This window comes from Pseudomonas sp. lyk4-R2A-10 (assembly GCF_030209075.1).
In the GTDB taxonomy this organism is placed as follows: Bacteria; Pseudomonadota; Gammaproteobacteria; order Pseudomonadales; family Pseudomonadaceae; genus Aquipseudomonas; species Aquipseudomonas glycinae.
This window is the reverse complement of the sequence record NZ_JARVSR010000018.1, coordinates 1-57671: the sequence shown is the minus strand read 5'-3', so window position 1 is coordinate 57671 and position 57671 is coordinate 1. Positions and strand designations below refer to the sequence as shown.

At 61.8% G+C, this 57671-nt stretch carries 41 protein-coding genes, 1 rRNA gene and 1 pseudogene (1 of these 43 running past the window's edge); 18 read left to right on the top strand and 25 right to left on the bottom strand.

The annotated features are described in order from the left end of the window. Together QRN46_RS27590 and QRN46_RS27585 are read right to left on the bottom strand one after the other, a co-directional pair. Positions 1-3183 carry the 5' portion of a non-ribosomal peptide synthetase gene (locus QRN46_RS27590; protein WP_285358563.1) on the bottom strand. 927 nt of this gene lie to the left of the window's left edge, so the window shows 3183 of its 4110 coding nt (coding positions 1-3183); the start codon lies at positions 3181-3183; its stop codon lies off the left edge, out of view. After that, on the bottom strand, positions 3180-12188 hold the full coding sequence (locus tag QRN46_RS27585) for a non-ribosomal peptide synthetase (protein WP_285358561.1): 9009 nt from the start codon (positions 12186-12188) through the stop codon (positions 3180-3182). The genes QRN46_RS27590 and QRN46_RS27585 overlap by 4 nt, the downstream gene beginning before the upstream one ends. An 801-nt stretch (positions 12189-12989) precedes the next feature. On the opposite strand from QRN46_RS27585, the gene QRN46_RS27580 reads away from it, so the two are divergent. The 3 genes from QRN46_RS27580 (at position 12990) to QRN46_RS27570 (ending at position 15421) form a co-directional block, all read left to right on the top strand. Further along, positions 12990-13394 carry a hypothetical protein gene (locus QRN46_RS27580; protein ID WP_221614951.1) on the top strand — a complete coding sequence of 135 codons (405 nt, stop codon included), beginning with the start codon at positions 12990-12992 and terminating at the stop codon, positions 13392-13394. A gap of 40 nt (positions 13395-13434) precedes the next feature. Then, positions 13435-13851: an organic hydroperoxide resistance protein gene (locus tag QRN46_RS27575; protein ID WP_221614952.1), complete on the top strand. Its 417-nt coding sequence runs from the start codon at positions 13435-13437 to the stop codon at positions 13849-13851. 136 nt (positions 13852-13987) lie between these two features. Continuing rightward, complete coding sequence (locus QRN46_RS27570; RefSeq protein WP_011333689.1) at positions 13988-15421, top strand: catalase; 1434 nt, start codon at positions 13988-13990, stop codon at positions 15419-15421. A 57-nt stretch (positions 15422-15478) separates the two neighbouring features. Here QRN46_RS27570 and QRN46_RS27565 read toward each other — a convergent pair whose 3' ends face one another. From QRN46_RS27565 to QRN46_RS27555, 3 genes are all read right to left on the bottom strand, one after another. Beyond that, a complete protein-coding gene (locus tag QRN46_RS27565) occupies positions 15479-16897 on the bottom strand; it encodes an aldehyde dehydrogenase family protein (protein WP_011333688.1) in 1419 nt (472 codons plus the stop codon). A 66-nt stretch (positions 16898-16963) separates the two neighbouring features. Continuing rightward, the gene (locus tag QRN46_RS27560) at positions 16964-17713 is read right to left on the bottom strand and encodes a creatininase family protein (RefSeq protein ID WP_011333687.1); all 750 of its coding nucleotides are present in this window, start codon (positions 17711-17713) and stop codon (positions 16964-16966) included. A 134-nt stretch (positions 17714-17847) separates the two neighbouring features. Next, positions 17848-18663, bottom strand: coding sequence for an AraC family transcriptional regulator (locus QRN46_RS27555; protein ID WP_011333686.1), 816 nt, complete (start codon positions 18661-18663; stop codon positions 17848-17850). Positions 18664-18797: 134 nt separating this feature from the next. Here QRN46_RS27555 and QRN46_RS27550 point away from each other — a divergent pair, with 134 nt between their 5' ends. After that, on the top strand, positions 18798-20012 hold the full coding sequence (locus tag QRN46_RS27550; protein ID WP_285358555.1) for an MFS transporter: 1215 nt from the start codon (positions 18798-18800) through the stop codon (positions 20010-20012). A gap of 46 nt (positions 20013-20058) precedes the next feature. Here the strand turns inward: QRN46_RS27550 and QRN46_RS27545 are convergent, their stop codons facing one another. From QRN46_RS27545 to QRN46_RS27530, 4 genes are all read right to left on the bottom strand, one after another. Beyond that, positions 20059-20835: an alpha/beta fold hydrolase gene (locus QRN46_RS27545; protein WP_011333684.1), complete on the bottom strand. Its 777-nt coding sequence runs from the start codon at positions 20833-20835 to the stop codon at positions 20059-20061. 24 nt (positions 20836-20859) lie between these two features. Next, complete coding sequence (locus QRN46_RS27540) at positions 20860-21369, bottom strand: cytochrome P460 family protein (RefSeq protein ID WP_011333683.1); 510 nt, start codon at positions 21367-21369, stop codon at positions 20860-20862. A 24-nt stretch (positions 21370-21393) separates the two neighbouring features. Next, positions 21394-22437 carry an alpha/beta fold hydrolase gene (locus QRN46_RS27535; RefSeq protein ID WP_011333682.1) on the bottom strand — a complete coding sequence of 348 codons (1044 nt, stop codon included), beginning with the start codon at positions 22435-22437 and terminating at the stop codon, positions 21394-21396. Positions 22438-22523: 86 nt separating this feature from the next. Further along, the gene (locus QRN46_RS27530; protein WP_011333681.1) at positions 22524-23858 is read right to left on the bottom strand and encodes an epoxide hydrolase family protein; all 1335 of its coding nucleotides are present in this window, start codon (positions 23856-23858) and stop codon (positions 22524-22526) included. Between the two features lie 216 nt (positions 23859-24074). Between QRN46_RS27530 and QRN46_RS27525 the strand changes: the two genes are divergently transcribed. Beyond that, the gene (locus tag QRN46_RS27525; protein ID WP_011333680.1) at positions 24075-25304 is read left to right on the top strand and encodes an MFS transporter; all 1230 of its coding nucleotides are present in this window, start codon (positions 24075-24077) and stop codon (positions 25302-25304) included. On the opposite strand, the gene QRN46_RS27520 is transcribed toward QRN46_RS27525, so the two are convergent. Next, positions 25291-26256 carry a quinone oxidoreductase family protein gene (locus QRN46_RS27520; protein WP_285358548.1) on the bottom strand — a complete coding sequence of 322 codons (966 nt, stop codon included), beginning with the start codon at positions 26254-26256 and terminating at the stop codon, positions 25291-25293. The genes QRN46_RS27525 and QRN46_RS27520 overlap by 14 nt on opposite strands. A 338-nt stretch (positions 26257-26594) precedes the next feature. On the opposite strand from QRN46_RS27520, the gene QRN46_RS27515 reads away from it, so the two are divergent. From QRN46_RS27515 to QRN46_RS27505, 3 genes are all read left to right on the top strand, one after another. Continuing rightward, positions 26595-28556 (top strand): PAS domain-containing sensor histidine kinase, encoded by a 1962-nt coding sequence (locus tag QRN46_RS27515; protein ID WP_285358546.1) that lies wholly within the window; start codon positions 26595-26597, stop codon positions 28554-28556. Then, positions 28556-28927 (top strand): response regulator, encoded by a 372-nt coding sequence (locus tag QRN46_RS27510; RefSeq protein WP_285358543.1) that lies wholly within the window; start codon positions 28556-28558, stop codon positions 28925-28927. Before QRN46_RS27515 ends, QRN46_RS27510 begins: the two co-directional genes overlap by 1 nt. A 78-nt stretch (positions 28928-29005) precedes the next feature. After that, a complete protein-coding gene (locus QRN46_RS27505) occupies positions 29006-29620 on the top strand; it encodes a response regulator transcription factor (RefSeq protein ID WP_285358541.1) in 615 nt (204 codons plus the stop codon). On the opposite strand, the gene QRN46_RS27500 is transcribed toward QRN46_RS27505, so the two are convergent. The 3 genes from QRN46_RS27500 to hchA all read right to left on the bottom strand — a co-directional run bounded on the left by QRN46_RS27500 (position 29607) and on the right by hchA (position 34202). Next, entirely contained in the window at positions 29607-32486 is a 2880-nt protein-coding gene (locus QRN46_RS27500; RefSeq protein ID WP_285358538.1) for an ATP-binding protein, read from the bottom strand. The genes QRN46_RS27505 and QRN46_RS27500 overlap by 14 nt on opposite strands. 121 nt (positions 32487-32607) lie before the next feature. Then, entirely contained in the window at positions 32608-33327 is a 720-nt protein-coding gene (locus QRN46_RS27495; protein WP_011333674.1) for a PA1136 family autoinducer-binding transcriptional regulator, read from the bottom strand. Continuing rightward, a complete protein-coding gene (gene hchA, locus QRN46_RS27490; protein WP_011333673.1) occupies positions 33324-34202 on the bottom strand; it encodes a glyoxalase III HchA in 879 nt (292 codons plus the stop codon). The genes QRN46_RS27495 and hchA overlap by 4 nt, the downstream gene beginning before the upstream one ends. A 164-nt stretch (positions 34203-34366) precedes the next feature. On the opposite strand from hchA, the gene QRN46_RS27485 reads away from it, so the two are divergent. Further along, the gene (locus QRN46_RS27485) at positions 34367-36226 is read left to right on the top strand and encodes an ABC transporter ATP-binding protein (protein ID WP_011333672.1); all 1860 of its coding nucleotides are present in this window, start codon (positions 34367-34369) and stop codon (positions 36224-36226) included. A 40-nt stretch (positions 36227-36266) separates the two neighbouring features. Here the strand turns inward: QRN46_RS27485 and QRN46_RS27480 are convergent, their stop codons facing one another. From QRN46_RS27480 to QRN46_RS27465, 4 genes are all read right to left on the bottom strand, one after another. Continuing rightward, on the bottom strand, positions 36267-36647 hold the full coding sequence (locus tag QRN46_RS27480) for a nuclear transport factor 2 family protein (protein ID WP_108561343.1): 381 nt from the start codon (positions 36645-36647) through the stop codon (positions 36267-36269). 74 nt (positions 36648-36721) lie between these two features. Then, positions 36722-37825, bottom strand: coding sequence for an alkene reductase (locus QRN46_RS27475; protein ID WP_285358532.1), 1104 nt, complete (start codon positions 37823-37825; stop codon positions 36722-36724). Positions 37826-37934: 109 nt separating this feature from the next. After that, entirely contained in the window at positions 37935-39194 is a 1260-nt protein-coding gene (locus QRN46_RS27470) for a cation:dicarboxylate symporter family transporter (protein ID WP_039771015.1), read from the bottom strand. A 113-nt stretch (positions 39195-39307) separates the two neighbouring features. Further along, on the bottom strand, positions 39308-39733 hold the full coding sequence (locus tag QRN46_RS27465; RefSeq protein WP_285358527.1) for a VOC family protein: 426 nt from the start codon (positions 39731-39733) through the stop codon (positions 39308-39310). Positions 39734-39837: 104 nt separating this feature from the next. Here QRN46_RS27465 and QRN46_RS27460 point away from each other — a divergent pair, with 104 nt between their 5' ends. After that, positions 39838-40716, top strand: a complete 879-nt coding sequence (locus tag QRN46_RS27460; protein WP_285358524.1) for a LysR family transcriptional regulator — start codon at positions 39838-39840, stop codon at positions 40714-40716. 11 nt (positions 40717-40727) lie between these two features. Here QRN46_RS27460 and QRN46_RS27455 read toward each other — a convergent pair whose 3' ends face one another. Continuing rightward, complete coding sequence (locus QRN46_RS27455; RefSeq protein ID WP_285358521.1) at positions 40728-41696, bottom strand: alpha/beta hydrolase; 969 nt, start codon at positions 41694-41696, stop codon at positions 40728-40730. A 212-nt stretch (positions 41697-41908) separates the two neighbouring features. Here QRN46_RS27455 and QRN46_RS27450 point away from each other — a divergent pair, with 212 nt between their 5' ends. Together QRN46_RS27450 and QRN46_RS27445 are read left to right on the top strand one after the other, a co-directional pair. Next, positions 41909-42742 (top strand): oxidoreductase, encoded by an 834-nt coding sequence (locus QRN46_RS27450; RefSeq protein WP_285358519.1) that lies wholly within the window; start codon positions 41909-41911, stop codon positions 42740-42742. A gap of 21 nt (positions 42743-42763) precedes the next feature. Next, the gene (locus tag QRN46_RS27445; RefSeq protein ID WP_285358516.1) at positions 42764-43702 is read left to right on the top strand and encodes an AraC family transcriptional regulator; all 939 of its coding nucleotides are present in this window, start codon (positions 42764-42766) and stop codon (positions 43700-43702) included. Between the two features lie 4 nt (positions 43703-43706). On the opposite strand, the gene QRN46_RS27440 is transcribed toward QRN46_RS27445, so the two are convergent. Beyond that, positions 43707-44639, bottom strand: a complete 933-nt coding sequence (locus QRN46_RS27440) for a helix-turn-helix transcriptional regulator (protein ID WP_011333664.1) — start codon at positions 44637-44639, stop codon at positions 43707-43709. Positions 44640-45226: 587 nt separating this feature from the next. Here QRN46_RS27440 and QRN46_RS27435 point away from each other — a divergent pair. From QRN46_RS27435 to QRN46_RS27420, 4 genes are all read left to right on the top strand, one after another. Next, complete coding sequence (locus QRN46_RS27435; protein ID WP_221614966.1) at positions 45227-46576, top strand: MFS transporter; 1350 nt, start codon at positions 45227-45229, stop codon at positions 46574-46576. Between the two features lie 99 nt (positions 46577-46675). Continuing rightward, positions 46676-47368 carry a fumarylacetoacetate hydrolase family protein gene (locus QRN46_RS27430; protein WP_221614967.1) on the top strand — a complete coding sequence of 231 codons (693 nt, stop codon included), beginning with the start codon at positions 46676-46678 and terminating at the stop codon, positions 47366-47368. 38 nt (positions 47369-47406) lie between these two features. Further along, positions 47407-48171, top strand: a complete 765-nt coding sequence (locus QRN46_RS27425; RefSeq protein ID WP_221614968.1) for an SDR family oxidoreductase — start codon at positions 47407-47409, stop codon at positions 48169-48171. 32 nt (positions 48172-48203) lie between these two features. Continuing rightward, a complete protein-coding gene (locus QRN46_RS27420) occupies positions 48204-49160 on the top strand; it encodes a 2-hydroxyacid dehydrogenase (RefSeq protein ID WP_011333660.1) in 957 nt (318 codons plus the stop codon). 56 nt (positions 49161-49216) lie between these two features. Here QRN46_RS27420 and QRN46_RS27415 read toward each other — a convergent pair whose 3' ends face one another. Both QRN46_RS27415 and curR read right to left on the bottom strand, forming a co-directional pair. Continuing rightward, on the bottom strand, positions 49217-51343 hold the full coding sequence (locus QRN46_RS27415) for a TonB-dependent siderophore receptor (protein ID WP_285358509.1): 2127 nt from the start codon (positions 51341-51343) through the stop codon (positions 49217-49219). A 145-nt stretch (positions 51344-51488) separates the two neighbouring features. Beyond that, positions 51489-52073, bottom strand: coding sequence for a TetR family transcriptional repressor CurR (curR, locus tag QRN46_RS27410; protein WP_285358507.1), 585 nt, complete (start codon positions 52071-52073; stop codon positions 51489-51491). Between the two features lie 209 nt (positions 52074-52282). On the opposite strand from curR, the gene QRN46_RS27405 reads away from it, so the two are divergent. Together QRN46_RS27405 and QRN46_RS27400 are read left to right on the top strand one after the other, a co-directional pair. Beyond that, a complete protein-coding gene (locus QRN46_RS27405; RefSeq protein WP_285358504.1) occupies positions 52283-52960 on the top strand; it encodes a type 1 glutamine amidotransferase domain-containing protein in 678 nt (225 codons plus the stop codon). 119 nt (positions 52961-53079) lie between these two features. Next, a complete protein-coding gene (locus QRN46_RS27400) occupies positions 53080-54204 on the top strand; it encodes an alkene reductase (RefSeq protein WP_085605073.1) in 1125 nt (374 codons plus the stop codon). A 74-nt stretch (positions 54205-54278) separates the two neighbouring features. On the opposite strand, the pseudogene QRN46_RS27395 reads toward QRN46_RS27400, so the two are convergent. From QRN46_RS27395 to rrf, 4 genes and pseudogenes are all read right to left on the bottom strand, one after another. After that, positions 54279-54910: pseudogene (locus tag QRN46_RS27395) on the bottom strand (PDC sensor domain-containing protein); the annotation flags it as partial. A gap of 293 nt (positions 54911-55203) precedes the next feature. Beyond that, the gene (locus QRN46_RS27390; RefSeq protein ID WP_285358501.1) at positions 55204-56748 is read right to left on the bottom strand and encodes a methyltransferase regulatory domain-containing protein; all 1545 of its coding nucleotides are present in this window, start codon (positions 56746-56748) and stop codon (positions 55204-55206) included. Positions 56749-56827: 79 nt separating this feature from the next. Next, entirely contained in the window at positions 56828-57283 is a 456-nt protein-coding gene (locus QRN46_RS27385; RefSeq protein WP_011333654.1) for a VOC family protein, read from the bottom strand. Positions 57284-57407: 124 nt separating this feature from the next. Beyond that, positions 57408-57523 (bottom strand): 5S ribosomal RNA (gene rrf / locus QRN46_RS27380). Positions 57524-57671 lie beyond the last annotated feature (148 nt).

Genomic DNA, 57671 nt, shown 5'->3' with positions numbered 1-57671 from the left:
CAACAGGCTTTTCCAGATCTGGTACAGCGCCAGCTCGATGTGATCGCGCGGGCTGCTCAGGTTGACCTGACGGTTGACCATTTCTTCATCCGCCAAAGCGGTCAGCGCCGCACGGTCGACCTTGCCATTGGCGGTCAGTGGCAGCGCGTCGAGCCACAGATAGCTGCCGGGGATCACCGCTCTGGGCAACGTCGTCGCCAGATGGGCGTGCACCGCTGCTTCGTCAACGGGTTCGGCCACCACACAGCAGGCCACCAGCCGCTGATCCTGTGCCGCTTCGCCGACCATCAACACCACGGCGCTGCGGATGCCGGGAAACGCTTCGAGCCGGGCTTCGATTTCGCCCAGTTCCAGGCGCACGCCACGCAACTTGACCTGAAAGTCGTTGCGACCGAGAAATTCCAGCTGACCGTCCGGGCGGTAGCGCGCCAGATCGCCACTGCGATAGAGCCGATCACCTGCCACGAACGGATTGTCGATAAAGCGCTCGGCACTCAGTTGCGCCAGCCCCAGATAACCCCGGGCCACACCCACACCACCAATGTGCAGATGCCCGGTCACGCCCACCGGCACCGGCTGGTCGCGGTCATCAAGAACATAAAAGCGGTTGTTGGCAATCGGCCGGCCGATCGGCAATTGCCGGGCCGGCACCTCGGCGCCGGGCTCCAGGGTCCAGATGCTGTTGATCACCGTGGTTTCGGTCGGGCCGTAGACATTGTGCAGCCGCGCACGGGGCAGACGCTCCTGGAAGCGCCGGGCCAGAGCCGGCGGCAGTTCACCGCCGCCGCTGAACACATCGGTCAGCGACACACATTGGCTGACCTCGTCGACCTCCAGAAACAGCTGCAACATCGCTGGCACGAACACCAGCGCCGTGACCTGTTGCTCGCGCACCTCGCGGGCCAGGTACGCCGGTTCGTAATGGCCGCCGGGCCGTGCGATCACCAGCCGCCCGCCGGTTGCCAGCGGCCAGAAGGTCTCCCATGCCGAAGCATCGAAACCGAACGGGATCTTGTGCAACATCGCCCCCGCCTCGCCGCAGACCTGCAAACACCACAACAGCAGATTGCTCAAGCCACGGTGGGCGACCATCGCGCCCTTGGGCAAGCCGGTGGTGCCGGAGGTGTAGATGACATAGGCGAGATGGTCAGGGGTAACGCCGACATTGCGCGGATCGAGATTGTCCGCCGGCAACGACGCCCAGTTCCCCGCATCTTTTTCGAGGTCGAGGATCGGCGCTTCCCAGGTCGAGCCTTGCACGGCCTGACGCAAGATTCCGTGCGCCGAGCCAAGGGTCAGCAGCACCGCCGGCGTGCTGTCGCCGAGCATATGACTCAGGCGTCCCAGCGGATAGTCCGGGTCCAGCGGCACGTAGGCGCCGCCGGCCTTGAGCACCGCCAGCAGCGCCACTGGCAATTCCAGCGAACGCTCGATGCACACCGCCACGCGCACGTCCGGACCGACGCCCAAGGTGCGCAAATGCCGCGCCAGTCGGTTGGCCCGTGCATTGAGCTCGGCATAGCTCAGCGACTGGCCTTCAAATATCACCGCGCAGGCCTGAGGATTGCTCGCGACCTGCGCTTCGACCAGTTGATGCACGCAGGGCGCCGCTTGCGTCAGCGGCGCGGCGCGGTTGAAGTCGACCAGCACCTGCTGTCGCTCGGCCTCATTCATCAGCGGCAAGGCATTGATCGGTTGCTTGGCGTCGGCGGCGATCTGTTCGAGCAGGTGGCGGTAGTGCCCGCTCAGGCGTTCAATGGTCGCAACGTCGTAGAGGTCCGTGTTGTATTCCACCAGCAAGTCCAGCCGCCCTGCCCGCTCGACCCACTCGAACGCCAGATCGAACTTGGCCGTGGCACTGCTGGTGCCGTACGGCGCCAGTTCCAGGCCGGGCATCTGCACCGCGTTGCCCGGTGTGTTCTGCAACACCAGCATCACCTGGAACAACGGCGAATGGCCGGGATCGCGCTGCGGGTTGACGGCCTCGACCACGCGGTCGAATGGCACGTCCTGATGGGCGTGGACGTCGAGCATCTGACCCCGCACCTCGCGCAGCAGCTCGGCGAAGGTTTGCTGCGGATTCAGGCGCTGGCGCAGCACCAACGTATTGACGAAATGGCCGATCAGCGGCTCGACTTCCGGACGATTGCGGTTGGCGAACGGCGTGCCGACGCACAAGTCCTGCTGACCGCTGTGGCGCCACAGCAGCACCGCTAAAGCACCGAGCAGCACGTTGAACAGCGTGCCCTGGGTCTGCCGGGCCAGCGCCGTGAGTTCACGCAAAGTGTCGCCATCGACGGAGGAACTGAACGTGGCGCCGACATAACGCTGCACCAGCGGTCGCGGCCGGTCGGCAGGCAGGGTCGACAACAGCGGCGCGTCGTCCAGGGTGCGACGCCAGTAATCGAGCTGAGCGTCCAGCGCCGCACCGCCGATGCGCTGCTGCCAGCAGGCGTAGTCGGCGTATTGCACCGGCAACGGCGCAAGCGTCGGGGTTTCACCACGCAGATAATCGCCGTACAACGTGGCGACTTCGTGCAGGATCACGCCCATCGACCAGCCGTCGGCGATGATGTGATGCACGCTGTACAGCCACAGGTATTCATCGTCAGCCACGCGCAGTAACGACGCCCGCAACAATGGGCCGGTGGCCAGATCGAATGGCGCCCGTGCGTCCTGTTCGACGGCAAATCGCACTTGCTGCTCACGCTCGTCGCCAGGCAACTGGCGCAGATCCGTCACCGACAACGACAGCGGCATCGACGGATGCACCACCTGACGCGGTTCTCCGTCCACGCTGCCAAACGTCGTGCGCAGGACTTCGTGGCGGGCCACCAGTTGGTTCAGCGCTCGTTCCAGCTGCGCGACGTTCAACTGCCCTTTGAGCGTTACCGCCGTGGGCACGTTGTAGAACGGGTTGCCGGGTTCCAATTGATCGAGAAACCACAGTTGCCGCTGCGAGAACGACAACGGCCAGGACCCGTGCGCGCCAGCACGGCGCGGAATTACCGCGTCATCGTGCCCGCCGAGCAAGGCGATCAGTTCCTGTTTGTGACGCTTGAGCGCCTGGGTCAGTTCTTCGGTGAGAAACCCGCGCGGCGCCTTGCAGCGCAGCCTGTCACCGTCCACTTCGAGCACCACGCCATGGCGAGCGAACAACGCCAGCAATTGATCGGCATTCATACTTCGAACTCCTCCATGTCTTCGTCGTCCAGGCTGGCGGGCACAGGCTCGATGGCAAACGCCTCGACCGACGCGCGGTGTTGTTCATCGGCTGTGCGCAGCCCGCCGATCATCGAATAAATCAATTCATGGCTTGGCCCCAGGTCGAACAGCGTCGTCAGTTGCTGCTCCTCGACCGAGCCGATACCGCACAGGCCCAGGCCGTGCTCGACGGCGGTCATGCTCAGCAACTGGGCCATCGCCCCGCTTTCGATGTGGCAGAAGTCGCGGCTGCGCTCGCCGTACAACGGACGGATCGCGGCCATGTCGGCGATGAAGAACAGCGAGAACGCGGCGTTCTCGTACACCGGTCGGTTGACGAAATAGTCGTAGGCGTCCGGGTCGAGCGCTCCGCTCTGGAGCGCCAGCAAACGATGCTGGCGGGGATCGTAGTAATACGCGCCGCCGGGCACGCCGAGCACGCGATCCGGCTTGACGTAGAGGTACGCCTGAATCGGGTAAAGGCCACCCGCCGACGGGAACTGGTATTTCACTTCGCCGTCGAGTTGCCCCTGGGCCAGCGCTGCCAGTACGTGCGCGAAGGCCTGGGTGGCGATCGGTTGCCGATCGTATTGACGCACCGAGCGGTAATCGCTCAAACGCCGGGCGAAGGCCGGGTCTTGCGGCAGATCCAGTGCCACTGCCGGCAAGGCTTGAGCGAAGTCACGGCGCCCGCGCTGTTCGGCTTTGAACTGCGCTCGCTGCTGTGGATCCTCGATGATGTCCTGCACGGGCTCCGGAGCCTGCTGCACGTTGCCGAGCAATTCCTGACGCGCCCGGTTCTGGCGGTACATGCCAAGCAGATGCAGCAACGTCGGCTGGGCCAGCAGTTGTGCCACGTGCGGGCGGAACTGCAACGCGCCGGACAACGCGTTGCTGATCCGGACGATATCGATCGACGTTGCGCCGAGGTTCAGCAGGTTGGCGTTGGCGGCAATCGATTCGCGCTTGAGCACGCCCTGCACGATTTCCACCAGCCGCTGTTCCTGCGGGCCGTCGACTTCCAGCGCCGGCCCTTGCTCCTCGACTTGCTCAGGCTCCGGCAGGCGTTTCTTGTCGACCTTGCCGTTGGACGACAACGGCCAGGCTTCAACAAAGGTGAACGACGGCGGAATCATGTAGGCCGGCAGCTTGTCGCTCAGGTAGGCGCTGAAATCACTGGCCTGCAACGCCGGATCGGCCTTGAGCACGTAACCCGCCAGACGCTTCTCGCCCAGCGTGCTGCCAAGAATCCGCACCACCGCGCTCTGCACACCGGGATGGCGATTGAGCGCGGCTTCGATCTCGCCCAGCTCGATGCGATAGCCCTGGACCTTGACCTGATTGTCTTCGCGACCGAGGAATTCGATGTTGCCGTCGGGCAGTAAACGGCCCAGGTCGCCGGTGCGATACAGCCGTTCGCCGGTCAGTGGATGATTGAAGAAACTGCCCGCGCTGAGTTTTTCATCGCGCCAGTAACCTTTCGCCAGACCGATGCCGCCGATGTACAGCTGCCCCGCGACCCAGGTCGGGCGCACTTGCAGCGCTTCATCCAGCACGTAGAAGCGCTGATGATCGAGGGCCTTGCCGTAGGGAATGCTGCGCCAGGCCGGATCGACCTGTTGCACCGGGTAGTAGATCGACCAGATCGACGCTTCGGTGGCACCGCCCAGGCTGATCAGTTGCAAATCCGGCTGCAAGGCCCAGGCCCGCTCGGGCAAGGTCAGGGGAATCCAGTCGCCGGACAGCATCGCCACCCGCAGGCTGGCAGGTAACGCGCCGCCCTCGCCCTCCACGTACTCGACCAGCATGCCGAGCAGCGCCGGCACCGAGTTCCACAGGCTGACCTGGTGACGCTTGATCAATTCGAGCCAGTGCGCCGGATCGAGTGACAGTTGCGGTTCGAGGATGACCACCGTCGCGCCCACCGCCAACGTGCCGAAGAAGTCATAGACCGACAGGTCGAAGCTCAGCGACGAGATCGCCAATACGCGGTCGTTCGGGCCGACAGCAAAGCGCCGGTTGATGTCGAGCAAGGTGTTGACCGCACCGCGATGGTCGATCACCACGCCTTTCGGCTGACCGGTGGAGCCGGAGGTGTAGATCACGTAAGCGAGGTCACTTTCGTTCACCTGCACCGGTTGCAGTGGCAGTTCATCGTTCGAGACTTCATCGGTGACCGCGATGGCCGTGACCTGCGCCGGCCATTCGATCCTGTCGAGCAGCGCCGGTTGGGTCAGGACCAGGCTCGCCTCGGCCCGCTCCAGAATATGCCGCAGCCGTTCCGCCGGTTGCGTCGGCTCGATCGGCAGGTAAGCGCCGCCGGCATACAGAATCGCCAGCGTTGCGACCACTTGTTCCCAGCCGCGCTCCATCACCACCGCGACCAAGCGGTTCGGCAGCACGCCCTGTGTTTGCAATCGGGCGCCGAGTTGCCGGGCCTCGTTGCGCAATTGGGCGTACGTCAGCTGTCGCGTGCCGATCACCGCCAGTGCGTCCGGTGTGGCAAGGGCCTGACGTTCGAACAGTTCGTGCATCAATGGCAGCGTTTGCTGATGGTCGACCGGTGCCGGCAAGCGTGCCTGCGGCAGCAGTTGTGGCGTGTTCGCGCCCCAGGCTGCCGGTTCGCAAAGGCTGTCGAGCAGCGTGTTATAGGCGACGAACATCTGCTCGATCATGCCTTGCGGGAACAGCTCGTCGATGCTGTCCCAGTTGAACAACAGGCGTCCTTCGAGCTCCAGCAACGTGTGGTCGAGCCACACTTGCGGGGTCTGGGTGATGCTGTGCATGTGTTTGGCGTTCAACGCGTCGGCCAGGTTGAACTCGGCCAGTTCCGGCGCCGCTTCCGACAGCGTGCTGTTGAACACGATCGGCATCGCGGTCTGCTGCACGCCCCGGGCCTGGGACAATTCGCGCAGCACCCGCACACCGCTGACCACCGAATGATCGATGTCGCGCCACAGTTGCGCCTGCACTGCGCGGGCCTTGTCGGTGAAGGTTTGTGTTCCGTCGATGCCGACTTCCAGCAGTACCAGTGAGGTGAAGTCGCCGATGATCTCGTCGACATCCGGGTGTAGCGGCATGCGGTTGAACAGCGGCAGGCTCAGGGTGAAACGCGGGGTGCGGCTCCACAGCGCCAGCACTTCGCTGAACGCGGTCAGCAGCATCACCGACGGCGTCACCGCAAACTGCTTGGCCACGGCTTTGAGCTGCGCCCACTGCGCGGCCGACATGTCGCGGTCGCGGCGGGTGAAGTGCGGGTTGGCAATGCTTTCGGGTTGGCGTACCAGCGGCAGATCTGGCGCCGGGGCCAGCGTGGTCACCCGCTCACGCCAGTAGCCCAGCGCCTGCTCGTAGCGGCGGCCATTGCGCAACTGCTGTTCGGCCAGCACATAGTCGCGAAAAGTCAGGCCTGGCTCTGTCAGCTCCAGGTTCGGATTGACGTAGAACGCCATCAGTTCGCGGGCGAGAATCTGCGTGCTCGCGGCGTCGACGATCAGCGCGTCGAGGCTGATGTGCAAATGGGTAATGCCGTCATCGAGCAGCGACAGGCTGAACTCGAACAGCGGCCAGCGACTGGCGTCCAGCACCTGATGGGACTGGCGTTCGCGGGTCGCTTCCAGCGTGCGTTGCGCCACTTCGACGGGCAAGCCGCGCAGGTCGCTGCGGGGCATGCGATAGGTCGGTACCTGCGCCAGCACCTGTTGCGTGCCGTCGCTGAGGAACACCACGCGCAGCATGTCGTGGCGCTGGATCATGCGATTCAAGGCCTGTTCGAAACGCTCGGCGTCGAATTCGGGAATGCGCAGTTCTTCGTAGCCGTGAGCGCTGACGCCGCCGAGGCTGACCGTGGCCTCGCGACCGAACCAGTAGGCTTGCTGGATATCGGTCAGAGGGAACGGTTCATGTCGATTGCCGCGATCCGGCTCGATCTGGAGGAATGCCGGTTCAACGCTCTGTTCTTCACGCGAGACCTGCGCCGCCAGATCCCGCAACACCGGGGTCTGGAACAGGCTGCTCAGGGACAGTTGCGCGCCCATGCGCTGGTTGATCGCGTAGATCATCCGCGTCGCCAGCAGCGAGTGGCCGCCGAGGTCGAAGAAGTTGTCGTGGATGCCGACCCGTTCGCACTTGAGCACTTCAGCCCAGATCTCGGCCATTTGCCGTTCAATGTCGTTGCGCGGCGCTTCGTAAGTCGCGCCAGCGCTGCGTTCCGGTGCCGGCAGCGCCTGGCGGTCGAGCTTGCCGTTACGGGTCAGCGGCAGTTGCGAGAGCCGGACCCAGGCACTCGGGATCATGTGTTCGGGCAACTGGCGTTGCAGTTCGGCGCGCAGGGATTCGCTGGTCGCGGTGCCGACCACATAGGCCACGAGGCGCTTGTCCCCGGCCACGTCTTCACGCAGCAACACGGCGGCTTCCTGAACCCCGGGTTGCTGATGCAACAGGCTGTCGATCTCACCGAGTTCGATGCGAAAGCCGCGCAGTTTCACCTGTTGGTCGATGCGTCCCAGGTACTGCACGTTGCCGTCGGCCAGGAATTTCGCGAGGTCGCCGCTGCGGTACATCCGCGCGCCCGGCTCGGCGCTGAACGGGTCCGGCAGGAAGCGCTCGGCGGTCAGGTCCGGACGATTCAGATAGCCACGGGCCAGGCAGGCGCCGGCGATGTACAACTCACCCGCCACGCCGACCGGCACCGGATTCAGATGCTCGTCCAGCACGTACAGCCGCGCATTGGCGATGGGACGGCCAATGGGCGGCGCGTCCGGCCAGGACTCGGCGTCGTTGCAGTCGAGGCTGAACTGGCTGACCACATGGGTTTCGGTCGGCCCGTACTGGTTATGCAACTGCGCACCGCCGAGCCCACGGACAAAACCGCGCAGTTCGTCATTGATTTGCAGGGCTTCACCGGCGGTGATGATCTCGCAACCGCCGGCCGGCATCGGCGCATCGGCCTCGGTCAGGCCGGCGAGTTGCTGCAATACGGCGAACGGCAGGAACGCCCGCTGCACGCCTTCGGCCACCAGGGTCGGGCGCAGTGCGGCGAGGTCCTTGCGGCTGTCTTCGGTCATCAGCAACAGGCTGCCGCCCTGGCAGAGGGTGCTGCAGATTTCCTGGAACGAGACGTCGAAGTTCAGCGAGGCGAATTGCAGCACACGCTGCGGTGCTGCGGCTTGATCGAGTTGCCAGGCAATCAGGTTGTCCAGCGCGCGACAGCTGTGGGCCACGCCTTTCGGGCGTCCGGTGGAGCCGGAGGTGTAGAGCACATAGCCGAGGTTTTCCGGGCTCACCGTGACCTGCGGATCATCCGTCGGGTGCTGTGCCCATTGCGCTGCGCCGGTGTCCAGGCAGCAGATTTTCGCCTCGTTGGCCGGCAGCCCGGCCATCAGGCTCGATTGCGTCAGCAGCAAGGTCGGCGCCGCATCGCTGAACATGAACGCCAGACGCTCGCTCGGGTAAGCCGGGTCGAACGGCACGTACGCCGCGCCGGCCTTGAGGATCGCCAGCAGGCCGATGACCATGTGCGGCGAGCGCTCCATGCACAGACCGACGCGATGCTCGGGGCCGACGCCTTGTTCGATCAGGTGATGCGCGAGGCGGTTGGCGGCACGATTCAGTTCGCCATAACTCAGTTGCTCACGGTCGGCGAGCAGCGCCACGGCATCGGGCGTTTGCCGGGCAAGGGTTTCGAAGCGCGCCACGCAACCGGGCAACGACGCGGTATCCCGCGCGGTGCGGTTCCAGTCATGAACGATCTGCTGATGTTGCTCGGCGCTCAGCAGCTTGATCCTCGCCAGCGACTGCTGGCTGTCCTCGACCATCTGCGTCAGCACCCGACGCAGGTACTCGCCGAACTGCTCGACAGTGCCGCGCTCGAACAGGCCCGAGGCATATTCCAGACCACCGACGATCTGCCCGTCGCGCTCACTGAGCGCCAGTTGCAGATCGAACTTGGCCACGTGATGGCTGCTCTCGACCGGCGTAACGTCGAGCCCGGTCAGCAGCAGATCGGAATCCTGATCCTGCTCCCAGGCAAACAGCACCTGGAACAGCGGACTGTGGGCCAGGCTGCGCGGCGGGTTGAGCAATTCCACCACTTGCTCGAACGGCAGGTCCTGGTGTTCCTGAGCCTCCAGCGCCACTCGCCGCGCCTGTTGCAGCCATTGCGCCACCGACGGCGTACCTGATCGAGTCATCCGCAGAGCCAACGTATTGACGAAGAAACCGATCAGCCCTTCCAGTTCCTGTTGCGGACGGTTGGCCGATGGCACGCCGATCACCACGTCGCTTTGCCCGGACAGACGCGACAACAGCAATGAAAACCCGGCCAGCAGAGTCATGAACAGCGTGGTGCCTTGCTGCATGCCCAGGGCTTTCAATCGCGCGGTCAACGCTTCGTCGAAGACCAATGGAACAAAGCCACCGAGGTAATCCTGCACGGGCGGACGCTTGTGATCGGTCGGCAACTCCAGCAATACCGGCGCGCCCGTGAGGGTTTCACGCCAGTAACGGCTTTGCTGCTCCAGCACGTCGCCGGACAGCCATTGCTTTTGCCACACGGCGTAATCCACGTACTGCACGGGCAGCGGCGGCAGCGGATCGTCGCGATCCTGCAACGCCGCTGCGTACAGCTGCCCCAGCTCGCGGGTGAGCACGCCCATCGACCAGCCGTCGGAGATGATGTGATGCTGGGTCAGCAGCAACACATGGTCATCCGCCGCCAGCCGCAGCAAGCTGACCCGCATCAGCGGGCCCCGGCTCAGGTCGAAGGGTCTGGCGCCTTCCTCGTCGATCAAGCGGGCCAGACGTTCTTGCGCATCGTGCCCCTGCACGTCAGTCACCGTCAGCCGGATGCTGTGCGCAGGCGGCAAAACCAGTTGACGCCCTTCCCCTTCAACGGCGATGAACGTCGTACGTAGCGCCGCATGGCGCGCCACCAGTTGGTTGAAGCTGCGTTCGAGTGCCGCCACGTCCAGCGAACCGCGCAAACGCAGGTTCAACGGCATGTGATACGCCGCGTTGCCACCTTCCATTTGCGCCAGAAACCACAGGCGCTGCTGGGCAGACGACAACGTTTGCGCGCCCGTGCGTTCAAGGGTCGTGATGGCTGGGCGAGCCGCCGCCTGACTGGCTTGCAGCCGTTCGGCGAACGCCGCCAGAACCGGCGCGGCAAACAGGGTCGAAGGCGCCACTTCCAGCCCCAGCGTGTGGCGAACCTGCGCCAGCACCCGCATCACCAGCAGCGAGTGACCGCCAAGGGCGAAGAACTGATCCTGACGCCCGACCCGCTCGATGCCGAGCACGTCCGACCAGATCGCGGCGAGCGCGGTTTCCAGCGAGCCTTGGGGAGCCTGGTATTCCTGCTGATCGAATGCCTCGACGTCCGGCGCTGGTAAACCGGGCCGATCAACCTTGCCGTTGGCGGTCAGCGGCAAGGCGTCGAGACGCACGAAGGCGGTCGGCACCATGTAGTCCGGCAAGCTGATTTGCAGCTGTTCGCGCAGTAAGCGCGGGCTCAGCGTTGAGTCTGGTTTTTCGCAGTAGTAGGCGACCAATCGCGGTTCACCGGGACTGTCCTGGCGCAGCAACACCACGCTTTCCCGCACGCCCGGGATGTCCGCCAGCCGGGTTTCGATTTCCCCCAGTTCCAGACGCAGGCCGCGCAATTTGGCCTGGGCATCGTTGCGACCGAGGAATTCCAGTTGGCCGTCGGCCCGGTAACGCGCCAGATCCCCGGTGCGGTAAAGGCGTTCGCCCGCCAAGAACGGGCTGTCAATGAAACGCTCGGCGGTCAGTTGCGGCAGGTTCAGATAACCGCGCGCCACGCCGACGCCGCCGATGTACAACTCGCCCGCGACACCCTCGGCAACCGGTTTACCGTCAGCATCGAGCAGGTAAATCCGGGTGTTGGACAGTGCCCGGCCGATGGGCAGCACCGCGTCGATCTGGTTGTTTTCGGTGAACTCGAAACAGGTGCTGTCGATGCTCGCTTCGGTCACGCCGTAGGCCTGGACGATCTGCACCTGCTCACCACACAGCCTGCGTAATTGTCGTGCGCTGTGGGCGGTCCAGATGTCGGAGCCGCAGACCACGGTGCGCAGGAACGACAAGTCATGGCCGGTCTCTTCGACCCACGCCAGCAGCGGATTGAGCAGCGCCGGTACGAAATCGGCAAAGCCAATCTGCGCCTCGCGGATCAGCCGATACAGGGCCGGCGGGTCCATCAGGGTGTCCCGTGGGCACAGCACCAGCGTACCGCCAAAACCCAGCGCACGGATCAGGTCCGCGCTGAACACATCGAAGGAAAAACCGGCCATTTGCAGGTGCTTGATCGGCTCGCCCAATCCATAGAGCCGGGCCCAGTCGCCGCTCACGGCGACCAGTCCGCGATGCTCGACCATCACGCCTTTCGGGGTTCCGGTGGAGCCGGAGGTGTAGATCACGTAAGCCAGGTGACGGGGTGTCAGGCCGATCGAGTGAGGATCGAGGTTGTCTGCCGGGAGCGAAGCCCAATCACGGGCGTCGGCCAGGTCCAGCACCGTCGGTGCAGTCGCTGACGGTTCGAGCGCCGCCCGCAAAATATCGCGTGCCTGGCCGTGGGTCAGCACCACCGGCGGTGCGCTGTCGGCCAGCATGTGCGCCAGCCGCGCCTGCGGATAGGCCGGGTCCAGCGGCACATAGGCACCGCCAGCCTTGAGCACCGCGAGCACGCCGACCAACATTTCCAGCGAACGCTCCAGACACAGCCCGACCCGCACGTCCGGCCCGACCCCGAGCTTGCGCAGGTGATGGGCCAGCCGGTTGGCGCGGGTGTTCAGTTCACGGTAACTGATTGCCTCCTGCTGCCAGCGCGCAGCGATGGCCTCGGGGGTGCGCAGCACCTGCGCTTCAAACAGACCGTGCACGCACAGGTCTGCATCGAACGGTTTCAAAGAGCAAACGTCGGGCTGCGCGGGATTCGTCCCACGCAAGGAAGTGTTGTCGAACATCGGAGGCTACCGTCCATGACTACATTATTTTTGTGATCAGGCAGGTGTCAGCACGCTTCCTGCCAGTCAGGCCCCGGCATCAGGTGCCGGCACGGTCTTTCGAATTCAGGAGGATGGCGCGGCGCGCGCGTGCAGACTCACGTTGAACGCGGGCACACGCAGAAATTCGGGGGGAGACAGGCTGGAGAAGAACACCGCAGCGCGGTCGGCGCAGGCAGATGGAAAGTGGGCCGGATCATTGGCGACAGGGGTCGCCCCGTTCATTGCATCGTCGATTGCAAACCGCGTGACCAATTGAAACCTCGACTTCCATTTGAGGGTCAACGACGAGGAACAACCTGCGCGGGGATGACAGCGCCAGGGTGGTCCCGATCGGCTGCGACTGCCGGGTCTGTAGACACGCGGCAATCTTCTGGCGCCGGGTTTGTGACCCGAAGCGCCGGCGGATAATAACCACGTTTTTTGTTAGGGAGGCAAACAAAATGTAGGAAATTTGCGAAATAAATATCGGACGTTTCCTACCTGATCGAGACGATGGCAAAGGGACAGAGATGTCATTAATGCCGGGAATCCAGCCTCTGTTCCTGGCAGGCGCCGATCATCGAAAACCCGCGCAAAATGCCGACTGGCCAGCGCAATAGTCACCGCAGTTTCCGAGCGCTAACAAGCGCTAACAACGCATAACTGGCAGTCATTCAGCGGTGAGGGCAGGCTTGAATCTCACCGCTGAACGCCAGGCCACCTGCGAACCTTTTCGGTCGCGGCGCTCAGTCGAACGATGGTTTTGCGAGGGATTCGACCATGGCTGAAGGTTATCGCCACACTTGCCTGTGCGAGTCAGACCGGCTCGGCAACGACGAACTGTATGCCTTGGTCGCGGGCGCCGTCCGCCATGGCCGAAGTGAAGCGCAACAGCTGTTCGCGACGGTGACGCCGTTGCTCATCGCCTTTTACGAAGGTCAGGTGCAAGCCGGGCGGATCCGTCGTGAAGACACCGGCGGCCTCGTTCAGCAGGCCTTCAGGACGCTTTATCAGGAACAGGCCGCCCATGACCCGAGCTTTCCGTTTCGCGCCTGGCTGATCGAAATCGCCCGCTCGACCCTGCTCGACAATCTTGGCCATCGCGGCGCTGATGCCGTGGCCACGGCCGACGCGCTGGCGGGTGCATCTGCACGGGAATGTCATGAACCCACTCGGGCAACATGAACCGCCCTTTTCGCTGTGAAATGCTTTTCAGGGAATGCCCATGATCGATATCGAAAAAACCCTCTACTCCGCGCATACCTGCACCACAGGCGGCCGCGAGGGCACAGGACGCAGTGACGATGGCCGACTGGATCTCAAGCTGTCGCCCCCGGGTGCGCCCGGCTCCGGAACCAACCCCGAGCAATTGTTCGCCGTGTGCTGGTCGGCCTGTTTCCTCGGCTCACTGCGTCACGCCTGCAATGCACGTAAGATCGTTTTCCCAGCCATGGCCGGGGTGGATGCTCAAATCGACCTGATCCACGGCGAGCACGGGTTCTTCCTGCAAGCGAAACTGGCGGTGTCACTGCCGGAGATTGAACCGCAAGTGGCGCAACAACTGATCGACGCGGCACACCAGAACTGCCCCTACTCCAAGGCCACGCGCAACAACATCAAGGTCAGCATAACCCTCACCTGATCCGTCTTTTGCCGACAGCAAAATGCCCAATCTTCCAACCACACCTTCGTACGATCCGGCGACACCATGGTGCAATAGATCGCGCCCGGGGCTTTTGATGTGATGACGGGAAACCGACAAAAGCCAGGAGTTGCGCATGAACAAGCTGACGACTGCCGCGGGCGCGCCCGTGGTTGATAACAACAACGTACAGACCGCCGGCCCCAGAGGCCCGATGCTGTTGCAGGACGTATGGTTGCTGGAAAAACTGGCGCACTTCGATCGGGAAGTCATCCCCGAGCGGCGCATGCACGCCAAGGGTTCCGGCGCGTTCGGCACCTTCACCGTGACCCACGACATCACCCGTTTCACCAAGGCCAGGCTGTTTTCCAGCGTGGGCAAGACCACCGATGTGTTCGTCCGGTTTTCGACCGTGGCCGGGGAGCGTGGCGCGGCGGATGCCGAGCGTGACATCCGTGGATTCGCCATCAAGTTCTATACCGAGCAAGGCAACTGGGACTTGGTGGGCAACAACACGCCGGTGTTCTTTCTGCGCGATCCGTTGAAATTCCCCGACCTCAACCATGCGGTCAAACGCGACCCACGCACCAACATGCGCAGCGCCCGCAACAATTGGGATTTCTGGACGTTGCTGCCGGAAGCGCTGCACCAGGTCACGATTGTCATGAGCGATCGTGGCCTGCCGCGCACCTACCGCCACATGCACGGTTTCGGCAGCCACACCTTCAGTTTCATCAGCCCGGCGAACGAACGTTTCTGGGTGAAGTTCACCTGGAAGACTCAACAAGGCATCGAAAACCTGACCGACCAACAGGCCGCGACCCTGATCGGCGATGACCGCGAAAGCGCCCAGCGCGACCTGTACAACGCCATCGAGGAAGGTCACTTCCCGCAATGGAAGCTCTACGTGCAAGTGATGCCGGAGCTGGATGCCGAGACTTACCCGATCAACCCGTTCGACCTGACCAAGGTCTGGCCCCACGCGGATTACCCGCTGATCGAAGTTGGTGTGCTCGAACTCAACCGTAATCCGGACAACTACTTCGCCGACGTCGAACAGGCGGCCTTCAACCCGGCCAACGTGGTGCCCGGCATCAGTTTCTCACCGGACAAAATGCTCCAGGCGCGCCTGTTCTCCTATGGCGATGCCCAGCGCTATCGCGTCGGCGTCAACCATCATCAGATCCCCGTGAATGCCCCACGCTGCCCGGTCAACAGTTATCACCGGGACGGCCAGATGCGCACCGATGCGAACGCGGGCAGCACAATCGGGTACGAGCCCAACAGCTATGGCCAGTGGGCCGAGCAACCGGATTTCAGCGAGCCACCGCTGGCCCTGAAAGGCAGCGCCGGGCACTGGAATCACCGTGAGGACGACGATTACTTCTCGCAACCGGGCGCGCTGTTCCGGGCCATGTCCACCGCCCAGCAACAGGTCTTGTTCGAGAACACCGCGCGCTCGATCCATGGCGCCAGTGCCCAGACCCGGCAACGCCACATCGATAACTGCACTCGTGCCGATCCGGCGTACGGTGCGGGTGTTGCACAGGCCATCGAAGCACTGGGCTGATCCGCAATGACTTGAGCAGGGCAAGCAGGATTGATCCTGTTTGCCCTGCTGCCGTTGTCAGTCCTCTACGATGCTTTTCGCTTCAAGAAACGCCTCCAGCCCGGACACGCCAAATTCCCTGCCGATCCCCGACTGTTTGACCCCGCCAAACGGCGCGAGCAGCTCCGGTGCGATCCGGTTGATCAACACCGAACCGGCCTCCAGGCGCGCAGCGATGCGTCGGCCACGTTCGACCTCGCGGGTAAACACATAGGCCTGCAAACCGTAGACGCTGGCATTGGCCAGGCGGATGGCGTCTTCCTCGTCGTCGTAGGCGATGATCGACAGCACCGGGCCGAAAATCTCTTCCCGGGCGATGTCCATGTCGTTGCTGACGTCGGCAAACACCGTGGGCTTCACGAAATAGCCTTTGCTCAGTCCGTGAGGCCTGCCCTCCCCGCCGACGATCAATCGCGCGCCCTGCTCCAGACCGCGCCGGATAAAACCCTGCACGCGATCAAACTGGGCCTGGTTGACCAACGGGCCGATGGCGGTAGCCGGGTCCCGGGGATCGCCGACCACTGTCGCGTCGACCAGGGTTTTCACCCGTTCGATCACCTGCGGCAAGCACCCGCGCGGTACCAACAGCCGCGTGCCGGCGACGCAGGCCTGACCGTTGTTCATGAACGCGGCATTCAGGGCCATGGGAATGGCCGTTTCGAGATCCGCGTCGTCGAGCACGATGGATGCCGACTTGCCGGTGAGCGAAAGACTCACCCGCTTCATGGTCTCGATGCCGGCGCGGGCGATGAGTTTTCCGGTGGCAGTGGAGCCGGTGAACGAGATCTTCGCGATGTGCGGGCTGGTGCTGATCTCGTCGCCCACATCGCTCCCACGGCCCAGGACAATATTGATCACCCCGTTGGGCAGTTCCGCTCGGTGCAAGGCGAGCGCAAGCACCTGAGTCTGCAACGGACTGAGTTCACTCGGTTTGATGACCGAGGCACAACCGCCGGCAATCGCCGCCGCCAGTTTGCTGCACACCGTACCGGCGGTGCTGTTCCAGGGCGCGAACAACGCCGACACTCCGACCGGTTCCATGACCACCGTTGCACGGCCCACAGGCCGGACCAACTGGTGGTTCTCCAACACCTGCGCTGTATTGGCAAAGGACTGCGAAGCGTACTGGCTGACCCATTGCGCACGGGCCAACGGTGCGCCGTATTCGTCGATGGCGGTGTCGCGTATTTCTTCGGTGCTCTCCAGCACCGCCGCCTGCAGGCGCCTGAGCATGTCGATGCGCTCGGCTTTCGAGGTGCGGCCCATCGTGACTTGCGCACGCTGGGCGGCGGCGATGGCTTGCCTGGCATCCTCGCGATTGGCCAGGGTGACCGTTCCGATGACGGATTCCGTCGCCGGGTTGATGCATTCGATCGTTTCACGGCCCTGAACGGGCACGAACGCGCCATCGATGTAGCTGTGACGGATAGTCCACATGGCGATATTCCCAAGGTGTTGAAACAGCAACGCCCGGAAAATCCGGGCGTTGATCAGGGCGACGGTTCAGTCGGGCAATGATTCGCGGCTGAAAGCTTGGACCTCCTGGACCAGACCACGAGCGGCCATTTCCACCAGTTGCCGACCCTTTTCCGGCGAAGCCTGGGCCGGGTCCGAGCCCATGCGGCCGTCTGGGTGACGGGCGCGGAAATCCGCCGCTTCACGGATCGGCCCCCAGTTGGCGATCTGCGGCGAGTAGTCCGCCGACTTGATGGAATCGGGGTACGCCCACTGGGTCACGGCGATTTCCGAAGGGGTCGCGTGAATGCCGTGGCCGGTCGGGAACTGCTCACGCGCCAGCTCGTTGACCCCTTCCAGATCCCACCAGTTGCACAGCTTCAGGGCGAACCCGGCCTTGCGTCGGGCAAAACTCGCTTCGGCGTACAGCTCCGAAAACGCCGCTTCGATTGACGCGATGTTGCCGCCGTGGCCATTGAGAAAAAAGATCTTTTCAAAGCCGTGGGCGGCCAGCGAACGGGTCCAGTCGGCGATGGCGGCGATGAACGTCGAGGGCCTGAGCGAGATGGTGCCGGGGAAACCGAGGTGATGCTGCGCCATGCCGATGTTGAAGGTCGGGGCGATCAGGATGTCGGCGCTTTTCTGCGCTTCATGGGCGATGATTTCCGGGCACATCCAGTCGGTGCCCAGCAGGCCGGTCGGCCCGTGCTGTTCGTTGGAACCGATCGGGATGACGATGGTGCGGCTGCGTTCGAGAAATTGCGCTATTTCGGACCAGGTCGATAGGTATAAAAGCATCAGGATTCTCACTCTTCGAAGGTTCCTCGCGGAACGCGGGTGGGTGTTCAGTGCACCTGCAACAGCAGCGTCATTGATACCACCCGCCTCCCTTCGACGACAGAATACAAAGGTATCGGAATCGCCTGAACGCCCTAGTCGCGGACGAGAAATTCACGAGGCGATTCGCCCATCACCCGTCTGAACATGGCACTGAAGGCACTCTGGCTGGCGTAACCCAGATCCCGGGCAATCACCCCGACGGATTGCCCCTGGTCGAGCCGGTCGATGGCGGTCGCCAGCCGCACCTGTTGCAGCCAGTGGCGGAAATTCAGGCCGGTTTCATTGACGAACAGGCGAATCAGCGTTCGCGAACTGGCGCCGACCCGGTCTGCCCAATAGCCGATTGAATGGTCTTGTCCGGGGTCCTGCAGAATCGCCTCGCACACCGTGACCAGTCGCCGGTCGACCGGCCACGGCACTTCGATCGGCAACGTCCGGGCCGCCTGCAACTCACTGAGTATCAGCGCCACGATGTGTGCGTTGCGGCCTTCCTGCGGGTATTCGATCGGCTGCTCGGCCAAGGCCAGAATCAACTCGCGCAGCAGTCCGGGGATCTCCAGTACTTTGCAGTGATCGCCCAGCCCTGCGCAGACCTGCGGCTCGATGTAGATCGAGCGCATCTTGACCGCGCTCAGCATCAACTGGTCGTGGATCACCCCGGGTGGAATCCACAGGGCCCGTTTCGGCGGCAGGATCCACAATCCGCGCTCGGTAGCCACCCGCATCACGCCGTTCGAGGCATACAGCAATTGCCCGTGCCGATGCACGTGCGGTTCGTTGTACTCGCCGGTCGCCTGATCGCGCACCAGCACGGTCATTACGCGCGGCACGTCCTGATAGTCGGGATAACGTTCGCTGCGCGGTGCGGACTCACGCTGGGCGATGACCTTGCGCACCTCTCGTTTCATCGGCTGGAGTCTCCTGAAAACAGACCTTGATCGTGTTAAAGCGGCAATTGTCACTTTGGCGACAAACCCTGGCATTTGCCATGGCCGGCCCATTGTTAGCCTTGCGCTCATGGTTCATCAATGAGGCTTTTCCCATGGCAATCACCCGCAATCTCTCCGGCCACCAACAGAGCGTCACGGCGGTGATCGGCCTGCTGATCCTGTCCATCGCCCTGCGCCCGCCGATCATTTCGGTGGGGCCGATTTTGCTGTTGATCCAGCAGCACTTCCAGTTGAGCTATACCCAGGCCGCGATGCTGACCTCGATTCCCGACGTGTGCATGGGTGTGTTCGCGCTGGTGGTTCCGAGCCTGGCCAGGCGCTTCGGGATCGATCGCAGTGTGGTGGTCGCCCTGACGTTGCTGGGGGCCTCGACCTTGTTGCGGGCGATCTCGCCGAATGCATTCTTCCTGCTCGGCAGTACGTTCTTCGCCAGCATCGGCATTGCGGTTGCCGGCGCGATGACCGGCGCCTGGATCAAGACCCACTTTGCTCAGCGACCAGCGCTGTTCATGGGCATCTACGCCGGCGGCTTGAGTCTGGGCGCGACTCTGGCGGCAGTGCTCAGCGCGCCGATTGCCGAGCTGGCGCAGGACTGGCGGGTCAGCGCCGGGTTCTGGAGCGTGCTGTGCCTCACCGCCATCGCCAGTTGGGTGTGGATGGCACGCCGTTTTGCGACACCGGCGCCTGTAGTGAAATCGTCGTCGAGTCCGAGCAAACGCCTGCCCTGGAGCAATCCGCAGGCATGGCTGATCGCGTTGAATTTCGGGGCCGGGCAATTCGTGGTCTATGCCCTCTTCGCCTGGATGGCGCCCGCCTCGGTGGAAGCGGCCACGTCGAGTGTTTCCCCGGGCGTCCTGCTGGGCATTTTTACCGCGGTGTTCGCCGTGGCCAGCGTGGGTGCGGGGCTGATTCCGGGCAAGGCCCACGACCGGCGCGGTCTGCTCGGGTTGTCGGCGTTGCTGGCCCTGCTCGGGGTGGGCGGCATGGCGTTTCTGCCGGCTTACTGGCCGATGCTCTACGTGGTACTTGCGGCCATCGGTCTGGGCATGGGCTTCACCGTGGCCATGACCTTGCCGCTGGATCACGCCAGCACCAGCGAACAGGCCGGGTTGTGGACGGTGTTCATGTTGTTCATCGGTTACCTGATCGCCGCGCTCGGGCCGCTGCTGTTCGGCGCCTTGCGCGAATACGCCGGACACTATGGCCCGGCGTACACCTTGCTGTTCGCGGTACTGCTGTTGATGCTCGGCATCACCCCTCTGCTCAGACTGGCACCGGCAACATCTCCGCAGGTGTCCGTTGCCTGAGCGGGGGATGACAACCCTGCGACGCGCCGTAGCACGTCGCAGGGTTTCAGTTGGCCGCAGCGGCTTTTTCAATCAGCCGCGCCACGGGTGCCGGGTTCGACACCATCACCACGTGAGAGCCGCCCTTGACCACCTCGACCGCCTTGGCATCTGCACGCTTGGCCATGAACGCCATCGCCTGTGGCGGGATGTTCTTGTCCTTGTCACCGTAGATGTACCACGACGGAATGTGCTTCCAGGCCGGCGTTCCGGCCTGCTCGTTCAGCGCCGCTTCGGTGACCGGACGTTGAGTGGCCGCCATCAGCGCCGCTTGTGCAGCCGGGACGTCGGCGGCGAATTGATCGTGGAACTTGCTCTGCTGGATGTACAGGTCCTTGCCGCCGTCGGCCAGCGCAACCGGTGGCGCCAGCGTTGGTCCGAGGGTGCTGCCGGGAAACTTGCCGGCCAGCCCGGCAACGGTTTCACCGGCCTCGGGGGCAAAGGCGCTGACGTAGACCAGCGCTTTGACATTGGCATGGTCGTTGGCCGCCTCGCTGATGACGTTGCCGCCATAGGAGTGACCGACCAGCACCACCGGCGACTGGATGCTGCTCAGCAACGCCGATACCGCTGCGCCATCGCTCTTGACGCCGCGCAACGGGTTGGCGGCGGCGATCACCGTGTAGCCATCCTTCTCGAGAATCTTCGCCACGCCGTTCCAGCTCGACGCGTCGGCAAACGCGCCGTGCACCAGCACCACCGTGGGTTTGGCGGTTTGGGCGAAGGCATTGGCGCCCAGGCACAGGCCCGCAGCGATGCTCAGTGCAATCAGTGTTTTTTTCATCTGGATGTTCCTCGTATGACGGATTCAGGGAGCGTATCGAGTGAAGACAAAATCGTGGTTCTGCACCCGCGCCTGATGGCAGGCAAAGCAGGTCTGGTGCTGGGCTTCATCGGCAGGTTTGCCGTTGATGAACCGGCCGAATCCCCAGCCACCGGTCGAGGCGTATTTGCGCGAGTCCTTGACCATCACCTGAACGGTGGTGGCCGCCCCCGGAATCGAGGCCGGCTCGAATTCCGGCGACTGCACGTGTTTCCACGCCAGCTTCACCAGCACCGTGCCGTCGGGAAACGGCAGCGTCTTGCTCTGGTAAGCCTTGATCGCCCGGTCATTGCCCAGCACCGCGCGCAGTTCATCCAGCGGCGCGGCTTCCTGGGCCGGGGCAATCAGCGCCCACTGGCGATAGTTTTTCGGCAGTTTCACGCCGTAGATCGGCGAGGCATCGCCGTCATCGGCCTCGCCCAACGCGACACCGGTGGCCGCCAGTGCCGCGAGCGCGATGGCCGCTGGCAACACGGCCCAATGGTTGAATTTCATGGTCGGATCCCCTTCGGCCGGCAATCAGAGATGATCGGCATCGATCACCGCCTGAGCGAACGCCTGCGGCGCTTCCTGCGGCAGGTTGTGGCCGATGCCGCCGCTGATCAGCCGATATTCGTACTTGCCGGTGAAGCGTTTGGCGTAGGCCTCGGCCGGTGGGTGCGGCGCGCCATTGGCGTCGCCTTCCAGAGTGATGGTCGGTACGCCGATGGAAGGGAACGTCGCCAGTTTTTTCTCCAGCGGATCGTATTGCGCTTCCCCTTTGATCAGTCCCAGGCGCCAGCGGTAGTTGAAGATCGACACGGCGACGTGATCCGGGTTCTGCAACGCGGCGGCGCTGCGGTCGTAGGTCGCGTCGTCGAAGTTCCACTTCGGCGAGGCCAGCTGCCAGATCAGTTTGGCGAAGTCGTGGGTGTTCTTTTCGTAGCCCAGACGACCACGTTCGGTCGCAAAGTAGAACTGATACCACCACTGCAACTCCGCCGCCGGCGGCAGCGGCGCCTTGCCGGCGTCCTGACTGCCGATCAGGTAACCACTCACCGCCACCAGCGCTTTCACCCGCTCGGGCCAGAGCGCCGCGACGATGTCGGCGGTGCGCGCGCCCCAGTCGTAGCCACCGAGTACTGCCTGCTTGATTTTCAGGGCGTCCATGAAGTCGATCAGATCCTTCGCCAACGCCGCCGGCTGACCGTTGCGCACGGTTTTGGCAGACAGGAAACGCGTGTCGCCATAGCCGCGCGCGTAAGGAATCAGCACCCGATAGCCCTTCTGCGCCAGCGCCGGCGCCACATCGGTGTAGCTGTGAATATCGTAAGGCCAGCCGTGCAGCAGGATGACCACCGGGCCGTCGGCCGGACCCACTTCGGCGTAGGACACGTCCAGCAGTCCGGCCTTGACGTGTTTCAGCGCGCCGAACGAAACATGGGTGCCGGCGGTAATGGCGTCGATCTTGCCAGCGGGCACGTCGGCGGCGCTGGCGTAAGCCGAGGCGATGCCCAGCGCAAGCGCCAGGATCGAACCGGCGAGCACGCGCCGGGATGGGGTTACAGCGTTAGAGTCAGTCATGCCGAGTCTCCCTCGTGAACCGCCGGGCGGCGGTTCCGGGCTTGGGGTTAAAGGGCTGTGGGTTAAAGGGCTTGCGGATTGCAGGTCTAGCGGGCTGCCTGCGCAGCGGTTTTCTGCGCCGCCGCACGCAGTGGCCGGAAGGCTTCGCGCAGTTCTTCGCTGAACAGTTGCGGTTGCTCCCATGCCGCGAAGTGCCCGCCCTTGCTGACTTCGCTGAAGTAAGCCAGCGACGGATAGGCGCGCTGCGACCAGACTTTCGGCGCGCGGTAGATTTCGTGGGGGAACACGGTGATCGCCACCGGCACCTTGATGTCGGCAGTCTTCTGCGCGGCGGCACTGAAGTTATTGTTGTTGTTCTCCCAGTAGAAACGGGAGGACGACGCCCCGCTGTCGGTCAGCCAGTACAGGCTGATGTCATCGAGCATTTCATCGCGGCTCAGGACCTTCTCGGGCTGACCGTCGCTGTCGGTCCACGCGGCAAATTTTTCGTACATCCAGGCTGCCGTGCCGGCGGGCGAGTCAGCCAGCAGATAGCCGATGGTTTGCGGACGGGTCACCATCATTGCGCCATAGGCGGCGTTACGACCGAAGAACTGGCTCAGCGAGTTGAAGGCCGTCACCTCCGGTGCGGTCAACCCGGCCGGGGCCGGGTCGCCGCTGTTGATTGGCTTGACCAGTTCCGGCGGCACGGTGGCCGGCATGTTCAGGTGGATACCCAGCAAACCGGGCGGCGCCAGGCGACCCAGTGCATCGGATATCACCGATCCATGATCGCCGCCCTGGGACACGTAATGGCTGTAACCCAGGCGTGTCATCAACACATCCCAGGCCTTCGCGACCCGGTCAGGGCCCCAGCCGAGCTCGGTCGGTTTGCCGGAAAAACCATGGCCGGGAATCGACGGGATCACCACGTCGAACGAGTCCTCGACCTTGCCGCCGTACGCCACGGGATCGGTCAGCGGGCCGATGGTCTTGAGGAATTCGAACTGCGAACCCGGCCAGCCATGAGTAAGGATCAGCGGCATGGCGTTGGGATTGCGCGAACGCACGTGGATGAACTGGATGTCGACGCCGTCGATAGTGGTCACGAACTCCGGCAACGCGTTGAGCTTCGCTTCGGCCTTGCGCCAGTCGTAGCCGTCGCCCCAATACTTCACCAACGCCTGGACCTGCGCCAGTTGCACTCCCTGGGACACGTCGCCGACCGTTTCCTTGTCCGGCCAGCGGGTGTCGGCGATGCGTTTGCGCAGGTCGCTCAGCTTCGCTTCGTCCACATGGATGGTGTACGGGCGAATGGCTTGCGACGGATCCGCGGCCCAGACCCCGCTGCTGCCAGCGAGTACGGCAAGGCCGAGCACGCCGACCCTGATGGATGACGCCAGGCAATGGCGCCAGGTAAGACCGGACGAAAGCGCAACCATGATGGATCTCCTTGTAGTCATTATTCGAAAGGCATCGCCAATCGGATCAGACCACTGCGCTGGCACCGGGGGGATTACACGATGGTGTCGGTCGATACCTTGGTATGACGCGCTGGCCCGGCGCGCAAAATCGCGCTCGAACTCAGCAGCGGTTAACGGGCAGAATGCGGCGGGGAAAAGACCCATTTGAATCACAGAGCGGAACAAGGATTGCGAATGCGTGGGGAAACAGCGCTCGAACGCCTGAGCGGCACGCCATCGACCACTTCGCCGTGGTGGGTGATCGGGCTGTGCATGCTGTTCAACGTGATCGACGGGCTTGATGTGATGGCCATGGCCTTCACCGCCAGCCGGGTTGCGGCGGAGTGGGCGTTGAGCGGCGCGCAACTGGGCCTGTTGCTGAGCGCAAGTCTGGTCGGGATGGCGCTTGGTTCGCTGCTGGCCGCGCCCAGGGCCGACCGCTTCGGGCGCAGGCCTTTGCTGCTTGGCGGTCTGCTGCTCAGCGGCCTGAGCATGTTGCTGTCGTTCTGGAGCCCGGATCACCACGTATTGATGCTTCTGCGATTGCTGACCGGCATCGGCACCGGGGCGGTGCTGGTGGGGGCGAATGTGCTGACGTTCGAACACGCCAGCCCGCTACGGCGCAATCTGGCCATCGCATTGCAATCCCTCGCCTTTGCCATGGGCGCCAGTCTGGGCGGTGTGCTGGCGCATGTACTGAATGAATCCGTTGGCTGGCGGTATGTCTTTCTTGCCGGAGGTTGCATCACGCTGGCGGCCGCGCTTGCCGGCGTCTTTTGGCTGCGAGAGTCGCCGTCATTTCTGGCACTCGAACGCCGCACGCCAATCGCTACAGCGTCGCCTGACAACCCCAGCCGACCGCTTTTGCCCGGTCAGTGGCAACAGACCACATCGCTGGCACTGGCACTCTTTCTGTTGATGTTCTGCTTTTACTTCGTCATGAGCTGGACCCCGAGCCTGCTGGTCCACAACGGCTTTACTGATCGGCAAGGCGCACGTATCGGGGTGCTGTTGGCTTCTGGAGGTATGCTCGGCGCGCTGCTGCTGGGGCTGGCAGCCAATCGTTTCGGCTGCCGGCGATTGTTGTCGGGTTTTCTGCTGCTCAACGCCGCCCTGCTGCCCCTGATGGTGCCGGCCTCTCACGTACCCGGTGTGGCTGCGCTCGTGGCGGTTACGCTCGGCCTGATGCTCAACGGTGCAGTCGCCGCCCTGTATGTCCTGGCTCCTCAAGCGTTCTGCACCTCGGTTCGTACGACCGGTGTCGGCGTGGTGCTGGGGATGGGGCGTCTGGGGGCGATCATTTCGCCGCTGGTCGCCGGTTTTCTGCTGGATGCCGGATGGACCGCACAACACCTGTTCACGTTTTTCGCCGGTAGCCAGGTGTTGGCGGCCCTGCTGATCTGGCGTGGCACTAAGGGACGATGATCAGCTTGCCCGTCGTGTTGCGCGACTCGATATCAATATGGGCCTGTTGTGCTTCGTCCAGCGAATAACGCTTGCCGATGAAGGTTTTCAGTTTGCCGGTGCTGACCCACGCGAACAGTTGCCGGGATTTTTCCAGCAGCACCTCGCGATCGCGCACGTAGTGCATGACCGAGGGATACGTCAGCTTGATGCTGCGCGGCATGCTGAAGATATCGATCGGCGGTGTCGGATTCATGAACGGTCCGTACAAGGCCAGGGTGCCGAAGTAGTCCAACATCTCCAGCGAGTCGGCGAAACCTTCCGCGCCCGTGCCGTCGTACACCACATTCACCCGCTGCCCCTCGGTCAGGCGCATGACCTGTCCGGCAATGTTTTGCGCTCGCCCGATCACGACATAGTCAGCCCCGGCCGCGAGCACCGCCTCCACTTTGTCGGCATGGGACACCCGGCCAATGACTTTGCCGCCCCGCAGTTTGATCATCTGAGTCAGCATCAGCCCCACGCCCCCCGCCGCGGCGTGCACGAAGGCCACGTCACCCGGCTGGATCGCATGCACCTTGTCCACCAGATTGCTGGCAGTCAGGCCCTGCATCATCAGGCTGGCAGCGGTGCTGAAGTCGATATCGTCCGGCAACGGCACCAACTGGCTGACCGGGGCGATCACCTGTTCGGCGTAGCTGCCCGGTACGTAATGCCAGGCCACGCGGTCACCGATAGCGAACTCCGTCACCTGCGGGCCGGTGGCGAGGACGATGCCGGCGCCTTCCGCACCCGGCGTCAGCGGCAACTCCCAGGCGCCGCCGAGCCCGCGTCGGAGACCGGTGTCCATGAAATTGATACCCGCCGCCATGACCTTGACCAAGACTTGCCCGGGCCCTGGTTCTGCCAGTTGAATGTCCTGCACCGTCAAGACTTCAGGCCCGCCAAAGGCCTCGATTACCACTGCTTTCATAATGTTCTGCCCTGTCATCGGGACGACCGGTCCTGCTGCCTTTCGGGAGGCAGGAGCGCGGACGTCACGTTGCTTTCACTCAACGTCGAAGGACGTTGAAACCAGGGCCAAGAGTGAGCGGGTGGTGTATCCGCGCAGTTTCGCGAACAGGCTCATTTGCATGCTTGTATGGCTCGAAGGGCCGTAGATACAGTGGCTTACAAAAGCGCCACTGTGATGCCCGTCGCAGTGTGCGACGGCAGCCGATATTCGCTACAGGCGACACCAAAGTATGATGGGCGAGTGCCATCCGAAGGCGCATCTTTGTTCAACGGTGACTGCACACAATGAGAATCGGTATGACGAACGAGCAGGAGCGCGTCATCGAGGACGGTCCAGACCGCGGCAGTGACGCGACCATGCCAGCGCCGGGGGTCGAATCGATCATCGACAGCATCCCGGCCATGGTCGCCTTCATGACGCCGTCCGGTGAACTGGAACAGGTCAACCGGCAAATCATGGATTACATCGGCGCCCCGCTGCATGAACTGAAAAAATGGCAGGCCGGCGAAACCGTGCACCCGGACGATCTGCCCTCGGTCATCGCCGCCTGGATGCATTCAGTCAGCACCGGCACCCCCTACGAGATCGAGCATCGCATTCGCCGCGCGGACGGTGTCTATCGCTGGTTCCATGTGCGCGGCCTGCCGATCAGAGACAGCGAAGGCATCATCACACGCTGGTGCGTGCTGCAAGTCGATATTGATGAGCGCCGGCGGGACAAGGCCTTGATCGCCAGTGCTCTGGCCGAAGTCAGTGCGTCGGAAGAACGTCTGCGCGGGATCATCGACGCCGTTCCCGGTTTTGTCTGGAGTGCCTCGCCGGAAGGCAGCGTCGGTTTCGTCAATCAACGCTGGTGCGATTACACCGGCATGTCCCTCGAACAAGCCTGCGGTGATGGCTGGACAGCGTCCATCCACCCGGACGACGCACCAGGGCTGGCAGGCTATTGGCAAGCGCTTCTGCAATCGGGCAGCGCCGGCGAATACGAGGCTCGACTGAAACGCTTCGACGGCGTTTACCGCTGGTTTCTGATTCGCGCCGTGCCCCAGCGCGACGATACGGGGCGGGTCGTGCGCTGGTATGGCGAGAACACCGACATCGAAGACCGTAAACGGGCGGAAGTCTTTCTGGCCAAGGCCCAACGCCTGAGCGCCACCGGCACGTTTTCCTGGCGGGTGAGCACCGACGAGATCTCTTGGTCGGACGAGGTCTACCGCATCCTTGAACTGGACCCGGACACGCCGCCAGGTTTCGAGGCGATCTATCGCCGCGTGCACCCGGACGATATCTCCAGTCATCGGGAAATGATCAAGCGCCAACGCCGCAAGGGGCGCGACTTCGAACACGAACATCGGCTGCTGATGCCCGACGGCACGGTGAAATACGTGCGGCTGGTGGCGCACTCGATCCCCCATGCGCCGGACGGTTTCGAATACATCGCCGCCCTGCAGGACATTACCCAGCGCCGGCTCGCCGAAGAGGTCTTGAGCAAGGCGCGCTCGGAACTGACGCACCTGGCCAGGGTCGCCAGCCTCGGCGCGGTCACGGCGTCGATTGCCCACGAGGTCAATCAACCGCTGGCCGGCATCATCACCAACGCCAGCACCTGCCTGCGCATGCTTGGTGCGGACCCGCCGAATGTCGAAGGCGCCAGGGAAACCGCACGCCGGACCATTCGCGACGGCAATCGCGCGGCAGACGTGATCAATCGACTGCGGGCGCTGTTCTCGAAGAAAAGCATCACGATCGAGGACGTCAATCTGAATGACGCGGCACGGGAAGTCATCGCCATGCTGCTGGGCGAACTGCAACGCAACGGCGTGGTGCTGCATCCGCAATTTGCCGAAGCCCTGCCGCTGGTCAGAGGCGACCGGGTCCAGCTGCAGCAGGTGATCCTCAACCTGATCATGAATGCCGCCGAGGCCATGAGCGCGATCCACGGCCGGCCCCGGCAATTGATCGTCAGCACCGGTCTGGGCTCGGACGAGAACGTTTACCTGGCGGTGAAGGACAGCGGCAACGGCGTCGATCCGCAGGACATCGAGCGCATTTTCAATGCCTTCTACACCACCAAAAGCTCGGGCATGGGCGTCGGTCTGTCCATCAGTCGCTCAATCATCGAGCGCCACGACGGGAAGCTGTGGGCCAGCGCCAACGACGGCCCGGGAGCGACGTTTACCTTTGCCATCCCGCATTCGACAGACTTGCCGCAAACCGCTAACCGCGACCTCGCCGATCGCACCGTGGAGAATGATTGATGGGTACGCCTTTGCTCGTATCGGTGGTCGATGACGACGAATCGGTTCGTGAATCACTGCCTGACCTGATCAAGGAATTCGGCTTTGCCGTCCAGGCATTTGCCTCGGCGCAGGCGTTTCTGGCATCGCCCTATCTGGACCTGACCCATTGCCTGATTCTCGACGTGGCCATGCCCGGCATGTCGGGCCCGGATCTGCAACGCGAGCTGCTGCGCCGTGGCTATCGCATTCCGGTGATTTTCATCACTGCTCACAGCGACGCCAGCGAACAGGTGAAGCTGCTGAACAGTGGCGCCGTAGAGTGCCTGTTCAAACCGTTCAGCGAAGCCCAATTGCTCAAGGCCCTGAGCGCCGCCCTGCCCCTCGATTGAGCGTGAAGCCGAACAGAACAAGGAATCGACATGTTGAACGCGAACAACGCAATCGCCCCTTCCCGTGGAGCATTACCGATGAGTGAGGTCACGCCCGTCGTCTTCGTTGTCGATGACGATATTTCCGTGCGCGAGTCGCTGGAACTGATGATCCGCTTCGCCGGATGGCAGCCACGACTGTTCGAGTCCGCGCAGGATTTTCTCGACGCGCCCAGAGCGCTGGTGCCCAGTTGCCTGGTACTGGACATCAACCTGCCCGACCTGAGCGGACTGGATCTGCAGACCGCCCTGGCCGACGAACGCTACAACATGCCAATCATCTTCATCACCGGCTACGGCGATATTCCGCGCACGGTGCGGGCCCTGAAGGCCGGTGCGGTGGAGTTTCTGACCAAGCCGTTCAACGACGACGTGATTCTCAGCGCCATGGCCGATGCGCTACAAAGCAGTCGTGTGGCGCTGGAAGGAGAAAAGAATCTGCGTGCACTGCTTGAGGCTTACAAGACCCTGACGCCGCGCGAGCAGGAAATCATGGCTTCGGTGGTCAGCGGGCGACTCAACAAACTGATTGCCGCCGACCTCAACATCAGCGAAATCACCGTCAAGGCCCATCGCGGCAAGGTCATGCGCAAGATGAAGGCCCGTTCGCTGGCGGACCTGGTGAAAATGGCCGCCCTGATTACGCGGGAGTAGCGGGCAGGCTCTGCCAGAAAACTTCCAGCCGACGCAGATCAAGGCTGTCGAAGCCTTCCGAAGCCCGCTCGCGACAGGCGCCGAGCAACGCCCGGGCCTGATCCGGTTGACCCTGTTCCAGCCAGAACCGGGCCAGATCCATCGATGACCGCAACTCCCACGCCCACGCGCCCTGCTCGCGACTCAGCGCAATGGAATCCTCAAGAACCGCCAACATGGCCTGCTCATCATCGGCCTGGATAACCTTGAGAATACCGGCCTTGATTCGCAACAACTCCGGCAGCGCAAAGGCATCACCGCTTCGGCGGCAGTGATCGATGGTGCCGTCGACCAGGGTCAGTGCCTTGGGGTGTTGACCCACCAGCATCAGGCCTTCGGCCAGTGCGATTTCGAATGAGGTCGTCAGCAGTTCGTAACGCATGCCACGCAACCGCGCCAGACTTTCCTCCAGCATGGCAACTGCATCCCCCGGCGCCTCGGCGCGGATGGCGATCGCCGCGCGCAACCCGTGGCAGGCGGCAATGTAAGGGCCGAGTGCGTTGGTTTCGGCGATGGCGCTGAACCGCTCGAGGCTCGCGGTGGCCTTCGCCAGATCACCGGTCCAAATATAGATGCACAAGATCCAGACCATGGCGATGCAGTAAGTGACCGGATGCTGCAGCGCCGAGGCTTCGGCCTCGATCTGCTCGGCCAAGCGCCGGGCCTGATCGGGATAGCCCTGCAGCCAGAGTGACCGCGCCAGCGCCAAGCCCGTGCGATTGCGGTGATCGAAGCCGTAGTAAATCGTGTTGCTGGGATGCGACGGCAAACTGTTGCGCAGCGAACTTTCCAGTTCCTGGCGAGCCAGACGCTGGTTGCCGAGCAGATGATGGGAGATGCCGGTCAGCGATGCGGCAATCGCGATGGCGGCGGGCTCGTTGAGGATGTTGCCGACCACCGCGGCCTGCTCCGCCCAGGCCAGCGACGACGGGAAATCACCGATGCGTTCGTAGAAAATCTGCAAGCGGCCCAGCAGCCGCAATTGTGAGCCGTAGTCGTTCAACGCGACTGCAATGTCCTGCGCCCGGAGCAAGGCTTTTTCCGCGGCTTCACTGTTGCCTCGGGTGAACATCAGCACCAGACCGAGCGCGGCTTGCAGTTCCATTTCGGTGGGCGTGCCGTAGTACCCCAGCTCCAGCAGTTCCACCGCCCGGGAACACCAGGTGCGGCACTCGACCAGCAAGGAAAAATGCAGGAACAACGGCGCGCTCGCAGCCGCCAGCGGCAACGCCAGGCCGGGATCGCCGTGGGGCCCGAAGCTCCATTCCAGCGCACCGCGAACATTGCCCAACTGGCTGGCCAGACGCGCCGAGTGACGGAAAATTTCGTCGGGGGAAGTTCCCAGATGCCCAAGCAAATCCATGTAAAACGCCGCGTGGCGGAACGCCAGCGCATTGACCTCGGCCTCTCCCCGCGCTGTCAATTTCTCCCGGGCGTAGGCGCGCGTCATCTCCAGCAAGCGATACGAATCCGTCGAGTCGCTGTGATCGACCGTGACCAGTCCCTTGCACACCAGATCATCGAGGATCGCGGCCGTTGTGGCGCTTTCGTGTTGCGATTCGGCAACTACCTGCGCGGCGGCTTCCTGGGAAAACGGCCCGACGAAGACCGAAAACCGCTCCAGCGCCAGGCGCTCTTGCGGCGACAGCAGGTCATAACTCCAGTCGAGCATGGCACGCAGGGTCTGATGGCGCGGCACCGCCGTCCTGCGTCCCGACCAGCCCAGCGAAAAACGCTCGCCGAGCAGCGCGTGGGTGGCCTTCAATCCGTGGCTGGCGACCCGCATCGCCGCCAGCTCGATCGGCAGCGCCATGCCCTCCAGCCGCTGGCAAATGTCCGCAATCATTTGCCCGCCGCCCGCTTCCAGCAGCGTGGCATTGCTCAACGACGCGCGTTCGACAAACAGCTTGATGGCCGGGAATGCCAGCAACTCCTCAACGCCGAGGTGTTGCGGCTCACGGGGAAATTCCAGTGGATTGAGCCAGTGCACGTATTCGCCACGCACCCGCAGCGGCTCGCGACTGGTGGCCAGAACCCCGACCTCCGGCGCGGTGTCGCTGATCTGTTCCAGAAGGATCGACACCGCGTCGATCAGGTGTTCGCAATTGTCGATCACCAGCATCAACCGCTGCTCGCGCAAATGCGCGAGCAGGACGAACATCGGGTCTTCGGCCTGCACCGGGATGTCCAGCGATCGGGCCAGTGCCGATGGCACCAGCGCGCTGTCTTCCACTTGTGCCAGATCGACGAAGCTGACGCGCTCATAGCCTTGGGCGGCGATGCGGTGCGCCACTTCGATGGCCAGGCTGGTCTTGCCGACGCCGCCGGGGCCGACGATGGTGAACAACCTCGGTTGCTGCATATGGTCGATGACCAGTTGCAGATCGATCTCGCGGCCGATCAGTCTGGCCCGTGGCGGCAGACTGCAGACGCCCTCTGTGGCTCGGGTCGCGATGGGCGCCGGGTGCACAGCGGTCTGTTTTCTTTCCAGCGGCGCGACGAAGGCATACCCCACGCCCACCTGGGTCGCGATGTAACGTGCCTGCTCCTCGCCATCGCCGAGAATCCGCCGCAGGCCGGTCATATGGAAACGCAGACTGCCTTCGGCCACCACACTGTCGGGCCACACCTTGTCGATCAGGTCGTACTTGGACAGCACCCGCCCCGGCTGCTCAAGCAAGGCGATCAGCAGATCCAGCGCCCGTCCGCCGATCTCGACCGCCACCCCGTTGCGGGTCAGCAGACGTTTGCCTGGAACGACACAGAACGGTCCAAAAATGAATTCGGTCGTGAGGGATTCGCGCAATGCGTCCGGAAAAGACTCCACGAGGATCGATCTCTCTAAAAAACGTAAAGGGCTGCGCCGGTTACAGACAGCCGGCGCGGGCCCTTTGCATCATAGGAGTTTTGCACCGCCGTTCAAGCACGGCACCGGCAGAGTGAGAACCTCACCCCTTTATTTCACCCTTGCGAATGGCAATTTTGATGGCCTGAGCAGTGGTGGCCACGCCCAGATGCCGACGCGCCGAACGCAGGTGATTTTCCACCGTGCGCCCGGACAAGCCGAGTGTGGCGGCGATGTCGGCCTGCCGGCGACCGGCGGCGACCCACGCCAGCACTTCGCGCTCGCGGGTCGAGAGTTTTCCGGCCGTCTCGTCCAGCGGCGCTTCGAGCAAGCGTCGGGCGGAGAAAAACGCCACCGAGGCGAGCATGCCCAGCGCCAGACGAACCCGCGCCGAGGCATCGATCTGTTCGCCACCCAGACTCATGGCGCCTTCAAGCCCTTGTGGACCGAAGACCGGAATCTGCAATCCATGCACGCCCGGGCCGCTTGGCACGCGAACCAGCCGATACAGTTCGCCGCTCTGCTCCTGCACCTTGCTCCAGAAGAACGATTCGCGGGCGTCCAACAGGTGGCGAGTCACTGGGCAGCGCTGAACGTAGGTCTGGGCGTCGACAGCGATGCCGTCGCCGAACCAGTCGCCTTCCACCCAATAAATGCGCTCGACCACGTCCTCCGACGCCGAGGTGGCGGAGAACAGGACGAACCGATCGTAACCATAGGCCCCGGCGAAACCGCGAACGGCCTTCTGGATCGCCACCAGCGTGGGCGCCGCCTCGATGTCGAGGGCGGCGCGCAAGAGTGCTTCGGCAGGTCCGGAGCTCACCCCGACGTGACCTCTTTGAGGAGCGCGGCGGCCGCCAGTTTGCCCAGTGCGTTGCCCGCCAGCGGACTGTCACCGGTCAGCAGTTTGCGATCCTGAAGCGTGGCCCCGGAAATGTCCTGGTTAGTGATTTCCACACCGAGCGCCTGCAACTGCTCGCCGAATTTCCAGGTCAGGTGGCCGGGCATGTAACCGATGTCGGGGGTTGTAGAGTCCAGGGCATCGGGAAAGGCGCAAATCCGGTAACCGTTGAAGATGCATGAGTCTTTTGTTTCACCGAGGCCGGCCGCCAGCAGCGCCGCCGGGCCGTGGCACAGGGTAATGACGAATTTGTCCTTGGCGATTGCCCATTGCAGGATCTTTTTCACGTCCTCGCTTTCCGGCAGGCCGATCAGCGCGCCGTGGCCGCCGGGAATGAACACGCCGATGTAATCAGAGTCCTCGCCCAGCGCTTCTTCGATCACCTGGGACAGCTTGAGTGGACGCTTGAACTGATCGCGGTATTGCTCGTAGAAGCCCTTCACTTCGGCGTCTTCGGAGGGCATGGCCCAGAATTCGAACTTGACCGGATTGCCCGACAGCGTCGCGACATCAAAGCCAAAACCGGCCTTGTCGAGGTGATACATCGGCAGCAGCGTTTCAACCGGGTGATTGCCCGTGGAGAACATGGTGCCGTTGTCGGTCAACAGATAGCGCTCGTCCGCGCCGATCATCAGGACCTTCCAGCGCCCGCCCTTGTAACGGTTCGGGTACTCGGCATCACTGAGATCGGATTTGGGCGAAGTGAACTGGCTGAGGGAATATGGCGAGGGGAAAAACGCGTTGTCCTCGGCCGGATCGGGGGTTGGGCGCTTGTCGTCAGTCTGCGTGGTAGCCATGGTGCTCTCCATCGAGTGGGTCAACGTCGGAGTTCATGCTAGTAAGGCGTCAGCGTTACAACAATGAGGGTTTTCCCTCAAAAGATCATGCACTGAACCTGCGGCCCCTCAATGTGATCGATAAGTGGCAGAATCCCCGCAACTGATGATTTCGGAGACCCCCAATGCTTCGCCTGTTTGAACAACGGCTCGACCCCTTCCCGCCCGACGAAGCGCCGCCACCGCCGGTCGGTCTGGCGCGATTCCTGTGGGCCTGCACCCGTGGCGCTCGCGGCTATATCCTCGCGTTGGCGCTGCTCAGTGCCGGTGTGTCGATCTACGAAGCCTGGTTGTTTTCCTTTTTGGGTCAGGTCGTGGATCTGCTCTCGACCTGGCAGGCCGGCGGCGATGTGAACGGCCAGGAGAGCCGCGTGCTGTGGGGCATCGGCATCGTGTTGCTGACCAGCGTCGGGCTGGTGGCGCTGCGCACCATGGTTCAGCATCAGGTGTTGGCGATCAATCTGCCGCTGCGTCTGCGCTGGGATTTCCATCGACTGATGCTGCGGCAGAGCCTTTCGTTCTTCTCCGACGAGTTTTCCGGTCGGGTCACGACCAAGGTGATGCAGACGGCGCTGGCCGTGCGCGAGGTGCTGTTCACCGTCATCGAAATCGCACCGGGTATCGGCGTCTATTTCATTGCGATCATCGCCCTGGCCGGCGGCTTCGCCCTGAAACTCATGCTGCCGTTCATTGCCTGGGTCGCGCTGTTCGGGCTGGCGATGCTGTATTTCGTACCGCGCCTGGGCCAGGTCGGCCAGGAACAGGCCCACGCGCGATCGTCGATGACGGGCCGGGTTTCGGACGCCTACACCAACATCACCACCGTCAAACTGTTCTCCCACTCCAAACGTGAAGCGCATTTTGCGCGGGCGGCGATGGAGGATTTCAAGCAGACCGGTTTCCGCCAGATGCGTCTGGTCAGCCAGTTCGAGATCGTCAATCAGGCGCTGGTGGTCGGGCTGATCATGGGCGCCGGCGGCTACGCCTTGTGGCTGTGGCATCAGGGCGAAGTCGGCACCGGGGCCGTGGCGGCGATCACGGCCATGGCGCTGCGCATCAATGGCATGTCGCACTGGATCATGTGGCAGATGACGTCGCTGTTCGAAAACATCGGCACGGTGCAGGACGGCATGGACACCCTGACCCGTGGCCCCAAGGTCCAGGATGCGCCGGACGCCGGCGTGCTGGTGCCTTCCGGCGGCGCCGTGGAATTCGACAACGTCAGCTTCAACTACAACGGCGAACGCCAGGTGCTCGACGGCTTGAGCCTGAGCATCCGACCGGGGGAAAAAATCGGTTTGGTGGGCCGCTCCGGCGCCGGTAAATCCACGCTGATCAATCTGCTGCTGCGCTTCTATGACGTGGATCGCGGCGAGATTCGCATCGACGGGCAAAACATCGCGCAGGTGACACAGGACAGCCTGCGCAGCGCGATCGGCATGGTCACTCAGGACACCTCCCTGCTGCACCGCTCGATTCGCGACAACATCGCCTACGGCCGACCGGACGCCACCGACGAACAGATCCAGCGTGCTGCGGCCAACGCCCAGGCCGACGGCTTCATCAACCAGCTCAGCGACCGCCAGGGCCACACCGGCTACGACACCCTGGTGGGCGAGCGCGGCATCAAGCTTTCCGGTGGCCAGCGCCAGCGCATTGCCATTGCCCGGGTGATGCTCAAGAACGCGCCGATCCTGTTGCTCGACGAAGCCACCAGCGCCCTGGATTCCGAAGTCGAAGTCGCCATCCAGGAAAGCCTCGATGAAATGATGCAGGGCAAGACCGTGATCGCCATCGCCCATCGACTGTCGACAATTGCGGCGATGGATCGACTGATTGTCATGGATGAAGGGCGAATCATCGAGCAAGGCACCCACACCGAACTGCTGGCCAAGAACGGCACCTATGCGCGGCTTTGGCAGCACCAGAGTGGCGGGTTTCTGGGTGAGGATCAGGGACTGACCGAGGCGATGGATCAGGCGTAATCCGTGCTGCCCCGGTGTTGCCGGGGCAGACGACGAGGGCTCAGACGCTCGGGTGGGTGTGGTAGATCTTGCTGACGATCGTCCACTTGCCTTCCACCTTCAGCAGGTTGAAGAAGTCGGTGAAACGGAACCCCGACACGTTGTCGGTATCGACCCGGGCACTCGCAGCCGTGCCGACGATATCGATGCGAACGATGGCGGCTTCGGCTTCGGGGGATGGACGGAACGCGCTGTCGATGACGTCATACAGATTCTGGATCGCACCGCCGACGAGCTTGCCGTCGTCAACCCCGAACATGGTCGCCTGCGCATTGAACGCGGGCTTCATCAAGGCGCTGTCAGCCTTTGCTCCCCCTTCGTTGTACTGGCTGAGCACTTCGACGATTGCGTTGTATTCCTGCACGTAAGTTGGATGGCTCACGATGAACTCCTGATTGCTGTGAATGTGTTTTTCAATCGAGCCGCCCTGCGCCGATCCGGCACGGGGCGCACAAATCAATGGTCAGCCGTTGGCCAGTCGGTGTAGCCCTTGGCGCCGCCGCCGTAGTAGCTCTCGCGTGGTGCGATGGTCAGTTCGGTGCCCCGACGCAGGCGCTCCACGAGGTCGGGGTTGGAAATGAACAGGCGCCCGAACGCCACCGCGTCAATCCGGCCCTGCGCCCGGCGCTCCAGTGCCATCTCGAGGTCGTAGTTGTTATTGCCGATGAAGGGGCCTTCGAACTGCGCGCTCAATGCATCCAGATCAACGCCATCAGGAACCGTGCGCGAGATCGCGGTGGCGCCTTCGACGAAGTGCAGATAGGCCAGATTGAGCCGGTTGAGCTGCTGAATCAGATATCCGTAGGTCGCCATGACATTGCTGTCGGGAGGTGTGTTTCCGGCATCGGGCGTGACCGGCGAAAGACGAATGCCGACGCGGTCACTGCCCCAGATCGAAATCACCGCTTCAGTGACTTCAAGCGTCAGTCGGGCGCGGTTCTCAAGGGTGCCGCCATACCGGTCAGTGCGCTGATTGGTCGAGTCACGCAGAAACTGGTCGAGCAGATAGCTGTTCGCCGAATGAACCTCCACGCCATCGAAACCGGCACGCCTGGCATTTTCAGCGGCGCGCTTGTATTGCTCGATGATGCCGGGAATCTCCGAAGTCTCCAGCGCCCGGGGCATCGACACTTCGACAAAGCCGTTCTCGGTGTAGGTACTGCCCTCTGCCTTGATCGCCGAGGGCGCAACCGGAGCGGCGCCGTCGGGCTGCAACTCGACGCTGGAAAAACGCCCCACGTGCCACAGCTGGCTGACAATCTTGCCACCTGCGGCATGGACGGCGTCCGTGACTTTTTTCCACCCCGCCACCTGCGCGTTCGACCAGATCCCCGGTGTCATGGCGTAGCCACGTCCCTGCGCCGAAATGTTGGTCGCTTCGGCAATGATCAAGCCGGCACTCGCGCGCTGTGCATAGTAAGTGGCGTGCAACTCGTTCGGCACGCCGTCTTCAGCCATCCGGCTGCGGGTCACGGGCGCCATGACAATCCGGTTGGTCAATTGCAGGGCGCCCATTTGCATGGGAGAAAAAAGATCCGTGTTGCGACTGTTATCAATCATGTTGCATACCTTCAATATCAGACCGGTCGTCTAGTAACCTGATGAAAAAAATCGCCTGTCCATCAGCAGGCGTTTACTCGTGCAGCGCCGTCAGTGCTCCTTGTGATCGTCAGGCCTTTTGTACGTCCGGGCGGGTGCGCGAAGGCTCAAGAGTCACCCTCTCCCATTTGGCGATCACCAGGGGCGCGATCGCATTGCCCAACACATTCAGGGTGGTGGTGCCGCTGTCGATAATCCTGAAGATGCCGGCGATCAGTGCCACGCCCTCCAGCGGAAGACCGGCAGACGCCAATGTGGCCGACAGGATGACGATGGCGAATCCAGGCACCCCGGCAGCACCTTTGGAGGTCAGCACCATGGTCACCACCAGCAGGATTTCCTGAGAAAGCGACAGATCGATTCCATAAAGCTGGGCGATAAAGATTGTCGCCACCCCGAGGAAGATCGAGGCGCCATCAAGGTTGAACGCGTACCCCACTGGCACCACAAAACTGACAATACGCCGTGGCACCCCGTAGTTCTCCAGCTTGCTCATCAACTGCGGCATGACCGCTGCGGAGGCAGCACTGGAGAACGCAAGAATCAACTCGTCGCGGAAATACCTGATCAACTTGAAGATGTTCTCGCCGATCAGGTAACTGATTCCTCCGAGCACTACCAATGCGAAGACGATCAGCGCCAGATAAACCACACCAATCAACTTGAGCAGGGGCAACAACGAGGCAAAACCGAAGGTAGCGACGGTCGCACCGATCATGCCGAACACCCCTATCGGGGCATAGGCCATGACGATCGAGACGATCCTGAACATCGCATCCGAAATGCCTTGGACCAGCGCAACCACAGGTGCACTTTTCTCCCTGGGCAATGCGTTGAGCGCGACACCGAACAACACCGCGAAGAACAGCACCGACAGCAGCTTCGCCTCGGACATCGCCACCAGAACGTTATCCGGAACGATGTTTTGCACAATCACAAGCGCGCCCTTCGAAGGCTCCATCGTGATGGCGGCAGCACCGTGTGCGATGCCCGAAATATCGGTGCCCGTACCGGGTTCGAAGAGGTTCGCGAAACACAGGCCGATCACGATGGCCAGGCCGGTGATCGCAAAGAAATAGCCCAGCGACTTGATGCCCATCCGGCCGAACGACTTGTTATCCCCGCCTCCGGCGATACCCAGGATCATGCAACAGAACACGATAGGCACGACCACCATCTTCATCATCTTGATGAAGATATCGCCAAGCGGTTTCAGGATCTCCGTGCTGACCCACGACTGATACTGCGGATGGGTATTGAAGTACCAACCAACGAGCACGCCAAGCAACAGCCCGGCAACGATTTGCCACACCAGGGGAATACGTTTCATGTCTAGCCTTCTTGTTGGAATGAAAGGACTGCATCAATCGGCAGTTGCTAGAGTCATGAGCTTCCAGCTCACTTGAGATCAAATGGCACAACGCCGTTGTGCCATTGCGTTTCTTACTTGGCGAAGAGCTGGCTCATATCCTTGAAGGCCTTGAATTCGAGGGCATTGCCGCAAGGGTCGAACAGGAACATCGTGGCTTGCTCGCCAACCTGTCCTCTGAATCGAATGTAAGGTTCGATCACAAATTCGGTACCGAAAGACTTGAGGCGCTCTGCCAGCGCTTCCCACTCTTCCCATCCCAGGATGATGCCGAAGTGAGGAACAGGAACGTCGTGCCCGTCGACCGGGTTGCTGTGAACGCTTTCCTGAGACGCGGTTTTCGGGTGTTCGTGAATCACCAGTTGATGCCCGTAAAAGTTGAAGTCGACCCATTGGTTGCTGGAACGACCCTCTTCCAGGCCAAAGACCTCACCGTAAAAAGTGCGGGCTGCAGCCAGGTTGTAAACGGGGATGGCGAGGTGGAATGGCGAAAGGCTCATCAGGACTCCAATACGGTTTTTGTGGTTGGTGAGCACATCGTAGGGCGACAATGACAGCAAAAAAATCAATATATATTTCTCAGAAACACAACTAATATTTGTGAATGATCAAAGAACTCAAGACCCTCATTGCCGTCGCCCGGGAAGGCACTTTCGCGGCTGCCGGCAACCGGATAGGCCTCACACAGGCGGCGGTGAGCGCCCAGATTCAACGCCTGGAAGCCGAGCTCGGCTTTGAAATATTCGACAGAAAAGGACGCACGGCCCACCTCAACAGGATGGGCCAGCAAGTCCTGCTTCAGGCGCAGGAGCTGCTTCGTCTTTACGACAACCTGGGATCGACCACCGTCGGTCTTTCCACCCGCATTCTGGTCAACGTCGGCGCAATCGCCTCTGTCCAGCGATCGTTTCTCCCGGACGCACTCGCCAGGTTTCACCAACAGTGCCCGGAATGCCGAACGCGTGTCGTGCCCGGTCTTTCCATGGAGCTGGTGAACCTGGTGGATACTGGCGAAATCGACATGGCGGCGATCATTCGGCCGCCCTTCTCGCTTCAAAGCGATCTGCGCTGGACCACACTGGCGCTTGAACCCTACCGTCTGATCGTGCCCAAGGACGTACCGGGAGAAGACTGGATCGAACTGCTCTCAAGCCTGCCGTTCATTCGCTATGACCGCTCTTCATTCGGCGGCAGGCAGGTCGATCGTTTCCTGCGACAGATGCATTTCACTTTGCGTGAAGTCTCTGAGCTGGATGAGCTGGAGGCCATCATCAGGCTGGTGGAAAATGGCGTAGGGGGCGCGCTCGTGCCGCAGACGGCCACCCATCAGCAATGGCCGTCAGGTGTGCGGGCGCTTGATCTCGGCCAACACACGTTCCATCGTGATATCGGACTGGTGCACAGGCCTCGGCGAAGTTTCACCGAGCCTGTCAGGACATTGGCTGAACTTATTCTCGAGCAATTCAAGGTGGCGGCTGAGTGAGGGTCGATGGCTCACCCCTCAACAAGCCGCCCCGCAACCCACGCACGACTATACCCAAGCACCCTCCCCGCCAACCCCAGCGGAAAATGAATCACCCCGTGTGCGGTTTCCGGCAGCAGATGCACCTCCACTTCCGCCGCCCTGCCCCAACGCTCAGCCAACTCAAGCGTGTCATCCCTGAGCGGATCCAGTTGCGCAGCAAACATCAACGCTGGCGGAAAACCGGTGAAGTCACCGTACAGCGGTGACAACGGCGCCTGCCGGCGTTCTTCATCGTTCAATCCCGGAGTGAGCATTTGCAGCGCTTCAACCATCCCTGGCCCGTCCAGCAGCAAGGTATCGGGCCCGGCGTTGCGTACGCTGGGGGTTCCGGCAAGGTCGTAGACGCCGTAATACAGCAGCGCCCCGCTCACCCGTTCGAGCAGGTCCGGCCACTGTTTGAGTTGCAACAGGGTCGCGACGGCGAGATGGCCGCCTGCCGACTCGCCCACGACGATGACGGGCAGGTTCGCAAACTCGCGGCAATCATCGCTCAGCAGCCAGCGGGCCGCCGTGAGGCAGTCCTGCATGACGCCCTCGATCGGAGTCGAGACCACAAGCCGATAGTCGACCGAGACCACTGCCACGTCGCAGGCTTTCACCATGGCGATGTTGAGGGGATCGTTCATCTGCGCGTTACCGATGACCCAGCCGCCGCCATGGAAATCCAGCACTACGCCTTTGGCCTTTGTCTTGGGCCGAATAATCCGCACCGGCACTGACGCGCCGTCGACACCCACCACTTTTCGTTCAGCCTCGAGCCCGTGCTTGAGCAACTTTCTTGCGCCGCCCAATTGGCTTAGCCGCAACAGCAACTGAATCGCCCGTGGCGTGATGCGATTGCGGATACGAAAGCGCGGCAGCCGGGCAAGCTTGCGGTTGAACGCGCGCAATTGTGCCAACTCGTTATCGTCTGCGGGCCAGTCCGTTGATTTCTTCATTTCGTCCTCTTTATTCGCGAGCGTTGCGCAGAATGGAAAAATATCAGCACATTGGATCTGTTGCTGCCTGAATGCCCGGAGCAACGCAAAAAGCTCTTTGGCCGTTTGTCGCCCCGTTGATAGGAATAGGCAATGATCAAAGACAAACCGACATAGGTGAGTGTTCCTTCGATGGATACCATGAGCTGAAACCGCATTCACGGGAGTTCGTCATGACCGCCACCAAAACCCTCTTCATCACAGGCGTCAGCAGCGGCTTCGGCCACGCGCTGGCCAAGGAAGCGCTGGCCGCCGGACACCGCGTCATCGGCACCGTGCGCAGCGAAGCCGACCTGCAAGCCTTTCAGGCTCTTTCTATCGATAATGCGTACGGCGTGCTGCTGGATGTCACGGATTTCGAGCGGATCGATAGCGTCGTGGCAACCGTCGAAGCGACCCACGGCCCGGTCGATGTGCTGGTCAACAACGCCGGCTACGGCCACGAAGGCATTTTCGAAGAATCGCCGCTGGAGGACATGCGCCGCCAGTTCGACGTGAATGTGTTCGGTGCGGTCGCGGTGACCAAGGCGTTTGTGCCGTTCTTTCGCCAGCGGCGGGCGGGTCATATTCTCAATATCACGTCGATGGGCGGCACAATCACCATGCCGGGTATCGCGTACTACTGCGGCAGCAAGTTTGCGCTCGAAGGCATCTCCGATACCCTGAGCAAGGAACTGGCGCCGTTCAATATCTTCGTGACCGCCGTCGCACCGGGTTCATTTCGGACCGACTGGGCCGGCCGTTCGATGCAGCGCACGCCCCGCAGCATCGCCGACTATGACGCAAGCTTCGATCCGGTGCGCAAGGCGCGCGAAGACAAGAGCGGCAAGCAGCTCGGCGATCCGCGCAAAGCGGCGCAGGCGATGTTGCAGATCATCGCCAGCCCTGCTCCACCGGCGCATCTGTTGCTCGGCAGCGATGCATTGAGCCTGGTGCGGGACAAGCTGAAACGCGCCGCCAGCGAGATCGATCAATGGGAAGCGCTGACCCGTTCCACCGACCATTGAACGGCCCACAGAGAGAACCCGATGAAACAGGCCGACCCAAGCACTTCGCGCATGGTGCAGCTCATGGAAACGCTGGCACCGGTCGAGGGCTACAACCTCAGCGCGCTGGAGGGCGTGCGCTTCCTGCGCTCGAACCGGCCACTGACCCGCACGCCGGTGCTGTACGACCCCGGCATCGTGATTCTCTGTCAGGGCCAGAAGCGCGGGTATCTGGGCGATGACGTCTACGTGTATGACGCCCAGCATTACCTGGTGGTGTCGGTTCCGATCCCCTTCACCATGGAGACCGACGCCTCTGAAGATGAGCCGATGCTTGCGATCTATCTGCAACTGGATTTCCAGGTGGCCAGCGAGTTGATGCAGCAGGTGGATGACGTCCACGGCCCGAGCGATGCTCAACCAAAAGGCATGTTCGCCTCACCGATGGACGACACCCTGCGCGCATCGACACTGCGCTTTCTCGAAGCCATGAACATTGCGGGTGAGGCGCAGATATTGGGGCCGTCGCTGTTGCGGGAAATCTATTACCGCATCCTGACCGGCGAACAAGGCGGCTCGATGCGCGCTGCACTCAATCGACAAGGGCACTTCGGCAAGGTGACGCGGGCGATCCGCAAGATCCACAGCAGCTATCAGGAGCGTCTGGACGTCGAGCAACTGGCGCGCGAGGCGAGCATGAGCGTGCCCAGTTTTCACCTGCATTTTCGCAGCGTGACGGACGCCTCTCCCATGCAATACCTGAAATCGACGCGCCTGCATCAGGCGCGACTTTTGATGTTGCGCCATGCCATGACTGCCTCAGCGGCGGCATTCAGCGTCGGCTATGAAAGCGCTTCGCAGTTCAGTCGCGAGTTCAAACGCTTCTTCGGCCGAACGCCGCAAGCGGAGATCGAGTGGATGAAGGCAACGTATGCGTTGCCTGCGCCGTCGTCGGCCTCGGTTTATGTTTCGTCGCATTAGCCGATCAGGCATCTACAGGTGACTGCGGGGTGTCCGGGTCCAGTTGCCGACGGCGGAACTGTCCAGGTGGCTGTCCGTGGATCTGGCGAAACCGTCGGGAGAAATAAGCTTCATCCGCAAACCCACACAACCTCGCCACCTCGCCCACCGGCCGGGTTCCATTGAGCAGGTAATTGCGTGCCGCGTGCATTCTGCGTTCCAGCACCAGCTCGGTGAAGGTCTTGCCGATTTCCTTGCGCAGCCAGTGCGTGAGATAGGTCGGTGACAGATAGGTCGCCGCCGCGACCTTGATCAGATTGAGATCGGGGTCGGCAATGTTCTTGCGCAGATACTCGAACATCCGGCTCAGCGCATCCCGCCGACTGGCTTGCGCGGCATTCTCTTCTGCCAGGCGCTTGAGCGGTTCGGCATACAGGACGCACACCTTGCCCACCAGTTGCAGCAGCAATCCCTTGAGCACTTCGCGTGTACCGAACTGACGATTCTCGTCCAGGCCGCGCATCTGTTCGATCAAGCCACAGACCTCGTTGAAGTCCTCATCCCCCAGTATGAAATCCAGATGCTCCTGAAAGCGGAACGGCGACAGTTCGGGCGCCAGGAGAATTGATACCTCCTCCAGATCCATCGGGTCGCACTGCAAATGCGGCAGCAGAAAGGTCTGGGAAAAGTTGATCACCATGAAGTTGCTGTCCGCCGGATGCGGGATCACGTGCACGCGGTGCGGCAGGATGAATGCCAGCGCGTTACGCGGAAATGGACGAACCGCGTTGCCAATGTGCTGCACCGTGTCGCCGCCGAGGTTGATCTGGATCTGGAAGTATTCGTGTCGATGCGGGCTGGTCTCGGCGCGGCGACCTTTCTTGTCACGAATATAGAAGTCCATCATCTCGCTGCGTTGCTGCATGACGTAGGTGGGCACACGGCATTGTGACGTCATTTCTGGAGAATCCTCGACAGGTACTCAGGCAGGTTTTCCTGGCGTTGCCGAGTAATCGGCGTGGCTCATCTTGAAGGTTCGGCGCCAGCCCTTCAAGCAGTCATACGATGACATCAGGTTCAGTGATTTTTTACACCACCACTGCCGATGATCACTGTCCAAAAAAAGCGACCACACAGGCATTATTTTTTAATATCAAAAACAACAACTTATGAAAAAAATCGAAAAACAAAAGGAAAATTCACGGTGTGGATTTTTTTGGACAGGTTTATCCGACGCGCCCTTCTCCGGAAAAAATGATCTAACACTTTGATTGATTTCAAGAGGTTGTACGACCACTGTATTTCCCATGCAGCCCAACCTCATTCAAAAACAAAAAAGGTGCGCACGTCATGAATCTGCAATTGCTCCCCGCCGCCCCTCCCCACCCTTTACCGACGATGCCAGCCGGAAGACGTAGCTGAACGTCTGACCCTGGCCGTTTTTGCCATTGGTTTCAACTTCGATTGCCTTGCCCCCGAACAGCGGGCAACGGCGTCGGCTGTCCGCAAACAACTCGACACTTCTAACAATAACGAGGTCCACTCATGTCGAATTCGCACACATCTCAAACCACCGCGCCCCCCTTGATTGCCGCCGACAGGGACGCCGCGTCATCCCGGCGGCTGCCGACACGACGGCGCTGGTTCATGCTCTCGCTGCTGCTGATTGCGACGATCATCAACTACATCGACCGGGTGAACATCTCGATTGCCGCTCCGTTCATGGCCAAGGACCTGGGCCTGGACAAGATTGAAATGGGGCTGATCTTCTCCGCCTTTGCCTGGACCTACGCACTGGCGCTGGTGCCGGCCGGGTTTATCGCCGACCGCTTCGGCTCACGTTTTACCTACGGGGTTTCACTGATCAGTTGGTCGACCGTCACGGTGTTTCAAGGCTTTGCCACGGGATTCGCTTCGCTGTTCGGCCTGCGCCTGGCCGTCGGGGCGATGGAAGCGCCGGCGTTTCCGGCCAACAGCCGTGCGGTGACCGTTTGGTTTCCGGCGCGGGAACGGGGCATGGCCAGCAGCATCTACGTCTGCGGGCAATACCTGGGCACGGCGCTGTTTACCGGTGCCTTGCTGTGGCTGGCCACAACCTTTGACTGGCGCCATGTTTTCTACAGTACCGGCGCGCTCGGCATCATCTTCGGTGTGCTGTGGCTGTATCTGTACCGCGATCCGCTGAACTGCAAGAAGGTCAGCAAAGAAGAGTTGAAATACATCGAGGCCGGTGGCGGACTGGTCAAGAGCAGCCAGGAACGCACTCGTTTCAACTGGCGGCAGATCGCCGAGCTGTTCAGTTACCGTCAGGTCTGGGCCATTTGCATCGGCAAGTTCGCCAGCACCTCGGCGCTGTACTTCTTCCTCACCTGGTTCCCGACCTATCTGATTGAAGAACGCCATCTGACCACGATCAAGGCCGGGATCTTTGCCGTGATGCCCTTCGTGGGCGCAACGGTCGGCATCCTGCTCGCCGGCATCGTCTCCGACTTGTTGATCCGTCGTGGTTATTCAATGTCTTTCGCCCGGAAACTGCCGCTGGTGGTCGGGTCGATGCTGGGCATGTCGATCGTGCTGGTGAACTTCACCGACTCGAACGTCATCTGCATCGCCGTGCTGACCATTGCCTTTTTCGCTCAGGGCATCGCGTCGTCCTCGTGGGCGGCGGTGTCGGAGGTGGCGCCCAAGGAACTGATCGGGCTGACCGGCGGGATCACCAGCCTGGCCGCGAACATCGGCGGCATCGTCACTCCGATCGTGATCGGCGCCATCGTCCACGCCACCGGCTCGTTCGCCTGGGCGTTCTGGTTCATTGGTGCCGTGGCGCTGATCGGCACCCTCTCCTATTCCTTGCTGCTCGGTCGCCTGTACCGCATCGAGTTGAAAACGCGCTGAAGCCAGAACAACCGGTTTCTCCAATTTGAGGCGGCTTTCGTCCAACTTCGCCAGCGTTTGCCGCCGTACGCTTACCTTTCACACAGGACTTGCAGCAGGATGAACATGACCGAATACGTCTTTACCCCGGATCTGCCAGTGACCTTGCCGGTTGTCGGCAGCGAGCAACGCTTTCCCGTCGGACGCGTGTTCTGCGTCGGCCGCAACTACCCGTGGCCGGACACCCTGGGCCAGCCGCGCCAGCCGCCGGTGTTCTTCATGAAACCGGCAAGCACTGTGGTGGACGCCGTCGGTGAAGTGACCTTCCCGTCACTGACCGAAGAGTTTGCCCATGAAATCGAGCTGGTCGTGGCCATCGGCGAAGGCGGCGCGCAGATCCCCGAAAGCCAGGCGCTGGCCTATGTCTGGGGGTACGCCGCCGGACTGGACCTGACCCGCCGTGACGTACAGCGACTGGCCAAGCGCGACGGTTTGCCATGGGAAGGTGCCAAGGTGTTTGAAGGCGCCGCACCGATGACCGCCATTGTGCCGGTCACTCGGACCGGTCGGCTCGAAGGGGAATTATGGTTGAGCGTGAACGGTGAGGAACGCCAGCGCGATCGACTCGACAGCCAGATCTGGTCGGTGAGTGAAGTCATCAGCCGCATCTCGCAATCCGTCACACTCAAGGCCGGCGATCTGATCATGACCGGCAGCCCCGCCGGCGTCGATGTCTTGCAACCCGGCGACGTCATCAGCGCCGGGATCGACGGCATTGGCCAACTCGAAATGCGCGTCGGCCCCCGGCCTTGAATCTGTCCTTAAGTGATTGAAAAAAGGAGAACAACAAAATGTCTGACACTCAATCCTTGAAAGTGGCCCTGGTGACCGGCGCCGGCAGCGGGATCGGCCGTTCCGTAGCCCTGGGCCTGCTGGCCGACGGTTACACCCTGGTGCTGGCCGGGCGCCGGCCCGAACCCTTGCAGGCCTTGGTCGATCTGGCGGCCGGCGAAGGACGCGAAGCCTTGGCGGTGCCCACCGATGTACGCGACCCCGCCAGTGTCGACCAGCTGTTTGCAACCATTGCCGAGGTCTACGGACGCCTGGACGTGGTCTTCAACAACGCCGGGGTCAATGCCCCTGCCGTGCCGCTGGACGAACTGACCTTCGAGCAGTGGCGAAACGTGATCGACACCAACCTCAATGGCGTTTTCCTCTGTGCCCGTGGCGCGTTCGGGCTCATGCGCCGGCAACAGCCACAGGGTGGCCGCATCATCAACAACGGTTCGATTTCGGCTCACACCCCGCGTCCTTTCAGCAGCGCGTACACCGCCAGCAAACACGCGGTACTGGGATTGACCAAATCGCTGGCGCTGGATGGTCGGGACTTCAATATCGCCTGCAGCCAGATCGATATCGGCAATGCCTTGACCGAAATGTCGGTACGCATGACCAAAGGCGTGCGCCAGGCCAACGGCAGCATCGCCGTGGAGCCGATGGTCGACGTCAAGCATGTCGCCGACGCCGTGCGTTACATCGCCGGCCTGCCCCTGTCGGCCAACGTCCTGAACATGACCGTCATGGCGACTGCCATGCCGTTTGCCGGCCGTGGTTGAGCCGGCTTTTTTATTGCGTAAGTGAGGTTTACATGAAGCCAGAAGTCTTGCAGCTCAGCCCGATCCTGATTCCGCAAATCAATGCCCGTCTCGGCGAACTGTTCACGATCAGGCGTTATTTCGAGCAGGCCGACAAAGCGGCGTATTTGCAGGAACACGGCGCCAACATTCGCGGCGTGATCACCGGTGGTCACACGGGCATCAGTCAGGCGTTGATGGCGCAACTGCCCAAACTGGAAGTGGTGGCGGTCAACGGTGTCGGCACCGATGCAGTAGACCTGGCCTACGCCAGGGATCGCGGAATCCGCGTGACCGCGACCATCGGCGCACTGACCGAAGACGTGGCCGACCTGGCCATCGGTTTGCTGATCGCCGTGTGTCGTGGGCTGTGTACCAGTGACCGTTACGTGCGCTCGGGCCAGTGGCCGCAAAGCCCGACCCCATTGGCACCGCTGCCTTTGGCGCGGCAAGTGTCCGGCATGCGTATCGGCATCGTCGGCATGGGCCGGGTTGGCCGAGCGGTCGCCACTCGCGCTGCCGCGTTTGGCTGTCCGATCAGTTACACCGACCTGCAACCGATGAGCGATGTCAGCCACACCTTCATCGCCGACCTCAAGCAATTGGCCCGCGACAGTGATGCCCTGATTCTCGCGGCAGCCGCCGACAAGGCCGAGGCCATCATCGATGCCTCCGTGCTGCAGGCTCTGGGCAAGGGCGGCTACCTGATCAACGTCGCCCGAGGAAAACTGGTCAACGAAACCGATCTGGTGGCGGCCCTGACGGCTGGCGAGATCGCGGGTGCGGCGCTGGATGTTTTCGTCGACGAGCCTAACGTGCCTGAAGCCTTGTTTGCCCAGGAACAAGTGGTGCTGCAACCACATCGCGCCAGCGCGACCCTGCAGACCCGCACCCGCATGGGCGAGATGGTTGTGGCGAGCCTGGTGGACAGTTTTGCCGGAAAGACTCCGCAAGGATGTGTGACCGGCTGAGCCTCACAGTCATCGGGGGCCGCTGCCCCCGATGATGGATTTCAGACCCGATCGGACTACAACGTGTAGGAAATGCCGACCTGCACCGTTCTCGGTGCCCCTGGATAGGCGTAGACGTTACCGAATGCGCCCTCGTCGTAGTCCCGGTCAAACAGGTTCTTCAGGTCGAGATTGAGACGTAACTTGTCATTGACCTTGTAGTAGCTGAGCAGGTCGACAACGGTGTAGCTCCCCATCGAAAATGCAGTGTTGGCCGTTTGACCCGCGCGCTCATCGACATATTTGACGCCTGTCCCCAGACCCAGACCACTGAGGGCACCGTCCTGGAACTCATAGACGTTGAGCAGGCTGAAGCTGTTTTTCGGGATGTTCATCAGTCGCGTGCCGGAGCGGATCACGTTGTCCTTGGTCACCTCGGCATCGACGTAGGCGTACCCCCCGATGACACGCCACTCGGGGGTCAGATTGCCGGCAACATTGAGGTCAAACCCTCGACTGCGCACTTCCCCGGCAGCCACGCTGAACGTCGAGTCCACCGGGTCAGTGGTCAGGACATTACGCTTTTCAATCTGATAGATCGCCGCGTCAACACTCAGCTGATGATCCAGCGCTTCCCATTTGATGCCCATCTCCCAGGACTTGCCTTTCTCTGGTTCAAAGCCGCCACCCTGCCGACTCGCGCCGGTATTGGGCTTGAAGGAGCGCGCGGTGTCCGCGTAAATCGCGAGGGTGTCAGTCAGGTCGTAGGTCACACCGACGCGGGGCGTGACGGCATTGTCACTGGCCTGCCAGTTCTTGCCGCCGGGCACGTAGGTTTCGTAGTCGTGTTCAAAGCGTTCAAAACGTGCCCCGGCCAGGACTTTCAGCCGATCGGTCAGGGCCACCTGGTCCTGTACGAACGCGGCGTAGGTCTTGAGGTTTTCCTTGTCGTGGGTCGGGGTGCGTGTCAGTGCCGGACGGGGCTGCCCATAGACCGGATTGAAGATATCGATCGGATAGGCACTCACCGCGCCGCTGGAGCGCTGGATGATCGACTGGTAGTCGTAATCTTCGTATTCGATACCGGTCAGCAATGTGTGCTGCAGGCCGCCGGTGGAGAAGTGACCGGTCAGGTTGAGTTGGGTGTCCTTGTCCGTCCACTCCAGCTTGCGGTAGTTGAAATTTCGTCCCAGAGTCCGGCCGTCGGCGGCAATGCCGTTGGCTTCAATGGCATTGCCCTGCAAGGTACCGTCGAGCCACTGGAAGCCACCGCCGAGCGTCCAGTCCTCATTGAGCACATGCTCGAAGCGCAATTGCGCCATGTTGTTGTCGTTGTGCAACTTGCCGGCGTCCGGTTCACCGAAGAAGGTGTCGCGGGAGGCGGTGCCGATCTGCCGGGGATAACGCGTCGCGCCCCGGTCCAGCGGATGGTTGTTGCGCATGAAGTCACCCTCGAAGATCACTCGGGTGTCATCGCTGGCTTGCCAGGTCAGCACGGGGGTCACGCCGTAGCGTTCGGTTTCGACGTGATCGCGGAAGGTATCGCCGCCCTCGCCCACCACGTTCAGGCGATAGGCCAGACGCCCCTCTTCATCGAGCGGACCGGAAGCATCCAGGGTGCCGCGGCGCATGCCTTGGTCATTCAGCTGGCTGCCGAGTGTGACCGTACGCTCGGGCAACGGTTGTTTGGAAACGACATTGAAGGTGCCGCCCGGATCACCACGGCCGTAGAGCATGGTCGCCGGCCCGCGCAGGACTTCCAGACGCTCGATGGTGTTGGCATCCGGCATGTTCGGATAACCGCGGTTGATCGGGAAACCATTACGGTAGAACTCGCCGGTGGTAAATCCGCGCACGGTGAACGTGGTCAGTCCCTGGCCGCCGAAATTGTTGGCTCGCCCTACTCCGCCCGCGTAATCCAGTGCGTCCTGCAGCCGGGTAGCACCGATGTCTTCGACCGCATCTTTGGTGACGACACTGATCGACTGCGGGGTTTCATGGATCGAGGTATCGGTTCGGGTGGCGCTGGCCGAACGGGTCGCGCGATATCCGTGTACCGGGCCGTCCGCTCTTTCGTAATCCGCGGTACCGACCACGTCGGTTGCATCCAGCTCCAGCGCTGACGCCGTTGAATCGGAGGGCTCGGCCCATGCAAAAGGAGACAACGCTTGCAACACACAGATGGACAGCAGAGTTCGACGCATGGGGGGAGAACCTTACGGATAGGCCAGAACGAAGGGGATAACTGCCAGCAAAACGCGGCGGATGGTATACCACTCGCCGCGCAATTGATAGGCATTCCCATTCGTTTGTGCAGCTGACTCTCGACCACTTGCGTCTATTGCTTTCTCACACGCTCAGAAGGCGCTTCGTGGTCGCCATAGACGTACTCAACGATTGCCCCGTGCGTTGCAGTTTGTTCAGCAGACTGGCCCCCAGCCACAGCTGATACAGGGTTTCAGCCAGTTGCCGAGCATCGCCCTCAGGCAAGCTTTTTTCGACCTGGCCCTGTTCGATGCACTCGGTGATGCGCGCCACCACTCGCTCGGTGCCATCACGCAAGGTCAGGCGCATGGTTTCGGAAAGGTCGGCCACCTCGGCGCTAAGTTTCACCACCAGGCATTCGTCGCCATGGCCTTCCAGGGTGCAACGATCCTGCCAGCCTTGCCAATAATCCATCAGCCGTTCATGGGCGCTCAGGCCGGGCAGCGTCAGGCGTCGCTCCATGTCGGCCAGATAGTCGACGAAGTAATCCTCGAGCAAGGCCTGGCCGTACAGTTCCTTGGATTTGAAGTAGTGATAGAACGAGCCCTTGGGCACGCCGGCGGTCTGCAGGATCTCGTTCAGGCCGACACTGGTGAAGCCTTTCTCGGCCATCATCCGGTGGCCGGTGTCGAGCAAATGTTGGCGGGTGTCGTCGTAGGTCGGTTTCATGGGGCACGAATTACCAGGCAATAGACCAGTCGTTTATCTCAAAGGAACGCGAGTTTGCCACAGCTGTCCATGAAAAACCTTCGAAGAAAAAATTACTAGACGACTGGTCTAATTGGAAACTATGCTGCGCCCCGACAAACCTTTTCCCGGTGTCGATCCTGTGCGAATCCCTTGCTCATGAACGCCGCCAGACCAACCCAGGGTGCTCTATGAAAATCTTGATGGTTTTGACTTCCCACGATCAACTCGGCAACACCGGCAAGAAAACCGGCTTCTGGCTCGAAGAGTTCGCCGCCCCCTACTACGCCTTCAAGGACGCCGGTGCCGACGTCACACTGGTTTCGCCCGCTGGCGGCCAGCCGCCGCTTGATCCGAAGAGCGACGAGCCCGACGCTCAGACGACTGAAACCGATCGCTTCCGCCAGGACCCTGAGGCCCAACAGGCACTCGCGAGCACCGGCCGCCTGGCCGACGTCCGCGCCGAAGATTTCGATGCCGTGTTTTATCCAGGTGGCCATGGCCCGCTCTGGGATCTGGCCGAAGACAAGCATTCGATTGCCCTGATCGAAGCCTTCGCGCGCAGCAACAAGCCCCATGGTTTTGTCTGCCACGCACCTGGGGTACTGCGTCATGTGGTCGATACGGACGGTAAACCGCTGATCCAGCATCGCGAAGTGACCGGTTTCACCAATTCCGAAGAGGCTGCCGTCGGTTTGACGGATGTCGTACCTTTCCTGATCGAAGACGAGTTTCAGCGTCTTGGCGGTCGCTATTCCAAAGTTGCCGACTGGCAGGTTCATGTAGTGACTGATGGAAAACTGGTGACCGGCCAGAATCCTGCCAGCTCGGCAGCTGTCGCCGAAAAACTGCTGAAGCTGCTGGGCTGAAGCTTTCCGCTACATCCTCGAACAACTGATCCGGACACCGTGTGTGCGTTGCACGGTGTTCTTTTTTCGCCACCTGAATAGTCGACTGGTCTAATAAGGCCATGAACAATGGTATTTCCATGAACCACAGCAGTTTCTTTACACCCGTCACCCTGGGCCGCCACATCCTGAAAAACCGCATAGTCCTGCCGCCCCTCACCCGCCAGCGCAGCACCCAACCTGGCAATGTCGCCAATGAATTGATGGCCGAGTATTACCAGCAACGTGCCGGTGCCGGTTTGCTGGTGACTGAAGGCACCCAGATCGAGCCTCGTGGGCAGGGATACGCCTGGACTCCAGGCATTCATACACCCGAACAAATCGTCGGGTGGCGCAAGGTCACCGAGGCTGTCCACGCCAGTGACGGCGTAATTTTCGCGCAGCTATGGCATGTCGGTCGCGTATCCCATACTGCCCTGCAACCCAATGGCGACGCACCGGTGTCGGCCTCCGCCATCGCCACCGACCGGGTCAGTGTGTTCATCGAAACCGCGCCCGGTGTGGGCGCTCTGGTTCCGCCGTCCGCGCCTCGAGCGCTGACCACCGATGAAGTCCAGGAACTGGTTCAGCTATACATCCAGGCGGCGCGCAATGCCATGGACGCCGGTTTTGACGGTATCGAACTGCACTGCGCCAATGGTTATCTGGTAAACCAGTTCATCTCCGCCCACAGCAACCTGCGCACCGATCAGTACGGCGGTTCGTTGCACAATCGCCTGCGTTTTCTGCGCGAAGTAGTCGCCGGGGTCGCCAAGTGCATCGGCAAGGAAAAAGTCGGTGTGCGCTTCGCGCCGCTGTTCACCACCACCGATGAAGCGCGGACTTACCTGGGCATGGTCGAGGAAGATCCGCACACCACTTACATCGAAGCGATCAAGGTGCTGCAAGACGTCGGCATTGCTTACCTGTCTATTGCAGAAGCCGACTGGGACGACGCGCCAGTGATGCCGCAAACCTTCCGTCGAGCGGTGCGCGACACCTTCGGCGGCGCGATCATTTACGCGGGTCGCTACAACGCCGAAAGCGGTGCACGCTTGCTGGAATCAGGACTGGCGGATCTCGTGGCTTTCGGTCGTCCGTTCATGGCCAATCCGGACCTGCCCGCGCGCATCGCCAATGACTGGCCGCTGAATTCGCTGAACCCGGCTACGGTGTATGGCGGTGATGCCGAAGGCTATGTGAATTACCCGGTGTACGCAGAGTAGCTTTCGTTGCCAACACTTTTCGCAAGCCCGTTCCGGCACGCCCCTTTGGCTTGATACAGCGCCTGATCTGCCGCAGCGATCAGGCCTTGTACCGTGTCCAGTTGCGACCCTGTGGCGGCCGCAATGCCGATGCTCACACTCACAATGCCAACCAAGTTGCGTCCCATGTCCTATTCGCGGAAAGCGTAACGGATCGGCAGCGTGCCGTCGGTGTAGGACAAGCCGACGGCGCCCTCCTGTCCTACATCGTGCTGGCCGAACAGACGCAGAAAGTTTTCCACTCCCAAGGTGACCGCCACCACACCGGCAAACTCACCGCAAGCGTCATTGAAACGCCGGCTGATGGTGATCACCCATTCCTGATTCGAGCGACTACGGATGGGCGGGCCGATGAAGGGCTCGCGGGATGGATCATCGCGGTGTGAGTGAAATAGATACGGTCGCTGCTGTTGGCACCGACAGGAATCGGCCGATTGGATGACATCAACCAATGACCTTTGTTGTCGTAGATAGTGATGCCACTCAGCTGCGGCATCAGCGGTCGCTGCCCGTTGATCAAAGTATTGAGCCGTTCGATCTGCGCCGGACCACTGCCCTCGGTTTCCAGGCGCTCGACGAGTCCGAGCAGAAGTAGCGAGCTCTGCCGGACAATGCCTTCGGAATACGTCGCAAGTGCCTGCGTCAGGTTCAACCCATGGACGTTCACCTCGTCAAGTGCTCAATCTCAGGAACCCAGCACCTTCCAGATCGTGAGCGATGCCAGTGAGCAGCCGATAACCAACAGCAAAAGCATTACAAGGTGAGTATCACGCTTCACATCAGTACCTTATGCAGAGTCCGGTTTCCGTTGACACTGTTATTTGACCGGGGCATTACATCGACCGCGCGTCCTTGTCAGCACGTCAGCCGCGGTGCTGTCATTCTGGTTTTGCGCAAGAATCCGAAATACCCCGGACGACGACAGGCGACGCGAGAACGTCCTGCCGTCCCTCGTCTCGACTAGACGATTTTCAAAGCCTTGAGAATCACCAGCGTACTCTCGGCAAACGCTTGGGCCTGCACGGTCAGTTCGGCAAGGTTTTCTTCCGCGGTGGTCAGGGCCCTGCCGTCCTTGAGGAGACCTTCGCCCTGGCCGCCGATGATGCCCCACGCCAGTTGCGCCCATTCATCCGGGTGTTTTTTGCCTTGCTTGATCGATATCAGGAACAACTGCTGGAAGCGGCTGACCGTCACGCCACCACCGGTCACCGGACTCGCCAGGGTCTGAATCTTGTTGCCATACAACGAACGCTTGCACAGCTGCAGGTTTAGGGTATTGCAGCGGGCCTGCACCAGCTTTTCGGCCGCCTCGCTCTGACAGGGCGCCACGACGCTCATGCCGATCAGCACGTTGAGGGCCTGTTCCACGTCGCCGTAGGCCAACGGGGAGACGAGATCCAGCAAATGCCGCAAGGTTTTCGGCACATAAGCGTCATCCGCCAGCGCTGCGAGTACCGGGCCATAGATCTCTGCCTGCAGTGTCGCTGCGCCCGCCGGACCGGTGACGTTGGCCGGCACGCTGTCGGCTGCCTGCAACAGGACGAAGCGCGTGCTGAGCATCCGCTCACGGTGCTCGGAGGCGGACAGCCTGTTGGCGCCACGCACATAAAGATCCCGGCGGAAACTCTGGTTCACAAAGTAGTCACGCGCCTGCTCGTGCATGACGGGATGCTCGATACCTTCCAGAAAGTCCATGCCTTCAGCGCTCAGGTTGAGCGGGTCGACGGAGTCCAGCGGCACGGCTGTCGTGGCGTAATCGAGCTTGGCGGGTGCCAGGGCATCAACCACGTCGGTGAAATACATGCAGTTCCAGTCGCGGTTGAAATACTCATGGGCGACGTACTGGCGGTCCTGGCCCTTGATGCTCTGGAGCTTGGCGTCCAGACCCGGTGCGGAGTTGGCATATTTGGGGTTGGCCGCCAATAGCGCTTCGGAAAACTGCAGCGCTGCATCGATACGCTGATCCGGGCGCGCACCGGCCTGGCTGGCGAACCGGTCGTGCAGGCTGAACAGTTGGCGCAAGGGTGCCTGAGGCGACCAGCCCGGGAAGCAGTTGTAACTGACGTAGAGCAGACCACCTGGTTTGAGATGGCGACGGATGAATTCCACGATCAGCTTGTGGTTATCACGGCTGACCCAGGTCCAGATGCCATGCAGGCTGATGCTGTCGAACTGGGGCAAGTCATGACGGGCCAGCAACTGCTCGAAGCTGTCGTCATACAGTCGCGCATCGCTGCCCCAGTCGCGTGCGAGAGCGATGGCATGGGACGCCTGACCCGGGTGAAAGTCGGTACCGACATAGGTGCCCGGATTGCCCGCGGCATGGATATTGATCGAGACGCCCTGACCGAAACCCAGTTCACAGTGGTAACCGTCGGTACTCTCCAGCGTGGCGAAACCGCGCAACAGCAGACAATAACGCTGGAAAACCGGATTGATTTCCCGGCTGTACCCGTAGGTGTAACCTTCGTCCGTGAAATATCCCTCGTTCCAGGCATTGCTCATGCGTGCACCCTTTTCTTATATCGGAAGTGAAAGTCGCTCTTATACGGGGTAGTCGTGACGTATCACAAGAGGAAAAACGTCAGGCAAACGCCTCCTCCATAAACGCCTCCAGCGTTTTTTCTTCGAGGATTTCAATCGAGAAGTGGCCAAAGCGTTTAGGCAGCCAGATGATGCGTGTCCCTGCCGGCGATTGCAGGTGTTCGCGGGCCAGCGGTTTACCGTTTTCATCTTCTGGCAGCACGCCCTCGGCGACCAGTTCGTCGTAGGCTTTTTCGATGTCGGGGGTCGAATAGCAGTGACGGTAGATCATGCCCTCGCCTGCGCTATCCAGGAGCTCCCGCAGATTCCCGGCCAATGGCTGAACCAGCATGAAACGCTCCTGCCCGATCAACGCAATCGCATAACGCACATGCAGGCCGCCCCGCTCCCACACCAGCGTCCTGGAGATTCTCGCCTTTAAAATCCGCCCGTAATACGCACAGGCTTCTTCGAGGTTATTGACGAGTACATCGACGTGACTGAACTTGAGTTGCATTACCTGCCTCCTGCCGAACGGACGCTCATGGTAACCATCAACGGGCTCGCTGACACGAGCAAAAACTTTCCTGCGGGCAAAACAAAACCCCAACTGCTTTCGCAATTGGGGTTTCGGAATTTAATCTTGACGATGACCTACTCTCACATGGGGAAACCCCACACTACCATCGGCGATGCATCGTTTCACTTCTGAGTTCGGGATGGGATCAGGTGGTTCCAACGCTCTATGGTCGTCAAGAAATTCGGGTACTGACTCGTGACCGGATGGCCTCGCTTCAGCAAATTGGGTATGTGACAGCTTTCGGTGTTTTGTGAGCATCGAACTTTCGGTTCATTGCGTCTTCACACACCGCAATCTGGTTGCTCTGGTTTAGAGAGCCGACGCA

Excerpts from the sequence above, each read along its gene's own strand:
- QRN46_RS27585 (WP_285358561.1), bottom strand. The coding sequence starts at position 12,188 with ATGTTCGACAACACTTCCTTGCGTGGGACGAATCCCGCGCAGCCCGAC.
- QRN46_RS27580 (WP_221614951.1), top strand. The coding sequence starts at position 12,990 with ATGGCTGAAGGTTATCGCCACACTTGCCTGTGCGAGTCAGACCGGCTC.
- QRN46_RS27575 (WP_221614952.1), top strand. The coding sequence starts at position 13,435 with ATGATCGATATCGAAAAAACCCTCTACTCCGCGCATACCTGCACCACA.
- QRN46_RS27570 (WP_011333689.1), top strand. The coding sequence starts at position 13,988 with ATGAACAAGCTGACGACTGCCGCGGGCGCGCCCGTGGTTGATAACAAC.
- QRN46_RS27565 (WP_011333688.1), bottom strand. The coding sequence starts at position 16,897 with ATGTGGACTATCCGTCACAGCTACATCGATGGCGCGTTCGTGCCCGTT.
- QRN46_RS27560 (WP_011333687.1), bottom strand. The coding sequence starts at position 17,713 with ATGCTTTTATACCTATCGACCTGGTCCGAAATAGCGCAATTTCTCGAA.
- QRN46_RS27555 (WP_011333686.1), bottom strand. The coding sequence starts at position 18,663 with ATGAAACGAGAGGTGCGCAAGGTCATCGCCCAGCGTGAGTCCGCACCG.
- QRN46_RS27550 (WP_285358555.1), top strand. The coding sequence starts at position 18,798 with ATGGCAATCACCCGCAATCTCTCCGGCCACCAACAGAGCGTCACGGCG.
- QRN46_RS27545 (WP_011333684.1), bottom strand. The coding sequence starts at position 20,835 with ATGAAAAAAACACTGATTGCACTGAGCATCGCTGCGGGCCTGTGCCTG.
- QRN46_RS27540 (WP_011333683.1), bottom strand. The coding sequence starts at position 21,369 with ATGAAATTCAACCATTGGGCCGTGTTGCCAGCGGCCATCGCGCTCGCG.
- QRN46_RS27535 (WP_011333682.1), bottom strand. The coding sequence starts at position 22,437 with ATGACTGACTCTAACGCTGTAACCCCATCCCGGCGCGTGCTCGCCGGT.
- QRN46_RS27530 (WP_011333681.1), bottom strand. The coding sequence starts at position 23,858 with ATGGTTGCGCTTTCGTCCGGTCTTACCTGGCGCCATTGCCTGGCGTCA.
- QRN46_RS27525 (WP_011333680.1), top strand. The coding sequence starts at position 24,075 with ATGCGTGGGGAAACAGCGCTCGAACGCCTGAGCGGCACGCCATCGACC.
- QRN46_RS27520 (WP_285358548.1), bottom strand. The coding sequence starts at position 26,256 with ATGAAAGCAGTGGTAATCGAGGCCTTTGGCGGGCCTGAAGTCTTGACG.
- QRN46_RS27515 (WP_285358546.1), top strand. The coding sequence starts at position 26,595 with ATGACGAACGAGCAGGAGCGCGTCATCGAGGACGGTCCAGACCGCGGC.
- QRN46_RS27510 (WP_285358543.1), top strand. The coding sequence starts at position 28,556 with ATGGGTACGCCTTTGCTCGTATCGGTGGTCGATGACGACGAATCGGTT.
- QRN46_RS27505 (WP_285358541.1), top strand. The coding sequence starts at position 29,006 with ATGAGTGAGGTCACGCCCGTCGTCTTCGTTGTCGATGACGATATTTCC.
- hchA (WP_011333673.1), bottom strand. The coding sequence starts at position 34,202 with ATGGCTACCACGCAGACTGACGACAAGCGCCCAACCCCCGATCCGGCC.
- QRN46_RS27485 (WP_011333672.1), top strand. The coding sequence starts at position 34,367 with ATGCTTCGCCTGTTTGAACAACGGCTCGACCCCTTCCCGCCCGACGAA.
- QRN46_RS27475 (WP_285358532.1), bottom strand. The coding sequence starts at position 37,825 with ATGATTGATAACAGTCGCAACACGGATCTTTTTTCTCCCATGCAAATG.
- QRN46_RS27470 (WP_039771015.1), bottom strand. The coding sequence starts at position 39,194 with ATGAAACGTATTCCCCTGGTGTGGCAAATCGTTGCCGGGCTGTTGCTT.
- QRN46_RS27465 (WP_285358527.1), bottom strand. The coding sequence starts at position 39,733 with ATGAGCCTTTCGCCATTCCACCTCGCCATCCCCGTTTACAACCTGGCT.
- QRN46_RS27460 (WP_285358524.1), top strand. The coding sequence starts at position 39,838 with ATGATCAAAGAACTCAAGACCCTCATTGCCGTCGCCCGGGAAGGCACT.
- QRN46_RS27455 (WP_285358521.1), bottom strand. The coding sequence starts at position 41,696 with ATGAAGAAATCAACGGACTGGCCCGCAGACGATAACGAGTTGGCACAA.
- QRN46_RS27450 (WP_285358519.1), top strand. The coding sequence starts at position 41,909 with ATGACCGCCACCAAAACCCTCTTCATCACAGGCGTCAGCAGCGGCTTC.
- QRN46_RS27445 (WP_285358516.1), top strand. The coding sequence starts at position 42,764 with ATGAAACAGGCCGACCCAAGCACTTCGCGCATGGTGCAGCTCATGGAA.
- QRN46_RS27440 (WP_011333664.1), bottom strand. The coding sequence starts at position 44,639 with ATGACGTCACAATGCCGTGTGCCCACCTACGTCATGCAGCAACGCAGC.
- QRN46_RS27435 (WP_221614966.1), top strand. The coding sequence starts at position 45,227 with ATGTCGAATTCGCACACATCTCAAACCACCGCGCCCCCCTTGATTGCC.
- QRN46_RS27430 (WP_221614967.1), top strand. The coding sequence starts at position 46,676 with ATGAACATGACCGAATACGTCTTTACCCCGGATCTGCCAGTGACCTTG.
- QRN46_RS27425 (WP_221614968.1), top strand. The coding sequence starts at position 47,407 with ATGTCTGACACTCAATCCTTGAAAGTGGCCCTGGTGACCGGCGCCGGC.
- QRN46_RS27420 (WP_011333660.1), top strand. The coding sequence starts at position 48,204 with ATGAAGCCAGAAGTCTTGCAGCTCAGCCCGATCCTGATTCCGCAAATC.
- QRN46_RS27415 (WP_285358509.1), bottom strand. The coding sequence starts at position 51,343 with ATGCGTCGAACTCTGCTGTCCATCTGTGTGTTGCAAGCGTTGTCTCCT.
- curR (WP_285358507.1), bottom strand. The coding sequence starts at position 52,073 with ATGAAACCGACCTACGACGACACCCGCCAACATTTGCTCGACACCGGC.
- QRN46_RS27405 (WP_285358504.1), top strand. The coding sequence starts at position 52,283 with ATGAAAATCTTGATGGTTTTGACTTCCCACGATCAACTCGGCAACACC.
- QRN46_RS27400 (WP_085605073.1), top strand. The coding sequence starts at position 53,080 with ATGAACCACAGCAGTTTCTTTACACCCGTCACCCTGGGCCGCCACATC.
- QRN46_RS27390 (WP_285358501.1), bottom strand. The coding sequence starts at position 56,748 with ATGAGCAATGCCTGGAACGAGGGATATTTCACGGACGAAGGTTACACC.
- QRN46_RS27385 (WP_011333654.1), bottom strand. The coding sequence starts at position 57,283 with ATGCAACTCAAGTTCAGTCACGTCGATGTACTCGTCAATAACCTCGAA.